General features: G+C 67.2%; 39 protein-coding genes. 22 read left to right on the top strand and 17 right to left on the bottom strand.

The features are described from left to right. Positions 1-153: 153 nt before the first annotated feature. Both ACFW3F_RS09255 and ACFW3F_RS09260 read right to left on the bottom strand, forming a co-directional pair. The gene (locus tag ACFW3F_RS09255) at positions 154-5,649 is read right to left on the bottom strand and encodes a carboxyl transferase domain-containing protein (RefSeq protein ID WP_388056505.1); all 5,496 of its coding nucleotides are present in this window, start codon (positions 5,647-5,649) and stop codon (positions 154-156) included. 264 nt (positions 5,650-5,913) lie between these two features. Beyond that, positions 5,914-6,273: a MerR family transcriptional regulator gene (locus tag ACFW3F_RS09260; RefSeq protein ID WP_388056507.1), complete on the bottom strand. Its 360-nt coding sequence runs from the start codon at positions 6,271-6,273 to the stop codon at positions 5,914-5,916. A gap of 110 nt (positions 6,274-6,383) precedes the next feature. Here ACFW3F_RS09260 and ACFW3F_RS09265 point away from each other — a divergent pair, with 110 nt between their 5' ends. Further along, positions 6,384-7,250 (top strand): polysaccharide deacetylase family protein, encoded by an 867-nt coding sequence (locus ACFW3F_RS09265; protein ID WP_388056509.1) that lies wholly within the window; start codon positions 6,384-6,386, stop codon positions 7,248-7,250. A 26-nt stretch (positions 7,251-7,276) separates the two neighbouring features. Here ACFW3F_RS09265 and ACFW3F_RS09270 read toward each other — a convergent pair whose 3' ends face one another. From ACFW3F_RS09270 to ACFW3F_RS09290, 5 genes are all read right to left on the bottom strand, one after another. Beyond that, a complete protein-coding gene (locus ACFW3F_RS09270) occupies positions 7,277-8,374 on the bottom strand; it encodes a phosphotransferase (protein ID WP_388056511.1) in 1,098 nt (365 codons plus the stop codon). Further along, the gene (locus tag ACFW3F_RS09275; protein WP_388056512.1) at positions 8,371-8,727 is read right to left on the bottom strand and encodes a hypothetical protein; all 357 of its coding nucleotides are present in this window, start codon (positions 8,725-8,727) and stop codon (positions 8,371-8,373) included. Before ACFW3F_RS09275 ends, ACFW3F_RS09270 begins: the two co-directional genes overlap by 4 nt. Before the next feature lie 27 nt (positions 8,728-8,754). Then, positions 8,755-9,840 carry a TIGR03857 family LLM class F420-dependent oxidoreductase gene (locus ACFW3F_RS09280; protein WP_388056514.1) on the bottom strand — a complete coding sequence of 362 codons (1,086 nt, stop codon included), beginning with the start codon at positions 9,838-9,840 and terminating at the stop codon, positions 8,755-8,757. Next, positions 9,833-10,927, bottom strand: a complete 1,095-nt coding sequence (locus ACFW3F_RS09285) for a phosphotransferase (protein ID WP_388056516.1) — start codon at positions 10,925-10,927, stop codon at positions 9,833-9,835. Before ACFW3F_RS09285 ends, ACFW3F_RS09280 begins: the two co-directional genes overlap by 8 nt. 185 nt (positions 10,928-11,112) lie before the next feature. Next, the gene (locus ACFW3F_RS09290) at positions 11,113-12,846 is read right to left on the bottom strand and encodes a PEP-utilizing enzyme (protein ID WP_388056518.1); all 1,734 of its coding nucleotides are present in this window, start codon (positions 12,844-12,846) and stop codon (positions 11,113-11,115) included. 269 nt (positions 12,847-13,115) lie between these two features. Here ACFW3F_RS09290 and surE point away from each other — a divergent pair, with 269 nt between their 5' ends. Next, a complete protein-coding gene (gene surE / locus ACFW3F_RS09295; RefSeq protein ID WP_388056520.1) occupies positions 13,116-13,916 on the top strand; it encodes a 5'/3'-nucleotidase SurE in 801 nt (266 codons plus the stop codon). Between the two features lie 308 nt (positions 13,917-14,224). Here the strand turns inward: surE and ACFW3F_RS09300 are convergent, their stop codons facing one another. After that, positions 14,225-14,854 carry a MarR family transcriptional regulator gene (locus tag ACFW3F_RS09300; RefSeq protein ID WP_388056522.1) on the bottom strand — a complete coding sequence of 210 codons (630 nt, stop codon included), beginning with the start codon at positions 14,852-14,854 and terminating at the stop codon, positions 14,225-14,227. Further along, positions 14,851-16,437 carry an AMP-binding protein gene (locus ACFW3F_RS09305; protein WP_388056524.1) on the bottom strand — a complete coding sequence of 529 codons (1,587 nt, stop codon included), beginning with the start codon at positions 16,435-16,437 and terminating at the stop codon, positions 14,851-14,853. The genes ACFW3F_RS09300 and ACFW3F_RS09305 overlap by 4 nt, the downstream gene beginning before the upstream one ends. Positions 16,438-16,602: 165 nt before the next feature. Here ACFW3F_RS09305 and ACFW3F_RS09310 point away from each other — a divergent pair, with 165 nt between their 5' ends. The 6 genes from ACFW3F_RS09310 to ACFW3F_RS09335 are packed head-to-tail and all read left to right on the top strand — an operon-like array spanning position 16,603 to position 23,305. After that, a complete protein-coding gene (locus ACFW3F_RS09310; RefSeq protein WP_388056526.1) occupies positions 16,603-17,802 on the top strand; it encodes a cytochrome P450 in 1,200 nt (399 codons plus the stop codon). Next, positions 17,799-19,253 carry an aldehyde dehydrogenase family protein gene (locus tag ACFW3F_RS09315; RefSeq protein WP_388056528.1) on the top strand — a complete coding sequence of 485 codons (1,455 nt, stop codon included), beginning with the start codon at positions 17,799-17,801 and terminating at the stop codon, positions 19,251-19,253. The genes ACFW3F_RS09310 and ACFW3F_RS09315 overlap by 4 nt, the downstream gene beginning before the upstream one ends. Then, entirely contained in the window at positions 19,250-20,077 is an 828-nt protein-coding gene (locus ACFW3F_RS09320) for an SDR family oxidoreductase (protein ID WP_388056530.1), read from the top strand. Before ACFW3F_RS09315 ends, ACFW3F_RS09320 begins: the two co-directional genes overlap by 4 nt. 11 nt (positions 20,078-20,088) lie before the next feature. After that, positions 20,089-21,567 (top strand): pyruvate, phosphate dikinase, encoded by a 1,479-nt coding sequence (locus tag ACFW3F_RS09325; RefSeq protein ID WP_388056531.1) that lies wholly within the window; start codon positions 20,089-20,091, stop codon positions 21,565-21,567. Next, positions 21,567-22,280, top strand: a complete 714-nt coding sequence (locus ACFW3F_RS09330) for a TetR/AcrR family transcriptional regulator (RefSeq protein WP_388056533.1) — start codon at positions 21,567-21,569, stop codon at positions 22,278-22,280. The genes ACFW3F_RS09325 and ACFW3F_RS09330 overlap by 1 nt, the downstream gene beginning before the upstream one ends. Next, a complete protein-coding gene (locus tag ACFW3F_RS09335) occupies positions 22,277-23,305 on the top strand; it encodes a 2Fe-2S iron-sulfur cluster-binding protein (protein WP_388056535.1) in 1,029 nt (342 codons plus the stop codon). Before ACFW3F_RS09330 ends, ACFW3F_RS09335 begins: the two co-directional genes overlap by 4 nt. A 40-nt stretch (positions 23,306-23,345) precedes the next feature. On the opposite strand, the gene ACFW3F_RS09340 is transcribed toward ACFW3F_RS09335, so the two are convergent. Further along, a complete protein-coding gene (locus tag ACFW3F_RS09340) occupies positions 23,346-23,966 on the bottom strand; it encodes a TetR/AcrR family transcriptional regulator (RefSeq protein WP_388056537.1) in 621 nt (206 codons plus the stop codon). A 255-nt stretch (positions 23,967-24,221) separates the two neighbouring features. Between ACFW3F_RS09340 and ACFW3F_RS09345 the strand changes: the two genes are divergently transcribed. From ACFW3F_RS09345 to ACFW3F_RS09370, 6 genes are all read left to right on the top strand, one after another. After that, positions 24,222-26,027: an amidohydrolase family protein gene (locus tag ACFW3F_RS09345; protein ID WP_388056539.1), complete on the top strand. Its 1,806-nt coding sequence runs from the start codon at positions 24,222-24,224 to the stop codon at positions 26,025-26,027. After that, positions 26,024-26,926, top strand: coding sequence for an alpha/beta fold hydrolase (locus ACFW3F_RS09350; protein ID WP_388056541.1), 903 nt, complete (start codon positions 26,024-26,026; stop codon positions 26,924-26,926). Before ACFW3F_RS09345 ends, ACFW3F_RS09350 begins: the two co-directional genes overlap by 4 nt. Positions 26,927-27,110: 184 nt before the next feature. Next, positions 27,111-28,871 carry an amidohydrolase family protein gene (locus tag ACFW3F_RS09355; RefSeq protein ID WP_388056543.1) on the top strand — a complete coding sequence of 587 codons (1,761 nt, stop codon included), beginning with the start codon at positions 27,111-27,113 and terminating at the stop codon, positions 28,869-28,871. After that, on the top strand, positions 28,872-29,831 hold the full coding sequence (locus tag ACFW3F_RS09360; protein WP_388056545.1) for an alpha/beta fold hydrolase: 960 nt from the start codon (positions 28,872-28,874) through the stop codon (positions 29,829-29,831). It begins immediately after the preceding gene. A 168-nt stretch (positions 29,832-29,999) separates the two neighbouring features. After that, the gene (locus ACFW3F_RS09365; protein WP_388056547.1) at positions 30,000-31,190 is read left to right on the top strand and encodes a hypothetical protein; all 1,191 of its coding nucleotides are present in this window, start codon (positions 30,000-30,002) and stop codon (positions 31,188-31,190) included. A 228-nt stretch (positions 31,191-31,418) separates the two neighbouring features. After that, positions 31,419-32,330 (top strand): hypothetical protein, encoded by a 912-nt coding sequence (locus tag ACFW3F_RS09370; RefSeq protein ID WP_388056549.1) that lies wholly within the window; start codon positions 31,419-31,421, stop codon positions 32,328-32,330. Between the two features lie 106 nt (positions 32,331-32,436). On the opposite strand, the gene ACFW3F_RS09375 is transcribed toward ACFW3F_RS09370, so the two are convergent. Further along, the gene (locus ACFW3F_RS09375) at positions 32,437-33,846 is read right to left on the bottom strand and encodes a hypothetical protein (RefSeq protein WP_388056551.1); all 1,410 of its coding nucleotides are present in this window, start codon (positions 33,844-33,846) and stop codon (positions 32,437-32,439) included. Continuing rightward, positions 33,843-34,445 carry a hypothetical protein gene (locus tag ACFW3F_RS09380; RefSeq protein ID WP_388056553.1) on the bottom strand — a complete coding sequence of 201 codons (603 nt, stop codon included), beginning with the start codon at positions 34,443-34,445 and terminating at the stop codon, positions 33,843-33,845. The genes ACFW3F_RS09375 and ACFW3F_RS09380 overlap by 4 nt, the downstream gene beginning before the upstream one ends. A 189-nt stretch (positions 34,446-34,634) precedes the next feature. Here ACFW3F_RS09380 and ACFW3F_RS09385 point away from each other — a divergent pair, with 189 nt between their 5' ends. From ACFW3F_RS09385 to ACFW3F_RS09405, 5 genes are all read left to right on the top strand, one after another. Further along, positions 34,635-35,804 (top strand): LLM class flavin-dependent oxidoreductase, encoded by a 1,170-nt coding sequence (locus ACFW3F_RS09385; RefSeq protein WP_388056555.1) that lies wholly within the window; start codon positions 34,635-34,637, stop codon positions 35,802-35,804. Between the two features lie 2 nt (positions 35,805-35,806). Next, the gene (locus ACFW3F_RS09390) at positions 35,807-36,220 is read left to right on the top strand and encodes an SRPBCC family protein (RefSeq protein ID WP_388056557.1); all 414 of its coding nucleotides are present in this window, start codon (positions 35,807-35,809) and stop codon (positions 36,218-36,220) included. 74 nt (positions 36,221-36,294) lie between these two features. After that, positions 36,295-36,831, top strand: coding sequence for a flavin reductase family protein (locus ACFW3F_RS09395; protein WP_388056559.1), 537 nt, complete (start codon positions 36,295-36,297; stop codon positions 36,829-36,831). Continuing rightward, the gene (ribB, locus tag ACFW3F_RS09400; RefSeq protein WP_388056561.1) at positions 36,828-38,102 is read left to right on the top strand and encodes a 3,4-dihydroxy-2-butanone-4-phosphate synthase; all 1,275 of its coding nucleotides are present in this window, start codon (positions 36,828-36,830) and stop codon (positions 38,100-38,102) included. The genes ACFW3F_RS09395 and ribB overlap by 4 nt, the downstream gene beginning before the upstream one ends. Before the next feature lie 54 nt (positions 38,103-38,156). Continuing rightward, the gene (locus tag ACFW3F_RS09405) at positions 38,157-38,516 is read left to right on the top strand and encodes a hypothetical protein (RefSeq protein ID WP_388056562.1); all 360 of its coding nucleotides are present in this window, start codon (positions 38,157-38,159) and stop codon (positions 38,514-38,516) included. Here the strand turns inward: ACFW3F_RS09405 and ACFW3F_RS09410 are convergent. Next, entirely contained in the window at positions 38,498-39,343 is an 846-nt protein-coding gene (locus ACFW3F_RS09410) for a LuxR C-terminal-related transcriptional regulator (protein ID WP_388056564.1), read from the bottom strand. The two genes, ACFW3F_RS09405 and ACFW3F_RS09410, sit on opposite strands and share 19 nt — an antisense overlap. Before the next feature lie 77 nt (positions 39,344-39,420). On the opposite strand from ACFW3F_RS09410, the gene ACFW3F_RS09415 reads away from it, so the two are divergent. Next, entirely contained in the window at positions 39,421-41,019 is a 1,599-nt protein-coding gene (locus ACFW3F_RS09415; protein ID WP_388056565.1) for a fatty acyl-CoA synthetase, read from the top strand. Between the two features lie 16 nt (positions 41,020-41,035). Here ACFW3F_RS09415 and ACFW3F_RS09420 read toward each other — a convergent pair whose 3' ends face one another. From ACFW3F_RS09420 to ACFW3F_RS09430, 3 genes are read right to left on the bottom strand one after another with little or no spacing between them, the layout of a single operon-like run. Next, complete coding sequence (locus ACFW3F_RS09420) at positions 41,036-43,411, bottom strand: PEP/pyruvate-binding domain-containing protein (protein WP_388056567.1); 2,376 nt, start codon at positions 43,409-43,411, stop codon at positions 41,036-41,038. Continuing rightward, positions 43,408-44,442: a TIGR03617 family F420-dependent LLM class oxidoreductase gene (locus ACFW3F_RS09425; RefSeq protein ID WP_388056569.1), complete on the bottom strand. Its 1,035-nt coding sequence runs from the start codon at positions 44,440-44,442 to the stop codon at positions 43,408-43,410. The genes ACFW3F_RS09420 and ACFW3F_RS09425 overlap by 4 nt, the downstream gene beginning before the upstream one ends. A gap of 8 nt (positions 44,443-44,450) precedes the next feature. Then, positions 44,451-45,566: a hypothetical protein gene (locus ACFW3F_RS09430; protein ID WP_388056571.1), complete on the bottom strand. Its 1,116-nt coding sequence runs from the start codon at positions 45,564-45,566 to the stop codon at positions 44,451-44,453. 51 nt (positions 45,567-45,617) lie between these two features. Here ACFW3F_RS09430 and ACFW3F_RS09435 point away from each other — a divergent pair, with 51 nt between their 5' ends. Continuing rightward, entirely contained in the window at positions 45,618-46,217 is a 600-nt protein-coding gene (locus ACFW3F_RS09435; RefSeq protein ID WP_388056573.1) for a TetR-like C-terminal domain-containing protein, read from the top strand. 95 nt (positions 46,218-46,312) lie between these two features. Here ACFW3F_RS09435 and ACFW3F_RS09440 read toward each other — a convergent pair whose 3' ends face one another. Next, positions 46,313-47,098, bottom strand: coding sequence for a thioesterase family protein (locus ACFW3F_RS09440; protein WP_388056575.1), 786 nt, complete (start codon positions 47,096-47,098; stop codon positions 46,313-46,315). 290 nt (positions 47,099-47,388) lie between these two features. Between ACFW3F_RS09440 and ACFW3F_RS09445 the strand changes: the two genes are divergently transcribed. Next, positions 47,389-48,000: a glycoside hydrolase family 16 protein gene (locus tag ACFW3F_RS09445; protein ID WP_388056577.1), complete on the top strand. Its 612-nt coding sequence runs from the start codon at positions 47,389-47,391 to the stop codon at positions 47,998-48,000. The last annotated feature ends 67 nt before the right edge of the window (positions 48,001-48,067 follow it).

The following is a 48,067-nucleotide window of genomic DNA, read 5'->3' on the forward strand; positions in this document are numbered from 1 at the left end:
CGGTGAGACACGTTGCTACACCCTTCGTGGCTCGCTTCGCTCGCACCTCAGGGGGCGGAAGTAGGGGCTCCCCGCACCTCAGGGGGCGGAAGTAGGGGCTCCCCGCACCACAGGGACCAGCAGGGGGCCCCGCACCTCAGGGAGCAGCAGGTATTACGAGCTGCTCACCTGCGAATCCTGTCGGCCCCACGCCGGCGACTTCTCGATGGCACCGATGATCTGGGGGCGCAGTTCGTCGGCCTGGATAACCGCGTCGACCGAGCCGACCTCGACGGCACGGCGGATGCTGTGCACCGAGTCGAACTCCGCGGCGATCTCGCTGATCTTCTCCGCACGCACCGACTGGCGCAGATCGGCCAGTTCGGCGTTGAGCCGCGACCGTTCCGGGCCGGTGGCCTGTGCGGTCTCGGCCTCGAGTTCGCGCACCCGCGCGTCGGCGCCGACCCGCTTGGCCACATCGCCGGCGAAGACGACCGCGGCCGCGGGGGCACCGCCGAGAACCGACGCGAACGAACCGTCGATCGCGAGCACGGTCATGTTGGGGTTCAACGCCTTCGAGAACACCACGAACGCGCCGCCGTGGTACCGCGAGATCACGCAGAACACGATGGGCCCCTCGAAGTTCACGATCGCGCGGCCGATCTCCGCGCCGTACTCCAGCTGGAGTTTGCGGAGCGACTCCGGCGACCCGTCGAACCCGGACAGGTTCGCCAGCACCACGAGCGGACGGTTGCCGCTGGCCACGTTGATCGCGCGCGCAGCCTTCTTCGACGACTGCGGGAACAGGGTGCCGGCCGTGTAGGTGTCGGGCCCATCGGTCGGCGTGTAGCCGCGACGTTGCACCTCACGTGACTCGATACCCAACAGGCACACGGGGATTCCACCCATGTGCAGGTCGCAGACCACCGCGGTCTCCGCGTCGGCCATGCCCGCCCAGCGCTCGAGGACCGGATGGTCCTGATCGGCGACGGCCCGGATCACCGTACGGATGTCGAAGGGTTTCTTGCGATCCGGGTTGGTGGCCGCGGAGAAGATCTGCCCGACCGTGGTGAAGTCGCTACCCGCCAGGACATGCGGGTAATCGGAGATGTCGCGGTCCACGGGGTCGGCGGTGATCGCTCGACGCGGTGTCTGCTCACCCGGCAACACATACGTGTGCTCGTAATGGGCCATCAGGAGATCCCGTGCCGCACCGAGATTCGGCGCCCAGTACTGCGCCTGGCCGTTGGGGCCCATGACGCGGTCGTAACCGCCGATGCCGAAGTTGTCCTCGGCCGACACACCGCCGGAGAAGTCCAGCGATTGCTTGCCGGTGAGCACCATCGCCGAGTCCGGGGTCATCACCAGGATGCCCTTGGTGTGCATGAGCATCGTCGCCTCGGCGTTCCAGTAGGGCTGCCCGCCCACGTTGATACCGGCCACCACGACGTTGATCTCGCCGCCGGCCTGCGTGAACTCGACGATGCGCTTCAGCGCTCGAGCGATCCAGTCCATGTTCTCGGTACCGGAGTCCATCGAGATCCGCGCGCCCGACGAGAGTGCATACCACTCGAGCGGGACCTGCATCTGCTCGGCGAGGTCGAGCGCCCCGACCAGCCGGCTGCACTCCGGTTCCGCCAGCGCGCCCAGCGATTTCGTCGGGTCGCCGAGCAGGACCACGCGGGTGACACCCCGCGGGTACTTCTCGGTGGGCGTGGTGACCACACCGGCGACGATCGCGGCCGAATTTCGACCCTTGGGACGGTCGACCTGCACCAGGCGTTGCTCGGCGTCGAGGTCGTACTCGGTGAAATCGCCCAGGATGGCTGCCAACTCGTACGGGTAGACGGTGTTGCGCTTCGCAGCGCGCAGCACCTTCTGGCGGTACTCGTCGACCGGCTCGATGGGTTCGTCGGACGGATCGGCCACCCGCACGTCGTAACCGCCGGTGGGGTTGACGGAGAAGTGGACCGAGACCTTGCTCAGCTCACCGGTGTCCCGATCGCGGCGCCGCGCGATGAGTTGCACCTCTTCGAGGCCGACTCCCTGTGTGGTGCCACGGATGTGGTCGGCGATCAGGTCGAGGATGCCGGCGTCGACGTCGATGGGCGGCCAGACGTACATGATGATCCGGTTGGCGCTCGACAGGTTGGTGGAACCGCGCTGTGCGCGCCGGATCGAGTCGACGCACGACGCGAGCGCGGCCTCGGCGGTCGGCAGCGTCAGCAGCCGGCCGTCCTGCTCGCGCAAGGCGGTCAGGTCGCGGACCTGGGCGAAGGCGACGAGTCGGCGGTCTGACGGGTTCTCCCGTGCGACACAACGGAAGAGGTACACCTCTTCGTCGTCCGACGACGGCAACCGGGTGAGGTCGAACTTGCGCAGGCGCTCCATCTGCATCCGCTGGGCGATGTAGGGGTGCAGACCGCGGATCAGACGTTCCTCGGCCATGCCGGTGGCCGACGGGCGGAATGTGACGTGGTGGTGCATCCGCGCATCGGCACTGCCGGCCACCGTGATGGTGACGCGATGTACTTGCGGCGGAAGCGAACTCGTCGCGACGATGTCATGCAGCGTCCCCGCGAGGACATCGAAGTCGTCGGGTTGCTGCTCCCAGGCGAGATAGATGTCGGCGTCGACGGCGGCGGTGTCGCGGGCGAGCTCGGCGAGTCCGCCGATGGTGGCCGGCAACGAGTCGAAACCGACTGCGGCCGAGGCGATGTTGCCTGCGTCGCGCTCGGCGACCACAAAGGTCGCGCCACCGGCCTCCCGGATCCGGATGTCGGCGAGACCGCGATTGCCGTAGTAGCGCCGGGTCAGCACCTCGAGCATGACGGTGTTGTCGGCGTGCCGCTCGATGCGCTGTCCGAGAAGCCGGACGAGCGGTTCGGTGCTGCGCACCATGTCGTCGACGCGGCTCGTGCGGTCGGCGGCGTCGGGGTTCTCGTCGAGGTACTTCAGCTGCTTGCGCACGTTGCTGTAAACGCGTGCGCGGTCGCGCAGCAGCAGCGGCTGGCCGTACCAGGCGTAGATGACGCCGCGCGCGAGGTCGGCGACGGCCGGGAAGCGAACCTGGGTGGCGGCGACGAGGCGGTCGAGGGCGGTGCCCACCGCCTCGCGCAGTTCGTCGCGCGGGGTCGGCTCGTCGAGCCATTCCAGCAGCAGCGCGCTGATCACCGACGCCGAGTCGTTCGGGTTCTGCAGCGCGAGGAAGATCCGGAAGACGCCGGCTTCGAGTTCAGGGGTGCGCTCGAGCTCGGTGACCCCGTAGTGGCTGAGCGCGCGGCCCAGCTGATCGTGGAACGCCGCGGGCAGTCCGTCGCGTTCGGCGTCGAGACTCTGCAGGTAGGTGTGAAAGTTCTCCCGCGCGCTGTGCACGTGCTCGACACCGACCTCGTGGCTCGACGGCCGGTTCTGGCTCAGCTCGGCGAGGTCGGCGAACACCGTCACGAGTTCGAGTTCGTCGGCGAGCGGACGACGCCCGCTGTCGATGGCGGCGCGACGGACGGACAGGTACTCGTCGAGCAGTCGCGTCCGGTGGTTCGGGTCCACGTCGAAGCCGAGCAGCTGGCTGCGCAGGTCCTCCTGGCTACGGGTGGTCCGCTCGGTCGGGTCGACCTGGGGCTCCTCCGGCAATTCGAGGTCGACGGTCGCGCCGACCTCCTCCTCGGCCTCGTCCTCGTCGTCGGCGAGCGGTTCCAGACGCATCAGGGTCGCACCGGTCTCGACCTGGGTACCGACCGAGACCGCGCACTCCTTCACCCGCGAGCGCACCGGGGCACGCAGCACCGTCTCCATCTTCATGCTCTCGAGCACCAGAATGGGGGCGCCGGCCTCGACCTCGTCGCCGGCCTGGATCGGGGTGGCGACGACGAGCGCCGGTGCGGGCGAGCGCACCACGCCGCCCTCGTCGCGACTGACGCGGTGGGTCACCCCGTCGACGTCGACGAGGTGGATCGGTCCGTGCGTGTCGGTGAGCAGGCGGTAGCGGACCCGATTCACGACGAGCTGTGCGGCGTGCTCGTCGAAGCGTTCGAGGTCGACGTCGGCGGTGCGGGTCTCCCCCGGCGCCTCGATGACGACGCGGAACCGGTGTGCACCGATAGCGGCGACACGCACGCGGTAGGCAACGCCGCGCAGCTTGAGGTCGAGCGGGCGGCCGCTCTCGTGCTGCACCTGCGGGCGCCCACCGGAGGCGGTCGACATGAGGCGCTGCCGTTCGACGAGTTCCTCTTCTTCGTAGGCGTCGATCGCGGCGGCGATCAGCGCGATCGCCGAGTGCCGGTTGGCGACCAGGCCGCCCTCGGCGCGCACGCGGTCGATCCAGCCGGTGTCCGCGCTGCCGTCGATGACCTGCGGCTGATCCAGCAGCTCCAGCACGAAGCTCTTGTTGGTGGCACCGCCGGCGATGATGACGCGGGTCTCGCGGATGGCCCGGCGCAGACGGCCGAGCGCCTCGTTGCGATCGCGCCCGTAGGCGATGATCTTGGCGATCATCGAGTCGAAGTCGGCGGGGATGGTGTCGCCCTCGCTGACGCCGGTGTCAACGCGGATGCCCGGGCCGGCAGGCAGCTCGAGCAGGTCGATGCGGCCGGGGGCCGGCGCGAAGTCGCGGTCGGGGTCCTCGGCGTTCAGGCGGGCCTCGATCGCGTGTCCACGTTCGCTCGGCGGCTCGCCGTCGAGGCGTCCACCGGACGCCACATGCAGCTGTGCTCGCACCAGGTCGAAGCCGGTGGTCGCCTCGGTGATCGGGTGCTCCACCTGCAGACGGGTGTTGACCTCGAGGAACGCGAGCAGGTTCTCGCCCGGGTGGTAGAGGAATTCGACGGTGGCCGCGCCCCGGTAACCCACGGCGACAGCGAGCCGCTCGGCCGATGCCTTGAGCTCGGCGACCCGATCGGCGGGCAGGACCGGCGACGCCGATTCCTCGATGATCTTCTGGTTTCGTCGCTGTACCGAGCAGTCACGCACGCCCAGGGCCCAGGCGGTGCCCTGGCCGTCCGCGATGACCTGGACCTCCACGTGACGTGCACCGGTCACCAGCCGTTCCAGGAACACCACGCCACTGCCGAAGGCGCGCTCGGCCTCCTCGCGGGTACGGGTGTAGGCGTCGCGGAGGTCGGCGTCGCTGGCGACCTTGCGAATACCCCGACCACCGCCACCCGCAGTGGCCTTCAGCATCAGCGGGTAGCCGATCTCGGCTGCCGCGGCCACCGCCTCGTCGAGGGTGTCCACCCCGCCACGGCTCCAGGCCGCCACGGGGACGCCCACCTCTTCGGCGATCAGCTTGGCGCCGATCTTGTCGCCGAGCTTGCGCATGGCCTCGGCCGACGGTCCGACGAACGTGACGCCGATCCGGTCGCACAGTTCGGCGAAGAGCGGGTCCTCGGCCACGAAGCCCCAGCCGACCCATGCCGCGTCGGCGCCGGTCTCCAGCAGGGCGTGTTCGAGCACCTTCATGTTCAGGTACGGCCTCGATGCCGCCGGTCCGAGGTCGTAGGCGACGTCCGCTTCGCGCACGAATGTGGCGTTGCGATCCACATCGGTGTGCAGGGCGATGACCTCGATGGGCTGCCGGGTCTCTTCCGACAGGCCCCGAACGGCGTGGATGAGCCGCATCGCGGCCTCACCTCGGTTCACGATGGCGATACGAGAAAACAACACCGGCTCCATTCACGTCGTCGTCGTGCGGTTGAAGGTCCGCAGGTACGGTACAGCGCGCCGACCCAGCTCAGTGGCGATCCGGGACGCGCGGGGTGGTTCGACGGTGTGATTCTTACGAGTCAAATCGCTACGCGCGAGTACGGCGCGTTGCGGGGGTGCGCGAAAGTCCGCCATAAGGACTGCGGACGGCGCGTCCCGACTTCGACGGACCGTAGCCCAGATCCAGCCGACCGACAGCGCTCGGTCGAGATGGCAGGTCCGCGGACACCCAGGTCAGGGCCGCGATGCGGCATCGATGACGTCGTCGAGCACGGCCCGCGAGTTGCGCAGGTCGCGGATCGCATCGTCTATACGTGCCCGCTCGGCGGCAAGACTCTCGACCAACTTGGGCGTCGCAGCATCCGAGGGACCGCCGTCGGAGTCGCGCATGCACGGCAACAGCGACGCGATCGTCCGACTGCCCAGTCCGGCGGCGTAGAGCTCCTGGATGTGGATCACACGATCGACCGCGGCCTCGGGATACTCACGTTGCCCGCCGGGCGTCCGGCCGGCGGCCAGCAAACCGCGCTGCTCGTAGTAACGCAGCGACCGCTCACTCACGCCGGTTCGTCGTGCCAGCTCACCGATCCGCATGCTCCCGTTATACGCAGTCCGCCGGCCGCGGTCCGGCGATGTCGTGCGGTCCGTCCCCGGTCGGATTGCTCTTGACCCTCACACGTGTGTCAGGTCCTACGGTCGGCGCCATGACGAATCCGACTCCCGCACCGCCCTATGAGTACAGCCCCATCGCCGACCGTGATCCGATCAGCTGGCCCGACGGCAAGAAGGTCGCCGTCCACATCGGTCTGAATGTCGAACACTTCCATTTCGACCGACCGTCGACGAGCATCTGGCCCGGCACCACCGAGCTGACCCCGGATGCGTTGAACCACGGGTGGCGCGACTACGGCTCGCGGGTAGGGATCTGGCGCACCATCGAGAGCCTCGACCGACACGGTGTCCGCCCGAGTGTCCTGCTCAACTCGTCTGTCGTGGACGCCCACCCACAGATCGTCGCGGCCGGCATCGAACGCGATTGGACGTGGCTCGCACACGGGCGCAGCAACTCTGAGCTCCACACCGACCTCACCATCGACGAGGAGCGCCGCATACTCGCCGAGATCACCGAAACGATCCGTTCCGCGACCGGCCGCTTACCGCGGGGTTGGATGGGGCCCGGCCTGACCGAAACCCACCGGACACCGGAGTTGCTCGCCGAGCTCGGTTACTCCTACGTGCTCGACTGGACACATGACGACCAGCCGTTTCCGTTGACAGTCCCTGGAATGTTCAGCGTCCCCTACTCGGTCGAACTCAACGACCTGTTGCTCTTCGGCAAAGGCCTCACCGGAGCGGACTTCCTCCAGATGGTCATCGACAGTTACGAGCAGCTTCGTGCCGATTCCTCGACGAGTGGCCGGGTACTGCCGATCGCACTGCACCCGTTCGTGATCGGCCAGCCGTTCCGGCACCGGTACTTCGATGAGGCACTCGCCTACCTCACCGCCCAGCCCGATGCCTGGCTGACGACGACCGACGAGATCGTCGATGCGTATCGCGCGCAACTCTGAGAGGCGGCGGCAGCGGCAACGCGACGCTAGGCCGGGTCGCCCGCCAGAGCGCGCACCTGTGTCATCGAGTCCCAATCGGTCACCGCGGCGCAATTGCGGCGCAGCAGCGCGAGGATGAGCGTGTTGACAGTCTCGTTGTCGGGGAGAACATCGATCGCGGCGAGGGTGATGTAGAGGCCGCTGAGCAATTGCACCCGGTAGTCCCGCAAGGCTGTCGCCTCGTCGTAACCGGCGGACTTCCGCGCGAAGGTCTCCGCGTAGTGGGTGATCAGCCGGCGCTCGTGCGCTCGCCGCTCGTCGACGTCGACGCTGCCGGACATGAAGTACCCGACGTCGTACATGGGATTGCGGAGTCCGGTGACCTGCCAGTCGATCAACACCGCGCGCCGGATGTCTCCGACGGACTCGAACAGCACGTTGTCCACGCGGGGATCACCGTGGGTGAAGGTGAGGTGCTCCTGCGGGAGCAGGTGCCACACCCGGACGAGCTCGATCGCCTGTCGGATCGCCTCGAGATGATCGTCGGGAAGGTCGCCGGCGAACCGGGTCAGCGCCTCGCGCGCCCCGCGTTCGGCGGCATCGGACCAGTAGTCACACACGTCGCTCAGCCGGATCATCCACGCCGGTGCGGTGGCGGTGTCCATCGGATGGAACTCCGCGTGCAGACTGGCGAGTTCGGTCAGTACCGCTGTCGCGTCCTCGACGGTGGCGCCCCGAACCTGGTTTCCTGCGACGGCACTCGTGCTCAGGTCTTCCATCACGAGGTTGATCGTGGTCTCGTCGCCGGCAACCCAGTACTTCAGCGGTATCCGGCAAGCATCGCGTGCGGAGATGTCGACGTACGCGCCGATCTCACGGTGGTATGCGCCACTGCGCAATCCATGCGCGTGGACATCGGGATCGCGGGGCCTGAGCTTGATCACGACCGTGTCCGGCGCTCCGGGGCACGGCCTGGCGTGGACGATGCTCACGCGTACCGTGTCGCTGACGTTGCCCGCGCCGATCGGCTCGATCGCGAGCGACGTGATGGACGTGTCGTGGCCGGCGTGGCAGAGGACCTGCTCCAGCCAGGGTGCGGTGATGTCGTCGGTGGTGTCGATCAGCTTCGGCGTCGTCAGCGTCATGACCAGGATCCTTTGAGGTAGTCGGGATTCCACACATCGGTGATGACCCCGTCTCGGACTTTGAAGATTTCTATGCCACAGAGGCGTTCGCCCGTCGTCAATCGTTCGGCATTCCAGGTGAGCGACGCGAAGGTCGCATCGCCGACGAGCGTGACCACCGTGAACTTCGGTTGATGCGCGGCGAGGTCGGCGACGATGCGCTCCCGTTGCTCGCGTCGACTGAGTGATCGGACGGCACCCGCCCCGTGGCGTGTCATCGGTTCACCGCAGATCTCGTCGACCAGGTCGATCTGTTCGTCGTTGTACAGTTCGTAGACGTAGCGTTCAACGAGTTGTACTGCGCCAGTGCTCATGTGATGACTTTCTGGTGGGTGGTCGGATCAGCCGCCGAGTGCGACGAACTCGGTGACCGTGTTGTCGAGCTCAGTGGGGGTCGCACCGTGCATGATCACGCCGTCGACCCCCAGGTCGAACTGCGCCCGAACCTTCTCGGCGCAATGCCGTGGCGTCCCCATGGCCGCACATTCGAGCCATTCGGCGGGAATCACGTCGCGGAGTCGTTCGAAAGTCGCGGTGTCCCCCACGGCATCAGCCCAGCCCGGTAGTTCGCGAACCACCTCGGAGTCCCGAAACCTGTTCAGTGCCTCGACATCCCACCGGTTGGTGGATACCAACAGGTCGCCGTACACCTGCAGGTAGGTGGCGATCCGACCGACGGTCTTCTTCAGGATGACCTGTTCATCGAGCTCGTCGGTGACGGTGGCGTAGCACGACCACACCTCGACCGAGTCGGGGTCTCGCCCCGCCGCGGCCGCGGCGTTCTTGACGGTGCGTACGACTCTGGCCGTCGTCTCGTCGGAGAAGAAGGTGTGGAGCACGACGAGGTCGTAAGCGCGGCCGGCCATGGCGAGGGTCTCGGGTCCGAAAGCCGTGGTGGCCAGTCTGATGTCTTCGTCGAACGAGGGGTCGAGCTTGACAGCCGGGAACCGGCCCAGAGCCCCGTCGTAGTCGGTCACGGTCTCGCCACGCCACAGTCTGCGCATCAGGTGAGCGAACTCTTCGAGTTGAGCGGTGGTCGTGTGCGTCAGCCCGAGCCCGGCGATCTGGGGGCGCAACCCTCGGCCGACACCGAGGGTGAAGCGACCACGGGTGAGGCGATGCATGGTGGTGGCGAAGGCCGCGGTGATCGCCGGGTGGCGGGTGTTGATGTTGGTCGCCGCCGTGGTGATGCCGATGTGGTCGGTCACAGCTCCGGCGGCTCCCGACAGCGCACACGCCTCTTTGACGTTGAGTCGCTCGGAGATGAACGCCTGCCCGAGACCGAGACGCTCGGCGTGAGCGAGTTCGTCCAGCATGTCTCGGGGATCGTCGACGTGCCCCCCGAGCGTGTAGAAGCCCAACCGTTCGGTGCCGATCCTGGCTGTGCCGGTCTGCGGTCGACGTTCCTGAGTGGTTGTGTCAGACATGAACTGCCCCTTGTTCGCTCAGTGTGGTGATCCGCGCGAGAGCATCGTGGTCGCGGGCGTGCGCCAACGAGTTGGTCACCATGGCGGTGAACAGGTCGTCGCCACGATCGGATCGCGCGACCAGCATCGCGGCCGCGACGCCGATGACGAGATTCTGGAAGGTGCCGACCGGGTAGTCCCGCATCAGGTCGGCCAAAGAGTAATCGGTCACGCCGTGCTCGAGGAGGCATCGGTGGTAATGCCCCAGGAGCTCGGCCTCGGCGGTTCGGCGGGTCTCCGGGTCCAGCGCTCCGCCGATGAAATAGGCGACATCGACGAGTCCGGGCGCGAAAATCACTGTCTGCCAGTCCAGAACCGCTAACGGCACGTCGCCACCGGCCGCGTCGAACAGGACGTTGTCCGGCCGGTAGTCGCCGTGCTGAATGGTGAACGGCATCGTGCGCAGTGCGTCGTAGTAGTCGGCGATCTGTTCGGTGAAGGCCGTTCCGAGATCGATGTCTGCCGGGGAGAGCCGCGTTCGGTACCGGTCCACGAACCCGGCCCACCACCCGGGCATCATCTCGGTGAAGCGGGCCCAGTAGGTGTCGGAGATGTCGAGCCAGGGCGTGCCGGCGAGTTGCGCAGAGCCCCAGTACGGTCCGTGGATTCCTGCTGCCTGCTCGACCGCGAGTCGCACCTCGTCGACGGTGCACCCGGCGAGCTGATTGCCGGGCCGAGCGGGGGTCAGGTCCTCGAGTACGAGCGCGAATTCGGTGTTGTTGGAATCGATCTCACCGTGGTAACAGCAGGGGACGCGCACCTGCAGGTTAGGTGCGATGTCCTGATAGAAGCGCACCTCACGCAGATAGTTCAGTTCACTCCGGCCGGCTGCCCGGCTCTGCTCCTTGTCGGAGGTGACCTTGATGACGAACGACGACGGGGCAGATGTCGGAGCGGCGTAGCTGACCACCGTGCGGATGCTGTCTGCTACCTGGCCGGTGCCGATGGGGCTGGTGTCGACGCCGGCGATCGCCACCGCGCCGTCTTTCGTCCCGGTGGTGGTGAGCACGGTGTCGAGCCAGGTGGGACAGATGTCAGAGGCGTGCATCGGACTCCTTCGTTGTCGCGCAGACCGACGCCGGTTCGGCGCATCGCTGGTGGCCGGCGCGGGACCGGTCATCACCGTGCCCACGACGAGGCGGGGCGGGCGATCGCGGGGTGCGCCGAGTGGAGCGGCCGGCCCCGAGGGGTTGCCCCTCCCGGGGCCGGCCGAGTCGAAACCGAGGTGGAACCTCAGATGAGGGTGACGGTGCCTGCGGTGCCGTCCACTTCGACGGTGGCGCCGTCGGTGATGCGACGAGTCGCCTCGGTGGCCGACACGACGCACGGGATCCCGAGTTCGCGGCTCACGATCGCGGCGTGCGAGAAGGGCGCACCCACGTCGACGACGACCGCGGCGGCGGCGACGAACAGCGGCGTCCACGACGGGTCGGTGATCGGCGCGATGAGGATGTCGCCGGGCTCGAGGGCCGACGGGTCGTCGGGGTCGGTCAGCACCCGCGCCCGGCCGCGTGCGGTACCGCCACACGCGGGGACACCGGTGATGGTGTCGCCGGCGGAGGCGGCAGTGACGGTCGATTCCGACCGCAGTGGCCACTCCGAGATCGGCGGCGGGGTGCCGTCGACGACGAACGGCGGCGTGCGATCGAACAGATCCAGGTAGCCCTTCTCGCGCTCGGCGAGGGTGTCGCGATACGACGCCGGGTCGTCGAGGAACCCCGGCAGCTCGTCGGCGAAGACCATGAAGATCTGACGCGGCGAGTCGATCGCGCCCTTGTCCGCGAAGCGACGGCCGAGTTCGAGTGCGGGCAGGCGTAATTCATGGATCAGCATCGCGGCTGTCGTGCGGCCCCGTTCCCGACCGCGCATCCACAGTGCCGACGCGTTGAGGACGGCCTCGAACTGGCCTGCGGTCTCGGCATCGCCGGCGAGCATCTCGCGGATCGCCGCCGCGGCGTCGTCACGCTGGGCGGCCCGCTGCGCCGACTTGGCCTCCGGCGCTTCTGCGTCCGGAACGTCGCGCATCGTCTCGATCGTCGCCAGCGCGAGGTCCGGGTCGACGCCCCAGGTGATCGCGCGGATCTCCCACTCGGCAGGCCCGCGGAAATCCCAGTCGGCGAGGAACGCGTCCAACTGCGTGGTGAACGTGGCGACCGCCTGCGACTCCGAAGCCTTGAGCTTGGCGTAGAGGCCCTTGGTTCCGGCATCGAACAACGCCGCGACATCGGGATGTTGCGCCTGCCTGCTCAGTTCCCACATCCGCAGCGAGGGACCTGCGGAGTCGACGTTGCCCAGGCCCGCCACCAGGGTCAGCGCCTGCTCGGGCTTGCCGACCGCCTCCGCCAGCTGCGCGATGGCACCGAGTCCGACACCGCACTTCAGGCTGGCCTCGATGTGGTGCTTGAACAGCCGACGTAGCAAGGTCTCGAACGAGTTCATCCGTTCGACGAGTTCCCCCTCGGACAGCTCTGTCAGATCCGGCCGCGTGCGACGGATCTCGTCGACCTCGTCACGATCGGCGTCGTAGGCGGCCAGATCGGTCGCGCCGAGCACCTGCTCGTTGAGCCAGGTACCAGCCTTGACCTCGTACTCGGCGTTCTCGTCGAAGTCGCGCTTCTCGCTCTCATAGCTCGGGATGCCGGGCATGTCCCCGAAATACTGCAGGTCGACGGCCTCGGCGCTCATACCGGGGACGCGCACGCCGAACAGCCGCATCAACGACATGTTGATGTAGAGGTAGCTGCCGAAGGCCGGGAGGATGTTGAACGCCACCGAGTCGTCGTAGAGGTCGTCGTCCCATACGCCGCACGCCACGAATGCGTCGCGCCATCCCGGTTCCAACGTGTGCTGGAACCCCAGGGAGGCGTTCAACGGGGTGATCGGGTCCGGGAAGATCTCGCCGACGTTGGCGCGAGAGTACAGCGGGAACAGAGTCGAGGTCTCGTTCGAAATCGGCCAGACAGTCATTGTCTTCGACGTCCTTCCAGGTAGTCATGAGCGAGCGGCCGACACTCGGATCGCTCCCGCATCTCGCAGTCGCCACCGACTCGGTTAGCGAACTCTGTTTCACATTATTGTGTGACCGCACTCACGTTGTCAACCGCTTGTTGTTGGCTGATGGTGGTTTCACCAGGCTTTTCCTATGGAGCGAATCCCGGAGCTGGACACAGATGTGATGAGTGAGTCACTATTTGCGTGGGCGGCCGGTTGTGCCGGTTGCCGAGAGGAGAAGTCTGATGCGCGTGCTGGTCACCAACGACGACGGTTACGACGCCGATGGGTTGATCGCGGTTGCGTCGGCATTGAAGGCCGCCGGCCACGACGTGGTCGTCGGCGCACCGAGTTCCGAGCGGAGTGGCAGCGGGAGTTCTCTGGGCACGATCGAGGACGGCGCGTTGATCACCATGACCGAACACCGCCTCCCCGGTCTCGGTGACACCCCGGTCTTCGCACTCGACTGCCCGCCGGCATTGACCGTGGTGGCATTCTGCGCCGGAGCCTTCGGGCCGCCACCCGAGCTCGTCGTCAGCGGGATCAACGAAGGCCACAACACCGGACGGTCGATCCTGTTCTCGAGCACGGTGGGCGCCGTGCTGGCCGCGCGCGTGGCCGGAGTCAGCGGCGTCGCGGTCAGCTGCGGATTCGCCCCACACCACCGCTATGACACCGCCGCAGCGGTGACCGAGCGCGTCGTCGGGTGGATGGCGGACGCCCGCGCCACCCGGATGACGTTGAATGTCAACGTTCCCGACGTCGACTTCGCCGACCTGCGCGGTATCCGTGTGTCCGCACTGGCGGGCCGGAGCATGTTCACCCTCCGGTTGTCCCGCACCGAGAACGGCCTGCTGATCAATCGCGACGAGCGACAGGACGGATTTCGCGAGGGCACGGACAGCGCCGCGGTGGCCGACGGGTACGTCTCGCTGTCCGCCCTGCGCGGGGTCGGCGCGGACAACGACTCGCTGGACGACGCCGAAACCGCGCTGCGACAGGCGATGACACGGGACGACGTGGTCGGAGTGGCGCGACTGGGTTGACCCACCGGGAGTTGGGGATTCGAGCCGCAGGCATCGGTCGACGACGTGTTGCAACCCGTCGCCGCATCCTCGACGCTCGGCAAACGCCAACCACTACCCGCCTACAACCGGCGCACCATGCGCCTCGACGACGTCGCCTGACCCAGACTTCGCCCACTCACTCTTCGCGTAGCACCTTCCGCACCCGAGCATTTGCCTCGGAACCGCATCCGTCCTTGACAATCTCACAGTGACTACCGCTGAGCAGTCGGCCGAAAGTGGTGACCCACCTCGCCCCACGGGCTGCTGCGGGTGACCAGATCAGGCCCTCACTCGTCACCCGCACCACGCTGGTGACCCGAGGTCAGGAGCAGATCCTGGTGCAGTTCCATCCAGATGTCGTGGTAGCTGTCGTACATAGGGCGCGCGAATGCTGCGGTGTCACCGCTGTGCACCTTCTCCAGCGCCGCCGAGAGCCGACCCCGGTAGCGGGCGAGTCGCGGGATCTCGGTGCCGACCTCGTCGAGTGCCCCGGCGATCCGGTGGTGAATTCGGTCCAGCTCGGCGATGACGGATGCGTCGTAGTCGGTATCGGCGTGATCGTTGGGGGTCTCGTCCGGGCGGATCTGCCACGACGCACACACCTTCTTGAAGTCGCCGTTGATCGGCCCGAAGCACTCGTGGAACGTGTCCACCGCAGCACGTTCGGACTCGTTCAACGGTGATTCCGCGGACAGGCGCTCATACTCGGCCTTCCCGGCCGGGGTGATCATCGTGCCCGAGATCCGGCCGCCTTCGCGACGCATCACGAATCCGGCGTCCGCCAGCTGTCCGACGGTCACCGCCAGGGCGTCCGCATCGTGGCCGGTCAGCGCGGTCAGGGTGTCGTCGGTCGCGAGCCCCTTCACCTTGAGGGCATGCAGCACGTCGAAGTGGGCGGTGGAGGTCTCGGTCGTCATACTCTTTCTCCTTGCTGTGACGGATTTTCGGACATCGTCGAATTCCCCGGGGCCGTAGGTGATCCGGTTCGCGGATAGGCCGCGGCCCCGGGGGAGCCGAACCGATCGACAAGCCGCCGCTTGTCGAGCTTGCCGGTCGGCAGGCGTGGCAGGTCGGTGGTGAACACGACGGATCGGGGTGCCTTGAAATGCGCCAGGTGCTCCCGCGCATGAGCGATCAGGTCGTCTTCGCGGACAGACGCGCCGGGACGCACCTCGACGACCGCCCTGACCGACTCGCCGAACTCGGCGTCGGGCACGCCGACCACCGCCACGTCGGCCACCGCGGGGTGTGCCAGCAGCACCGACTCGATCTCCTCGGGGTAGATGTTGACCCCGCCGGAGATGATCATGAAGCCTCGACGCCCCACGAGGTAGAGGAATCCCTCCTCGTCGAGATAGCCGATGTCGCCCATCTGTTTCAGCGCCGGCCGTGAGGCGTCGGTCGGCCGGTCGGGTCCGTCGGCGGCCTCGAAACAGACCGTGCCCTCGACTCCGGGATCGACATCGGCCCCGGCGGAGTCGGTGATGTGCACCCGCGCGGCGCCGAGCGGCCTGCCCACCGACCCCGGATGCGATCGCGCGTCCGGCGGCGAGATATAGGTGTGCCCATACCCCTCGGATGCTCCGTAGTACTCGTGGAGGATGGGCCCCCACCACTCGAAGATTCCCTCCTTGACATGCGGAGGGCACGGCGCGCCGGAGGTGAACGCCACCTGATGTCGGGCCGACAGCTCGATCCCATCCCGATCGGGCAGGCCCAATAGGCGAATCAGCATGGTCGGCACCCACTGCGAGTGCGTCACACCGTTTTCGGTGATCGCTCGCATCGCACCCGCGGCGTCGAACTTCTCCATGCACACGACGGTGCCGCCGGCCGCCAGCGTGATCAGCTGGAACGTGAACGGCGCCGCGTGGTAGTTCGGCGCCGGTGACAGCAGGACCGAGTCAAATCCGACACCGAGTGCATCGACGAGACCCGAGTGCCGGCGCGGCGCGTCCGCGGGATGCACGCCGAGTAGCGGCTGCGCGAATCGCTTCGGCCGCCCGGTGGTCCCACCGCTGTAGAGCACACGGGCGCCGAGCAACTCCCGGTCCAGCGGGTCGGACGATTGATCTGCGAGCGCCTCGGTCAGCGCCACACAGCCGTCGGCCGGACCGTCGGCGCACACGATCACCGGCCGGTCGCGCCTCGGGTCGCCGGCCGCGGCGACGACCTGCGCGGCGAGTGCCGTACTGGTGACGATCGCGGCTGGTCGGTCCTCACTGATGAGTGCGGCGAGCTCGGCCGGTTTCAGATGCCAGTTCACCGGCGTCACACAGAGGCCGCTGCGCATCCCGGCCGCCACCGCCACCGGCCAGGCGAGGCTGTTCTCCATGACGAGCACCACCGAGTCGCCCGGGCCGACGCCGTGGGTCTGCCAGAATCGGGCCAGCCGATTCGACCGGCGATCGAGCTCGGCGTAATTGATGCGCTCCCCCGACCCCGCCATCACATAGGCGATGGCATCGGGGCGGGCACGCGCGGTGGACGGTGGGTACACGTCACTCCTGTTTGCGAATCGAAAGTCGCATTGCCTCGACCGGTCGGCTTCGCCGGTTGATGCAGGTAGGCAATCTCAGACTTTTGTCCAGTTGTGGTTCACAACACACCATAGACTATGCTTTAGTGAAAGTGCAGTCACAAACGAGAGTCCATTGGAGCAGACATGACCATCGCTGACGACATCGACCTGATGGATCTCCGCCCATTCGCGGCCGGTGTCGACCACGACGTGTTCGCACGGCTGCGCGCCGAGGACCCACTGCACTGGAACGCCGAGGTCGACGGACCGGGCTTCTGGTCGGTGACGCGCTACGAGGACGTCAAGACCGTGGCCTCCGACGCCGAGAACTTCACCGTCACACAGGGCACGCAGATTGCCGGCCGCCGTGCCGAGGGTGAAGGCGCCCGCAGCATCCACCATGTCGATCCGCCCGAACACGGCAAACTACGCGGAATCGTCACCCCGCATGTGCGGCCGGTGAAACTCAAGTCGCTCGAAGGTGACATCTCCGCGGTCATCGACGAGCTGCTCGACGAACACACCGGCGCCGGCGACATCGACTTCGTCGCCTCCATCGCCGCGCAACTCCCGCTGGTCATGATCGGGCGACTGCTCGGCGCCCCTCTCGAGGACTGCCCCAACCTGCTGCGCTGGACCAACCAGATGGCCAGCGAGGATCCCGACTACTCGGAGGGCCCGGAGACCGCGGTGAAAGCGCGCGACGAGGTCTTCGACTACTTCCGGGGCTTGGAGAAGCTGCGCCGGGAATGTCCCGCCGACGACCTGATCAGTGTGCTGACCGCGGCCGAACTCGACGGTGTCCCCCTGTCCCGTGGCTACCTCGACGCCTACTACCTGATCTTGATGGTCGCCGGTAACGAGACCACCCGGAACCTGCTCTCCGGCGGAGTGAACGTCCTGGCCGAGAATCCGCACTGGTGGGAGTTCATGCGGGAGAACCCCGCCAAGATCCGGGTCGTCGTCGAAGAGATGGTCCGTTGGGTCTCACCCGTGCTGTCCATGCGCCGCACCGCAACTCGCGACATCGAGATGCACGGCAAGACGATCCGCGAGGGCGACAAGGTCGTGATGTGGTTCTGCTCGGCCAACCGCGACGAACGCGTCTTCGACGACCCCGAGACCTTCATCGGCAACCGGTTCCCCAACGAGCACCTCGGCTTCGGGTGGGGCGCGCACGCCTGCCTCGGTTCCAATCTCGCACGCCTCGAAGCGCGCCTGTTCTTCACCCGCGTCATCGAGCGGGGACTCGACGTCACCGTGCTGGACACACCGAACAGGTTGCAGAGCAACTTTTTCCGCGGCATCAAGACCCTGCCGGTCCGAATCGAGGCCACCCGATGACCACGATCGGAGAGGTGGGCACCCTCACCGATCTCGGGATCGGCCCGGCCGCCCTGATCGAGGATCGCGAAGTCTCCGCCGGTGCTCCGATTCCGGTGATCAACCCGTTCACCGACCGCGAGATCGGCGCGACCCGCGAGGCCGGCGAGACCGTCGTCGACGAGGCCGTCGCCGTCGCAGTCGGTGCCCTCCCGGCGTGGTCGCAGACGCCGGTGGCTCAGCGGACCGCCGTGCTGCGCGCGACCGCCGACCTCATCGATCGGCGCGGCGAACGGATCGCGGCACTGGTGACCGCCGAAATGGGCATGCCCGTGATGCTGTCCACCGCGACGCAGCAGGTGCTGCCGGCGACGGTGCTGCGCGCGACCGCGGATGCGGCCGAGAGCTTTCCCTGGGAAGAGACTTCCGACGGGGCGACCGTGCGCCGTGTCGCCGGCGGTGTCGTGGCCGCGATCACCCCGTGGAACATGCCGGTTCATCAGATCATCGCGAAGGTCGCGGCCGCGCTCGCCGCGGGGTGCACCGTCGTCCTCAAACCCGCCGAGGCCACCCCCTTCGATGCCGCGCTCGTCCGCGGATGCTTCCTCGACGCGGGTCTCCCCGCTGGCGCGTTGACCATCGTCAACGGCACCGGGCCGGTGACCGGTCAGGCCCTCGCGGCACACCCGGACGTCGCACACGTCTCGTTCACCGGCAGCGTCCGCGGCGGCAAGGCGGTCGCCGCGGCAGCGGCGGAGTCGTTGGCACGGACCACACTCGAACTCGGTGGCAAGTCCCCGGCCGTCGTCTTGCCCGACGCCGACCTCGACGCCGTGGTGCCGCGCATCTTGGCTTCCGGATTGGTCAACTCCGGCCAGGCGTGCAACGCCACCACCCGGCTCGTGATGCCCTCCGCTCACGCGGACCGCATCGAAACGCTGATCGATGCCGCTCTCGCTCGTTTCGTGTTCGGCGACCCGACCGCTCCGGAGACCACTCACGGCCCGCTCGCCTCCGCTGCGCATGCCCGACGGGTTCTCGACCACATCGATCAGACTCGTCGGGTCGGTGCCCGGGTGATCGCCGGAACCGGCGAGCATCTCGACCTCGGCGACTGCCGTTCGTTCGTCTCCCCGATCGTCTTCGGCGATCTCGATCCGACCGCATCCGCGGTCCGCGAGGAGATCTTCGGTCCGGTCCTGGTGGTGCAGTACTACCGGGACGTCGCCGATGCCATCGCGCTGGCCAACGACAGCCAGTACGGCCTGTCGGCCGAGGTGTGGTCGGCAGAGCGAGATCTCGCGATCGACGTGGCCAAGCACCTCGACGTCGGGCAGATCAAGGTCAACGGGGTGCGTACCCGCGAACGGCCGGCCGTACCCTTCGGTGGACTCAAGAACTCCGGTTACGGACGCGAACTGGGCGGTGCCGGGATTTCCGAGTTCACCGAGATCCAGGCGGTGATGGCATGACCCGTCCGACCCCTGCCACGCGCACGGTGACCGTCACCGGGGCCGCCTCGGGCATCGGGCTGGCCCTGGTGCAGCGACTCCTCGACCGTGAGCCCGCGACGAAGGTCATCGCCGTGGACATAGCTGCGTGTCCGGACGACCGTGCCCACTCGTTGCGCTGCGACCTCTCTGATCTGGAAGCGATTGCGGCGCTGGATCTCCCCGACCACATCGACGCGCTGGCCAATGTCGCCGGGGTCCCCGGAACCGCTCCGGCGGAGACGGTACTGGCGGTCAACACCCTCGGCCTGCGGGCATTGACGTTCCGGGCACTCGAGCGGATGTCCGCAGGCGGCGCCGTGGTCAACGTCGCCTCGATCGCGGCACACCGCAACACGCTCGCGCACGACGACATCGTCGCCCTGCTCGCAGTCCACGACCGAGAGGAGTTGCGCGCCTGGCTGTCCCGGGTGCAGATCGACGGACCCGCGGCCTATGACACATCCAAGCGCGCCGTCGTCGACTGGACCGTCGCCCTGTCGGCTGCGCTGCAGCCTCGAGGAATCCGAGCGCTGTCGGTGAGCCCCGGACCCACCGACACCCCGATCCTGTCCGACTTCGAGCGGTCGATGGGCGCGGATGCCATCGCACGGTCGTCCTCGATGGTCGGTCGCCACGGCACTGCCGCAGAATCGGCATCGGTGATCGACTTCTTCCTCGGCCCGGACGCCGCCTGGGTCAACGGCATCGACGTACCCGTCGAGGGCGGACTCACCGCCTTGCGCGCAGCGGCCATCCCCATTCCCTTGTCCCGAACCCGTTCTCGGGTCGACATCGCCGAGTGAAAGGCCACTCAATGAACACACCAGCCGTCCTCGCCCTGGACGGAACCGCGCCGGCCGATCGAGAGCTCCTCGGCGGAAAGGCCTACAGCGTCAATCGCATGCGGTCGCTGGGATTGCCGGTCCCGCCGGCCTTCGTCATCACCACGCCCGTCTGCGCCCAGTTCCGGGAAGCGGGCGGTCAGCTACCCGAACACATCTGGGATGACGTGCTCGCCCAGTTGCGTGGTCTCGAACAGGAGACCGGAAAGGTCTTCGGCGCGGGTCCGTTTCCGCTGCTGGTCTCGGTGCGCTCGGGCGCAGCCCAGAGCATGCCCGGCATGATGGACACCGTGCTCAATCTCGGTCTCACCCGGGAACTGACCGCCCAGCTCGCCGAGGCCACCGGCGATCACGACTGGGCACGCGACACCTGGGAGCGGTTCTGCGCCGGCTACGGCGACATCGTGCTCGGCGACGCCACGGCCCCTCCGCCCACCGACCCGTACGACCAACTGCGCGAAGCGATCGGCGCCGTGTTCTGTTCCTGGACCAACGAACGGGTCACCGCGTATCGACGCCACCACGGTCTGGGCGAGGGCGGCGGCACCGCCGTGACCGTGCAGGCGATGGTGTTCGGCAACCGCGACGACCGGTCCGGGACCGGTGTGGTGTTCAGCCGTGACCCGGCAACCGGGGCACCCGAGCTGTTCGGTGAATGGCTCGCTCGGGCGCAGGGAGAAGACGTCGTCTCCGGTGAGCGCACACCCGAGAGCATCGACTGCTTCCGGACCCATTCGCCACAGCTGCACGCCGAGCTCGGCGCCATCTCGAAGACGCTCGAGAACGAGCATCGCGATCTCGTCGACATCGAGTTCACCGTCGAGAGCGGCACGCTGTACATGCTGCAGTGTCGCTCGGGAAAGCGATCGGCGCGTGCGGCGGTCCGCATCGCCGTCGACCTCGTCCGCGAGGGGCTCATCGGTCGTGACGACGCGATCTCGCGTATCAGTGCCGAACAGGCGAAGGCGTTGTCGCAGAACAACTCCGCAGACACCGCTGCCGACGTGCTCGCCTCGGGCACGGGTGCGGGCCCCGGGGCCGCGGTCGGCGTCGTCTACACCGACACCGACGACGCATGTGCCGCCGCGGCACGCGGGGAGCACGTCGTCCTCGTCCGTCCCTCGACGTCGCCGGCCGATGTGCCCGCGATGTTCGACTCCGTGGCGGTTGTCACCGAGGTGGGCGGTACGACGTCCCACGCCGCCCTGGTGTGCCGCGAGATCGGGGTGCCGTGCGTGGTCGGGTGCGGAACCGGGCTCGCCGATACCCTCACCGGGCAGACGGTCACCGTCGACGGGTCGACCGGAAAGGTCTATGCCGGTGATGTTCTCAGCGCCGAGGAGTCCGTCGACGAGTACGTCGAGGAGCTGATGTCGTATCTGCCCGCCGGCGTGCCGCCCGAGCATCCGCTGGCCGAACTGATCACCGCACGGACACTGCAGGGGGCCTGATGAGTACCGACACCGGACCGGACGCCCGTGCGCACGACGGGATCGACGCGGCCTATTCGGCAGCCGGCCTTCTCGACCACACCGTGGCCCCGGCCAAACGTGCCAACAAGCGCGGTGAGCAAACGCGCGACAAACTGGTCAAGGCGGCCACGGAGTGCTTCACCGAGTACGGGTACACCCGCACCCGGATCTCCGACATCACCCACCGGGCGGAGATCTCGCAGGGGAACTTCTATCGCCATTTCGTCAGCCTCGACGACATCTTCCTCGCCGCACTGAGACCGTCACTGCTGGAACTGGCCAACGCCCGACTGCGTCCCGATCGCGCCCAGGGCGAATTGCAGTCGCTGATCGAGGTCAACACCACCTATCTGCAGGCCTACGCCCGCAGTCGCCACATGTTGCGACTGCTCCGAGAAGCGGCGGCGGCCAGTGAGAACCGAGGATTCCAACAGCTCTGGCTCAATCTCCGAGGCGACTTCGTCCGGCGCACCGAACGCTGGCTCGACCGTCTCGTCGCCAACGGGACCATCGAGTCCTGCGACACCAATCTGCTGGCCGAGACCCTGGGGTGTGCCACCGAACAGATGGCCTACATCCACGTCGGCCTTCCGGCCAGCACCCCGCGGCGCGAGCGTCTCGAGGCACTCGGCACCGCGCTCGGCGAACTCTGGTATCGGGTCCTCCCTCTCACCTCCAGGACCACCACATGACCCGGTCCGCCGGCTCGACCGTCGAGCGCACCCTCGGGGTCGACGTCACCGTCACCGCGGTTCGCGACGAGACAGCCGAGGCCCGCACGATCGTGCTGGACTTCCCCGTGGCCACCGACTACCGGCCCGGACAGTTCGTGACGGTGCGCATCCCGAGCGATCGCACCGGCTTCGTCGCACGCAGCTATTCGCTGTCCACCGCTCCCGGGGTCGACGCCGCCCCGGCGATCACCGTCAAGCGAACCCGAGACGGCTACGGGTCGAACTGGCTGTGCGACAACGCCGCGCCCGGACTGACCCTGCACGTCATCCCACCGTCGGGGGTCTTCACGCCGCATTCCTGGGAGCACCCGCTGTATCTTTTTGCGGCCGGGAGCGGCGTGACGCCGGTGATGTCGATCCTGCGCTCGGCTCTCGAAGTCCACGACACGGCGGTGACGCTGTTCTACGCCAACCGCGACCGCGAGTCGACGATTTTCGCCGAGGCGATAGACGAGCTGGCCGCGCGCCATTCCGAACGGTTGACGGTGCATCACTGGCTGGAGGCCGACCAGGGTCTTCCCACCTCGGACGCGATCGGCGACGTGGTCGCCGGTGACGGCGAGGCTTTCGTCTGCGGTCCGGCACCGTTCATGGACCTCGTCGAGCACGCCCTCCGCGAGCGGGGTCTGCACCACGAGGCGGTCCACGTGGAGCGATATGTCTCGTTGACCGGCGATCCGTTCACCCTCGCGACTCACGACCACGATTCGAACGCGCAAGAGGTCACCGCGCACATCGACGGCGACGTCCACACGGTCCGCTGCGGCACGGACACCGTCCTGCTCGACGCGCTCCTCGCCGCCGACGTCGACGCGCCGTACTCCTGCCGGGAAGGCGACTGCGGATCGTGTGTGGCCCGGCTGACCGCCGGCGACGTCGACCACGGCAACGGCATCGCGCTGGAACCAGAGGACATCGACGACGGATACCTGCTGACGTGCCAGGCGACGCCGAAGGGCGCGGTCACGATCGAGTTCGACTGAGTCAGATCGCAGACGCGGACCGGGCGCCACTCGCCCGGAACTACCCTCGCACCACCGAGGCCTCGTGGGGCCGGACGAGGGCCGGACCCACCCATCGGGCGAGAAACCGACGCAACTGCGCTCCGTCGTGAGGGGCCGGACCCCGATCGACGAGGTAGGAGTGCAGTAATCGCAGCGTGAACTCGGCCAGCTCGTCGACATCCCTGTCATCGAAACCATGGGATGCCCAGTCGACGTCGAACCGGCGCAACATGCCGCGGCCGAACGCAATCGCGGTCTCCCCGGTCAACGACACCGTGGTTCCCGCTCGGCCCGGCTCGCTGAGCAAGAGCCGGATTCGTTCATCGCCGGCCAGATTCTCCACGCTGAAGGCCATCGACTCGACCATGGCAGCCAATGGATCGGTCAGTCCCTGGATGTGACGCGCCAATTGGTCGAGAAAGCCATCGGCCGATCGCATGGCCACCGAGATGAGAAGCGCATCGGTGCCCGGAAAGTACCGGTACACGGTTTGTCTCGTCACACCGAGAGACCTTGCAACATCGGCGATTCGGACTGTCGAGCCAGGCTCGGCGATCATGGCGCCGGCCGCGTCGAGTATCCGGTCGATGGCTTCTCCATCCGATGCGGGCGCATTGCCCGACCAACCGTGACTACGCATACGACTCCCCCCAGATCTTCGGGTGAACAGGTCTCAGAGTCATCTGCACGTCCCGATCATAGTGCCGGACCGTCGGCCGAGATCTGTGTCGTGACGGCGCTGCCGCCGAGGTCACTGCTACACGCCATCGATCTCCTCCGGTGCGATCATCACCGAAACGCCACCATACATTTTTCTTCAGGCGTATGGTCAACCTTCAGTACGGCGTCGGCGTCCGATCCGTGGGGGTCGGCCGCAGCAATGGGAGGAATGGCGATGGCTTTCGACACGATCATCCGGAACGGGCTGTGGTTCGACGGGACCGGGGCAACCGCTGAGGTCCGGGATCTCGGCATCACCGACGGTCGAGTGGCAGCGGTTTCTGCCACACCCCTCGACGCCGACGGGTGCGACGACGTCGTCGACGCATCGGGCAAGTGGGTCGTGCCCGGATTTCTCGACATCCATACCCATTACGACATCGAAGTGCTGGAGGGCGCGGGTCTGGCGGAGTCGGTCCGGCACGGGGTGACCACGGTCGCCCTGGGATCATGCTCGATCTCGACGATCCACGCAGATCCCGTCGTCGCGGGCGATCTCTTCGGTCGCGTGGAGGCCATCCCGCGCGACCATGTGATCGCCTCCCTGGAAGCGAATCGCACGTGGAACACCGGCGAGGAGTACATCCGCGCGATCGAAGACCGGGCACTGGGCCCCAACGTCTGTTCGTTCATCGGACACTCGGACATCCGAGCCAGCACGATGGGACTCGAGCGCTCGACGGATGACGACATCAAGCCGACGAAGGCCGAGCTCCGCCGCATGGAACGCCTCCTGGTCGAAGCACTCGATGCGGGTTTCATCGGACTGTCGACGAACCAACTGCGTTTCGACAAGCTCGACGGCGAGCTGTGCAGATCACGTACGTTGCCGTCGACCTACTCGAAGTTCCTCGAGAAGAGGCGCCTCAAAGGCATCGTGCGCAGGCGTGGTCGGATCCTGCAGTCTGCTCCAGACATAAAGATGCCGCTCGACATCGCCTTTCAGGCGCTCGGGTCCATCGGTCTGCGTCGCAAGCCCTTGAAGACCACGCTGCTCGCCGCGGCAGACGTCAAATCCAATCCGGTGTCGCCGTACGTTCTGCAAGGCCTGGCAACCGTCGCCAACCGGCTGGGCGCGAATGTGCGCTTTCAACACCTTCCGGTCCCGTTCACGGTGTACGCCGACGGCATCGACTTCGTCATCTTCGAAGAGTTCGGGTCCGGCGAGGTGGCCATGCATCTGACCGACTGCATCGAGCGCGACGAATTGATGCGTGACGAGGACTACCGACGTCGGTTCCGAAAGGACTACGACCAGAAGTTCGGGATCCGCGTCTGGCATCGAGACTTCTTCGACGCCGAGATCACCGACTGCCCGGACCCTTCCGTGATCGGCAAGTCTTTCGGACAGGTCGGACTCGATCGAGGCGGCATACACCCGGTCGACGCCTTCCTCGATCTGGTCCTCGAACACGGCCGGAAACTCCGGTGGTACACCACCATCTCGAACCACCGCCCGGAGATACTCCGGAAGTTCGCGACTGCGGACTTCATCCAGCTGGGATTCTCCGACGCCGGCGCCCACCTGCGGAACATGGCGTTCTACAACATGGGCCTGCGACTGCTCAAGCACGTGCGCGACGCCGAGCGGGCCGGCACCCCGTTCATGTCGGTGGAGAGGGCGGTGCACCGGCTGAGCGGTGAGATCGCCGACTGGTACGACATCGACGCCGGTCACCTCCGGGTGGGGGACCGCGCGGATCTGACGATCCTCGACCCAGAGCACCTCGACGAGTCGCTTGACGGGTATCACGAGGACCAGGTGGCGCAGTACGGCGGGCTCTCGCGAATGGTCAACCGCAACAACGAGACCGTGCGTGCGGTGTTCATCAGCGGCAAGCGGGTGATCCGTGACGGAGAACCAACCGACATCCTCGGGGTCCGCCGTACCGGGAGCTTCCTGCGTGCCGGTCGTCCGACGCCTCCACCGACAGCTTCTCGGGCGGGTGTGCAAGAGCGATCCTCGGCCGTCGCCCGGTGACCGCCACATCGTCACCGCGCACTCTGCGGATCGAGCTGCCCGAACTCACCGTCGCGGCGTTGACCTGGGGTCCCGATGTCGGGCCACTGGCGATCCTGCTGCACGGGTACCCCGACTCGGCTTGGTCGTGGCGATACCTCGGACCGGCGCTGGCTGCGGAGGGGTATCGAGTCGTCGCACCGTTCACCCGTGGCTACGCGCCCACCGACATCCCGTCCGACCGGGACTTCAACATCGGCGCCCTCATGCACGACGTCCTCGGTCTGCACCGTGAGCTCGGGGGCGGCGACGACGCGGTGCTCGTCGGACACGACTGGGGTGCGGTGACCGCGAACGCCATCGCCGCCTATGAGGGGTCCCCGTTCCGGTCTGTTGTGTCGATGTCGGTGCCCCCGGTGCCGGCGATGACGAAATCGGATCTGTCGCTACGGAATCGCCTACGGCTGTCGCGCCGACAGGTGCGGATGAGCTGGTACATCATGTTCAACCAGCTACCGTTTGTCTCCGAGCGATCTCTCGACCGGCTCATCCCCAGATTGTGGCGTGACTGGTCACCGGGTCACGACGCAACCAAAGACCTCGAGTACGTGTTCGCCGCGCTGCCCACTCTCGAGAACCGCTGGGCGGCACTGCGTTACTACCGATCGGTGCCGTCGCTGCGCCGGCCGAATGCGCGTTACCGCGATCTGCAACGCGTGTGGCGTGGTGCCCCGAGGGTTCCCACTCTGTACCTCCATGGGGCGGACGACGGATGCATGCAGGTCGAATACGTCGCGCCGGTTCGAGATGTCCTGCCGCCGGGCAGTCGGGTGGCGATCATCGACAAGGCCGGTCACTTCTTGCAGGTCGAACAACCAATGGCGGTGAATGACAACGTCATCGCGTTTCTGGCCGGCTGACGGTTCGGGCAGCGGCGCCTCGTGGATGACCCTTGTCCACCCGGATGGCTCGACAGGCCCTCGGATCGGTCCGAAGGCGTGGGAGGACCGCGGAGAACTGCAACACGGCTGAGGAGATGACGAGGACCTGGATGGCGCGCAGTGGCGACGCTGCGCCGATCCGGCCGCAACCGAGGAGGGTGAGATGTTCGATCTGAAGATCACTGGTGGGACCGTCGTGGACGGCACCGGTGGCGACCGTTACACCGCGGACGTCGGGGTCAAAGACGGACGGATCGTCGAGATCCGCCGGCGCGGAGCCGACGACGCTGCGCTCGAAGGTGATGCGACCGAGACGATCGATGCCACGGGGAAGATCGTCGCGCCCGGATTCGTGGACATCCACACCCACTACGACGGCCAGGTCAGTTGGGACAGCGTCTTGGAACCGTCCAGCAATCACGGCGTGACGACCGTGGTCGCGGGCAATTGTGGTGTCGGGTTCGCGCCGGTGCGCCCGGGGAGTGAGGAATGGCTGATCTCCCTGATGGAGGGAGTCGAGGACATTCCCGGTACCGCGTTGACCGAAGGAATCACCTGGGGCTGGGAGACCTACGAGCAGTACCTCGACGTGATCGGAAAACGCGAGTTGGCAGTCGATTTCGGCAGCCAGATCGCCCACGGGACGGTGCGGGCGTATGCCATGGGGGAGCGTGGTGCCCGCAACGACGTCGCAACCCCTGAGGACATCGCGGCGATGAGCAAGCTGGTACGGGACGCGGTAGAGGCTGGGGCGCTGGGCTTCTCTTCGTCGCGAACCATCGCACACCGGGCAATGGACGGAGAACCGGTGCCGGGGACCTTCGCCGCGGAAGACGAGCTGTTCGCCTTGGGGCGAGCCATGGCCGCCGGTGGTCAGGCCGTGTTCGAACTCGCTCCTCAGGGCGCGGCGGGAGAGGACATCGTCGCTCCGAAGAAGGAACTGGAGTGGATGCGGCGGTTGGGTGCCGAGATCGACCGACCGCTGAGCTTTGCCCTCATCCAGGTGGACGCGGACCCCGGTCTGTGGCGCGAGCAACTCGACATCTCGGCGGCCGCGCACGAATCCGGCAGTCGGCTGCACCCGCAGATAGCCGCTCGGCCGTTCGGGATGCTGCTCGGATTCCCGGGACACCACGCCTTCACCCACCGGCCCACGTACCGACGACTCAAGGCCCAGTGCACGCGTGAGGAACTCGCTTCCAGGCTCGCGGAACCGGCTGTGCGGGCCGCGATTCTCGCCGAGGACGACTTGCCCATCGACCCGAACAAGTTGTTCGACGGCATGTTCGCCCTCGCGCAACACTGCACGGATCGCTTGTTCCACCTCGGAAATCCGCCCAATTACGAACCCACCGAGGAGGACTCGGTCGCCGGTATCGCGCGTCGGCGCGGCGAGGATGTGCTGGCGACGATGTACGACCTGATGCTGGAGGCCGACGCCGGAAACATGCTGATGTACCCCATGTTCAACTATTCCGACGGCAACCACGACGCGATCCGGGAGATGCTCACCCACCCGGCCGGGGTGATGGGTTTGTCCGACGGTGGGGCCCACTGCAGCATGATCTGTGACGCGTCCTATCCCACATTCCTGCTGACGCACTGGGCCCGAGACCGCAACCGGGGCGCCACTCTGTCGCTGGAGTACGTCATCCGCAAGCAGGCGTATGACACCGCGCAGCTGTTCGGACTCACCGACCGTGGAGTGGTTCAGGTCGGAAAGAAGGCCGACCTCAACGTCATCGACATGAACGCACTCCAATTACACGCGCCGCGAATGGTTCACGACCTACCCGCCGGTGGCCATCGGTTGATCCAGGATGCGTCCGGGTACACGGCCACCATCGTCAGCGGTTCAGTGACCCGCCGCGACGGTGTTGACACCGGCGCCCGTCCCGGTCGGCTCGTCCGAGGGGCGCGCTGAGTGACCTTCCGGTATGACCCGCGGCATCGCCCCAGCCAACCCGGCCGTTCCGCGCCCGATGCCTTCTGTGTCGAGAATGTCACCGTCGCAGAGCGGGTTTCGCTGGCGTTTGTTCGCGAGGGTGTCGGCGGGGTGCCGTTGCTGCTGATCCACGGCTATCCGGAGACCAAACGGATCTGGTGGCGCAACATCGAGGCCCTGGCCGCTGCGGGGTTCGAAGTCATCGCACCCGACCTCCGGGGTTTCGGTGACAGCGACCTGCCACCCGACGACCGGCATGACATCGTGACCTACTCCCGAGATCTCTTCACCTTGATGCACGACAGACTCGGCCACGCGTCATGCATCATCGCGGCGAGTGACGTGGGCGGGGTGGTGGCCACGGACATGATCCACCGTTTTCCGGGTTTCGCGGACGGGTTCTGTGTGTTCAACACCGTGCCTCCGATGGGCGTCGACTATTCGGGTATCGGACCCGGCAATGCCATGCCCGAGGCGAGCGCGAAAGACCCAACCGGGGACTATCGGTGGATGCAGGGCGCGTTCCCCGACGAACTCGCGACGATGCTGCCCTCCCCCGAAGCTCGTCGGCAATGGGTCGCGGCCATGTACACGAACCGGTTATGGGGTTCGAAGTACGCATTCGATCAGGATGCAGTCGATTTCATGACCGAGCCTTTCGCCGATGAGGCGCGGCTACGTGCCGGGTGGGCGTGTTACCAGCTCGCCTATGAGCGGCCGATGACCGAATTGCCACTGATGGACCCGATCGAGGTACGCACACTCATTCTCTACGGACCGGACGACCACGTCATCGACGAGGACTTCGTCCCACGATGCGAGCGAGCATTTCGCAATCGAATCGGACCGCTGGTGATTCCGGGCTCGGGCCACTTCCTCCAATGGGAGCGTGCGGATATCTTCAACCAACTGCTACCCGCCGTTTTCGGGCCCCGGTGATGGAATGGCAATGACCCCATGCCGACGTACGAACCCAACAGATCTTCGGATATCAGATCGGATAATCATGCTCGACAACAGCTTTCATAGTACGGGCCGTGTAGGTCACCTGCGCGCCGCGCCCCGGCGTCGGCGAACCAGCGTCACGACACCGACGGAGGTGACGCCGTGAGCGAGCAGTGCAATCCCACGTTCGATCGCATCGCCGGGACCCTCGGCGACTTCAGCTGTCAGGATGCGCCGGCAGTCGTGCATCTTCGAAACCCGCTCGACCTGTCCAACGGGACGCTGCCGGTGCTGGAGCTGATGATGGTCTTCGGGGCAGCGTTCGCCTTGTGGTACGCGATCCGCCGGTTACGACGTCAGGGCGATCCGACGAATCTGGCGCTGTGGGTTGCCACCGTCATCTACTTGTTCGTCATCGAGGTCCCCCTGTACTTCCCGAACGTGTTCGGCATCGAAGACCAGTTGGGTGTGGTGTTCGTACACAACGTGTTCACGGTGCAGTTCCTCTTCGAACGGCTACCCCTCTACATCGTCGCGTTGTATCCGGCCGTGGTGATGTTGGCGTACGAGATCGTCCGCAGCCTCGGGGTTTTCCGAGACCGCGGGATCATCGTCGGCGCAGTCTGCGTGGGCTTCGTACATCAGTGCTTCTACGAGGTCTTCGACCAACTCGGTCCGCAGCTGCGCTGGTGGGCGTGGAACTCCGACAACAACCTCAACCACCCGATGTTCGCATCGGTGCCGATGACCAGCATGTCGATCTTCGCCACTCTCGGTCCGATCGTGGTCACCGTGCTGGTGATGCTGTTGGTCGGACGGAAAGCACAGCGCGACGGCGCCTTCGGCGGGGTGAGCCTGAGTTGGCGCATCGTGGTGATCGGTGTGCTCGTGCCGGTCGGCATCGGGATCCTCAGCACGCCGACGTCGCTGTTCGGCGGCGACAACCCGAATACGACCGCGCAAGCCATCGTGTTCTCCCTGGAACTCGGTGTTGTGGCCGTGATTGCCCTGTCGGTCCTGATCCCACAATGGAACCGTGCGCGCAGGGATGGCGGTGGGGCGATTCCGAACGAGTTCGTGCGCGTCTTCGGGCCGATCTACCTCCTGGCGCTCGCGGCGCTGTGGATATCAGCGTTGCCGGATTATTTCAGTGCGAGCGACGGCGTCACCACCGACGGCACACCGATCGGTAGCCTGCTCTACGCTTCGGTCTGCTTCGTCGTAGCGGCTGCCCTCGTCGTCGTCACGTCGTTTGCCGTCACGTCGTTTGCCAACCGGAGTGACACCGACGAGCAGTTGCCGACCCACGCCGAACCCCCATCCGGGGACCGAGGAGTGCCCCCGCACCGGTGAGCCCCGCGATGTGCCTGTCGCCCATCGATGCCGACCCGTGCAGCCGCATTGAGACGATTGTCACGAATCGTTCCCGGGCTCACCGTTGCCGCCGGTCAGGAGGTGGACCATCGAGGCGGCCATGTCCGATTGGTGCATTTCGGCCCCGGCCGCGAACCGCTCGATTCTGAGCACATGTGATATCAGATACCTGTTCGTCTTTCGCCCCATAGTCGTGAGGACAGGTACATGATTCGAGCCAAAGCGCTGGCCGCCGTTGCGGTGGCCGCGATGCTGACGTGGACGGGATTCGGTGTCGCAGCCGCGGATCCGAACATCCAGTTGCCCGGCCGAGACGACGGGACGTCGAACTGCGCGGTGCTCAACGGGCGCGCCCTCGCCGGGTACATCGGCACCGGGGACCCGCAACCGAGTCGCCCGATCGACGAGCGGTTCGCGACGGCCCCGACCGACTGGTGCAACACGAACGTCGGCTACAGCAAGACGTCGTATGGTCCCGACGGCGTGACCTTCGAGGCGCCGCCGACCGTCGAGGGCCTCTTCCCGTACAACAACGCAGAGATCCTGGCGAAGCCGGTGTTCGAACCCGGGCAGACGATGACGATGCGGGTCGGCGGCACCGAGCAGATCAAGTCCTGGAACGGAACCACGGGCTGGGGCGTGTCCAACCGTTCGATCGATCCGCTGGGACTCGAGATCGCCTGGTTCATGTACAACGGCTCCGCCGGGCTGGTCGGCCAGGCCAGCACGCTGACCGCACCCATCGCCCACGCGCTCGGCCAAGATTTCCCCAAGGGCTTCTTCATGATGGTCAAGAAGTCGGGAACCCTTGTCCCCCAAGCCCGCCTGCTACCGATCAGCATCCTGGACGGGCAGCACGACTACGCGGTGAAACTCGGCGGCAAACAGGTCGAGTTCTATGTCGACGGCAAGAAGGTCGGCACGTTCGACAACGCTCCGACCGGCAACTGGACCGACATCTCGCGCCAACCGGTCCCGCTGTTGGGCCAGATGTGGCTGGACTCGAGTTACTGGTTCCCGCTCCCGATCCCGGAGTACAACGGTCGCCGTCAGACCGCGACGATGAGCCACTACCGTCAGGGCCCCTCCGCCACGACCCCGTTGACGTTCGACAACTGATCGACGTCTCCCCCGGCCCGATGGCCCCTGCCGACCACGTGTGGGCAGGACCATCGGGCCGTCGGCATGCAATCGGATCCCGAGCATCTCGATCACCGCACATCATTCAGAGCGGGCGGATGCGGACCTCGGTTCGGTCGGCCAGGTCGACGTCGAGAGTCGAGTGTCCGGTACCGTCAGCGGTCACGGTGACCGGGGCCGGCGCTGCGGAGTTGTCGACGCGATATCGTCCGGCGGGCGTCAATCGCGCGAGTCGCAGCGTCGACCGGCGAACCACACTGCCGGGCCGGAGAACCAGTTCGAGTCCCTCGCCGTCGGTGACCGCCTTGGCCACGAGCACATCCGGATAGTCCGCACCGGCGAGGATCGGCCCTGTCGTCCACGCAGCCGGGAGGTCACCGGCGGACAGGCCCCGCAGCCCGTCGGGCACCATGAACCGGCTCAGCGCATATGCCAGCGACACCCAGGTGGAGACGCCACTCATCTTGCGCGCACCCGACTCCGACGTCTCGAACCGGAATCTGTCGGTGATGGCCAACTCGAGCGAGTCGGCGGTGTGGGTGTCACCGATCTCCCGCGCCGCGCACAGGACGTTGACCCACGCCCACGCGTCACCCATCCGGTATGAGCCGACGTCGAGGTGGTCGATCGGTTCGGTACGTAACCGCACATCCGACCCGGACCCGACGATTCGCCTGCGCCGCAGCGTCTCCCACGTCGACTCCGCCAGATCCGGCATGACGCCGTTCAGCCAGTAGGTCATGATCGCGTCGTTCGACAGCGTCGGTGGCAGCGCGAGGCCCGCGGGTCCGCGACCGAAACGGAAACGCCCGGAACGGGTCAGGTATCCGTGATCGGTGAACGCGGCGCGGGTCCGGGTGACGAGGTCACCCGTCAGGTCGGTGTCGTGCAGGCGGTCGTACCCCCGCAGCCCGACGAGGGCGATCGTGTTGCACATCGGGTAGATCAGGTGCGGCTCACAGGGATACATCGTGTGCTTGCTCGCCCGCATGTTCCGCACGATCGCCTCGGCGATCGATGTGTATCCGTAGTCATAGCGGCGCGTCGGACTCCACACCAGCGGGAGGGACCCGTCGACGTCGAACGAACGGTCGTCGTTGAGCGTCTGCTGGAACGCGATCATCGCGGCGAAGAATCCGGTGTACATGACGTTGCCGAACACGATCGGGTCCGGGTTCCAACGGAGGTAACCGGCCAGTCGTTCCGTCGCCCAGTATCCCCAGACCTTCTTGTCGCACATCTTGCGGATCATCGTCGCCTGCGCGTCGGCGAGATAACCGGTGAACGCCGGGGTGCGGGTGTATTGCGCCATCGACAACGCGTAGCCGACATAGTTGAGCTGGTAACGAAGCGCGCTCCCGCCGATCTGCTCGAGACGGGTGAACCCGTCGAACCGGTCCAGCGGTTGCAACGCGAGGTCGAGCAGGTACCGCTGCGTCGCGAGCTCGTCGGGTGTCGACTCCCTCACTGTCGGAACGGTTTCCGGAATGGTCATGAGCGTCCTCGTATCAACGGCGCGGTCGGTCTGGGCGCGGGGTGCGGAAGGTCGCCGAGCAGCACCACGCCGATCCCGGCGGCGAGCAGGCACGACGCCTGGAACATGTGATGGGCGAACGAATCCGGCAGGTGATACAGGCCGAGGACATGCATGTCGACGACCATGAGTTCCAGGAACACGACGCCGGCGGCCAGTGATCCGCAGCCCGCTGTCTGGGTTCTGGTCAACGGGTCGACGCCCCTGGCCGACAGCACCCGGCCGAGGCCGGCGGCGGACGCCGCGATGAGCACGACCACGACGCTGCGGACCAGCCACGACGAGGTGTCGGCGACATCATGGGCCACACCGAGGACCACGAGCACCGCCGAGGTCGCCAGGTACAGGCCCGCGGCGATCGCGCCCAGACGCAGTGTCCATGCGGCGATCGCCCGGCGCCGGGGTAGCACCGGCAGCTCTCGATGAGTCCGGTCGAACGGAGCCCCAACGACTTTCATCCCGGTCGCGGGCCTGCGCACCGCGGGCGCGAAACCCGCGTCGGTGCTCGTGCGGCGCCACGGGAGCAGCCGGTGCACCACGGCCAGCACCAGCGTTGCCACGATGCAACACACCATGAGTCCTCCCGAATCAGCTGCTGAAAGGGACGATAGACCGAATTCGTCTCATCCGTACGCGGTTTGCGATCGGCGGGTGCGCGGCCGAATGTCTACTTTTGCGGACTTACCCGACCTGTGCGGTGCGTCATAGCTTCGTGGACGTATCACCCACGTCACACAGGAGTGTTCGCCATGAGCAGGCTGAAGTTCGGTACCTTCCTCGCCCCGATCCACGAACCGGGGCAGAATCCCACGCTGCTGCTGCAGCGCGACCTCGAGTTCGTGCAGTACCTCGAGCAGCTCGGGTACGACGAGGCCTGGTTCGGCGAACACCACTCGGCCGGTGCCGAGATCTACGCGTCGCCGGAGATCATGATCGCCGCCGCCGGCGAGCGCACCAGCCGCATCAAGCTCGGCACAGGCGTCACCTCGGTGTCGTACCACAACCCGCTCTGGGCGGCCGAGCGCATGATCATGCTCGACCACCTGACCCGGGGCCGCGCCCTGTTCGGTCTCGGCCCGGGGTCGCTGCCGACCGACGCGGCGATGCTCGGTCTCTCGCAGATCGACACCCGCGAACTGTTGGCCGAGAACACCGACATCATCATGCGCCTACTGCGCGGCGAGACGGTCACCGCGAAGACCCGTACCCACGAGCTCTTCGACGCGAAGATCCAGATGGCCCCGTATTCGGACCCGCTGTTCGACGTCGTCGTCGCCGCGATCGCCTCCCCCACCGGCGCACGGCTGGCCGGCAAGTACGGCATCGGCCTGCTGTCGATCGCCGCCACGCTGACCGCGGACGGTTTCAGCGCCCTCCAGCATCACTGGGGGCTCCTCGAGGAGTTCGCGGCCCAGTCGGGCCGCAGTGACGAGGTGGATCGCTCGACCTGGCGTCTGGTGGGTCCGTTCCACATCGCCGAGACCAAGGAACAGGCGTATCGCGACGTCGAGCACGGCATCGAGTACTGGTTCAACTACCTCCAGCACGTGGCGGCGTTCCCGCAGATGGACGTCCGGGGCACCAACAAGCACGAGATGATCGACTTCATCAACACCTCCGGTATCGGCGTCATCGGCACCGCCGAGGAGGCTCGCGCCCAGGTCCAGCGTCTGGTCGATCAGTCCGGTGGATTCGGCACGCTGCTGATCCAGGGTCACGACTGGGCGAACCCGCAGGCGACCCGACGCTCCTACGAGCTCTTCGCCCAGGACGTCATGCCGTACTTCCAGGGTCAGGCCCAGCCGATGATCGACGCTGCCGCGCGGGCCCAGGCGGTGCGCGAGGGCCAGGCCGCCGAACATGTCAAGGCCGTGGAGCACATGACGAAGAAGTACGAAGCCGAGCTGGGACGGGTGTGACGATGGCGAACATCGAGGTGACCAAGGACTTCTCCCGGTCGGCGGAGGCGGTGTGGGCCTGGATCGGTGACACCGGCGGCGTCGCCACCTGGATTCCGGCGATCGATTCGTCCCGGATGGACGGCGACGTCCGCCACGTGGTTTTCACCGACGGGGAACCCGCGCGGGAACGGATCGTGCAGTTCGACGCGGAGGGACGCACCTACTCCTACGAGTACATCGACGGTCCGCTCCCCCTCGAGCACTACCGCTCGACCGTCACCGTCCTCGAGACCGGCGACGACACCAGCTCCGTCCGCTGGTCCGCCGAATTCGGAGCGGGCTCATCGGAGGTGGAGGCAGAACTGGCGAGCGCCATCGAAGGCATCTACGCGGCCGCGCTCGACGAGCTCGCGGTCAAGGTCGTCCCGGTCTGACCAGCGCGGTGGGTGCGGTGCCACCGCGCACCGCACCCGCCGTACACACCGGGCCGTACTCGGAAAGGAAGAGCATGAATCCCACACACACCGTCGACGGTGCGCACACCATCCACGCCGCCGACACCGCGTCGGTGCGCGACCGGTTCCGGGAAGTTCTGGCGCACTTCGGTTCCGGAGTCGTCGTCATCACCTCGCAGGACGCGTCGGGGGCGCCGGTCGGGATGACCGTCGGCTCCTTCACGTCCATCTCGATGGAGCCCCCGCTCGTCGGATTCTTCGCCGGGCACACGTCGTCGACACTGCCGTCGGTGGTGGCGAACGGCACCTTCTGCGCGAACGTGCTGTCCGAGGACCAGCACCGGCTGGCACGCACGTTCGCCCGCAGCGGCGCGGACAAGTTCGCCGGGGTCGACTGGTCTGCGGCCGCGAACGGTTCGCCCCGTCTGCACGGCGCGCACGCCTGGATCGAGTGCACGATCGACGAGCACCGTCCGATCGGAGACCACGAACTGGTCGTGGGCCGGGTCGACGCGCTCGGCATCCCGGCCGCCAGCGAGCCGCTGATCTTCCATCGGTCGCTGTTCCACGGACTCCGGGCGCACCGATGAGCTCGGTGGGCCCGAAGAGCCCAGACCGCCCGAAAAGCCCAGACCGCCCGAAGAGCCCGGACCGCCCCGCGATCGCACGGTGTCTCGATGAGCTCCGCGCCGGGCGTCCGGTGATCGTCGTCGACGATGCCACTCGCGAGAACGAGGCCGATCTCGTGATGCCCGCGCAGTTCGCGGATGTCGACGACATCGCCTTCTTCCTCGACCACACGTCGGGTTTCCTGTGCGTCGCGATGACCGCGGATCGGTTGATCGAGCTGGAACTGCCACCGATGGTCGACGAGCCGACCGACCCGCTGGGCACCGCTTTCACGGTGAGCGTCGATGCGACCGTCGGCGTCACCACCGGAATCAGCGCGGCTGATCGGGCGCGGACCATCCGTGCTCTCGCCGACCGCGACGTGGGACCGGCAGATCTGACCCGGCCGGGACATGTGATGCCGTTGCGCGCCCGGGCCGGTGGCGTTCTCGAACGCCGCGGGCACACGGAGGCCGCCGTCGACCTGTGCGCCGAGGCCGGACTCGAACCGGCCGGCCTCATCTGTGAACTCGTCAGCGCCGACCGGCGAGGCATGCTCGCGCGAGACGACGTCGGGGCGTTCGCCGAGAGGCATCATCTGGAAGTGATCTCGATCGCCGAACTCGTGGCCCACCGCCGGTCGGGATCGTCGGTGACGCGGGGTGCGGCCTGCCGGATGCCAACCGATCACGGCACGTTCGATGCGATCGCCTATCGAACCCACAGCGGCACCGAGCATCTCGTCCTCGTCCACGGGGACCCGACCCGCGGTGAACCACTCGTCCGTGTCCACAGCGAATGCCTCACCGGCGACACGCTGGGATCGCGGCGGTGCGACTGCGGCGCGCAACTCCGGGCGTCGCTGCAACGGATCACCGACGCGGAGTGCGGGGTCGTGGTGTACGTCGGCGGACACGAGGGACGCGGTATCGGTCTGTCGGAGAAGATCGCCGCCTACCGGCTCCAGGACCTCGACGGCGTCGACACCGTCGATGCGAACCTGCGCCTCGGACAGCCCGTGGACATCCGCGACTATCGCGACGCGGCGGCCATCCTGCACGACCTCGGCGCGCAGCGCATCCGGTTGCTGACCAACAACCCGGCCAAGGTCGAGGGACTCGCGGCCGCCGGGATCGAGGTCACCGAGACGGTCGGGCTCGAGATCGCCCCCACCGCCGACAACGCCGGTTACCTCGCCACCAAACGCGATCGCCTCGGCCACCGGCTCACGGCGTCGACCGCGGTGGTCTGAACAGCAGTGGCGCCCCGAATGATCTTGACGCCCTGAATGATTCTGACCCACTGAATGACTGACGGAAAGGACATCATGACCGACGGTTTCGACGGACTGTTCGAACGGGTGACGGTGATGCACGCGACCGATCGATGGGCCGGGGTCAGCGCCGACGTCGAGGCGGTCCTGGGGTCGCCGAAGTTCTCCGACGGATCCACCTGGGCGGCGTGGGATGCGTTGAGTGTCTCCGACGAGACGGACGGACCGGAGTGGTCCCTGCTCGCCCGCACGTCCGACCTGCCGGCCACGATCGAACGCGCCCGATCACTCGGCTGGCAGGTCGGCGAGACGTCGGCCGGAGGTCACGAGACGCGGGTACCGCTACGGTCACCGGCCGGGTTGGCGGTCATCGCCTACACCCCGGCGTCGTGATCGCCGCGTCCCCCGCGACGGTGGCGCGAACGCAGGACCTCGGTCGCGAGTTCGGCGCGGTTCCGGAGGCCCGCCGCGTCGAAGATCCGGCTGATGTACTTCTTCACCGACAGCTCCGACAGCGAGAGACGTCCCGCGATCTCGGCATTGCTGAGACCGTCGCTGACGAGCTCGGCGACCTCGCGCTGCCGCGGGGTGAGTCGTGCCAGCGGGTCGACCGGCTCGTGGGCCGCGGTCACCGTCGTGGACCTCGCCCGGAGCTGCCGCGCCAGGATGCGCAGCGCGAGCAGGTCCGACTCGTCCCACGGGCGCACACGGTCGAACATCCCCACCAGGGCCTCACCGTCGGCGAGCGGCAGATGCAGGGCCGAGGCGGTCTCCATGTCGTTGGGGTGCAGATAGTCCACGACGTACGAGCGTTGCGGGACCGGCAGCCGCGACAGTTCCTCCAGGGTGGCGAAGCCCTCGGCGGTCAGGACTCGGCGTGCCCGCGGCAACGCGAAGATGTCCTTGTCGCGCCAGCGTTCGCGGTAGTCCCGCAACAACGGAGCAGCCGCACCTGTCAGGAGCGGAGCGGGGTCATCGAAGATCTCCGAGTAGGTCCGGCCGTGGAAGAACGTCACATCTCGCACCCCGAAGTAGGTCGAAATGGCCTCGACCAGGCCTTCCTTGAAGCGCTGACCGCCTGCCGAGTTCTCGCATTCCTCGAGCACCGCGAGAACACCGAGCATCTGCCGGCGGGACAGCACGTCCTGCCATCCCCCTCGCGCCGCGGACGCACCGATGCCGCCGCCACTGGGGGCATCCGGCTGAGAACTACCGCGCATACCCGACAACAGTACCCACCGGCCGTGGACCGCAGGCCCCGGTCGACCATTTCCCCCGAATCGAGAGATCGCTGCTCATGACCATTTCCGCCGACGCAGTCGAGCCCGCCCACCAGGCCCGCTCCCACTCTCTGGGGGACATCCCGCGACGCACTGCTGCGCGGACGCCCCACAAGCTCGCGGTCGTCCACCGCGACACCCGCCTGAGCTTCCGCGAGTTCGACGACGCCATCGACCGTGTCGCCGCAGCGCTGCACGCATCCGGCCTGCGCAAGGGTCAGACCCTCGGCATCCTGTCGCACAACTGCTGGCAGTTCCCCGTCGTGGTGTTCGCGGCCGCTCGAATCGGAGTCGTCACCGTCCCGATCAACTTCATGCTCACCGCCGGCGAGATCGCCTACATCCTCGACGACTGCGAGGCGTCGGGACTGATCGTCGAGGACGCCCTGGTCGCCACCGCGCAGCAGGCGATCGACGCATCGTCGGCGACGGTCGCGGTGCGCCGGGCGATCCCCCTCGGATCGCCCGGCGACGGCGCGGACTGGCCGTCCGTCGACGACTGGCTCCAACATCCGGCCGGGCCGCTGCCCGACGTCCGGATCGCCGACGACGACGTCATCCGGATCATGTACACCTCCGGAACCGAGTCGCGTCCCAAGGGTGCGCTGCACTCCAGCCGCACACTGATGTGGCAGTACATGAGCTGCGTCGTGTCGGGCGGGATGAGCGCCGACGACATCGAGGTGCACTCGCTTCCGCTCTACCATTGCGCGCAGCTCGACAACTTCCTCGTCACCGACGTCCTCCTCGGTGCCACCAGCATCATCGTCGACCGTCCGGACCCCGAGACCCTGCTGCGGACCGTCGAGGCCGAGGGCGCCACCAAGCTCTTCTGCCCGCCCACCGTGTGGATCTCACTGCTGCGCTCACCGCACTTCCGCCCCGAGTCGCTGTCGTCGCTGCGCAAGGGCTATTACGGCGCCTCGGCGCTGCCGGTCGAGGTGTTGCGTGAACTGACCACCCGCCTACCCGGCCTGCAACTGCGCAATTTCTACGGTCAGACCGAGATGGGTTCACTCGCGACCGTGCTGGCGCCGGAAGACCAGGCCACCCGGGGTGGCTCGGCCGGACGGCCTGCGCTGCACGTCCAGACGCAGATCGTCGACTCCGACGACCGGCCGGTGGCGGCGGGGGTGGTCGGAGAGATCGTGCACCGCAGTCCGCAGGTGACGATCGGGTACCTCGGGCTACCAGCGAAGACGGCAGAGTCGTTCCGCGGCGGATGGTTCCACAGTGGCGATCTCGGCTACCTCGACGACGACGGATACCTCTGGGTGGTCGACCGTCAGAAGGACATGATCAAGACCGGGGGCGAGAACGTGTCGAGCCGGGAGGTCGAGGAAGTGCTGTTCGAGCTTCCGGAGGTCCGCGAGGCCGCCGTGATCGGCATACCGCACCCTCACTGGGTGGAGGCGGTCGCAGCCGTTGTGGTGCCCGCTCCCGGCCGCACCATCGACCCGGAGTCGATCACGCGTCACTGCCGGGATCGGCTCGCCCCCTACAAGATCCCGAAGTTCGTGATCGCGGCCGATTCCCTTCCGAAGAACCCGAGCGGGAAGATCCTCAAGCGGGACCTCCGCGACCGCTATGCCGAGACCGCACCCGGGCAGAGCTGAGGTCGCCCGACTCTCACTACCGGCCGAGCCGCACGACCACACCCCGGTCCCCGTCGACGAGGACGCGGTCGCCGGTCTCGAGTGCCTGGGTGCCCACCAGAGTGTTGACCACACAGGGCAATCCGTACTCGCGGGCCACGACCGCGCCGTGCGACACCGAGCTTCCGATGTCGGTCACCAGGGCGGCGATGACGGTGAAGTACGGCGTCCAGCCCACGTCGGTGACCGGGGCCACCAGGATCTCCCCACGCTGGACGGCACGGGCCTCCACGATCGACTTCGCGACGCGCACCACCCCTTCGACGCTGCCCCGCCCCGCGGGTCGGCCGACGATCCGGTCGCCGGAGGCACCGCGCGCCGGAGCCACCACTCGCGGGGACGGTCGTCCCACGGACACGTCGTCGAACTCGAGAGAGTCCTGGAACGACAACGCTTCTCGACGACCGCGCGCCCGCTGCACGAGGTCGGCGATGTCGGTGGAGTCGATGATGCGCTGCAGTTCCGCGCGGTCGAAGAAGAAGACGAGGTCGGCATCGGGCAACCGGCCGGTCTCGGCCAGGACGCGGCCGAGATGACGGTAGCCCCGCTTGAGCGCATGGGCCATGAGCGCCATCCGCGACTTCGTCTCCTCTCGTCCGCGCGCACCTCGCTGCGCCAGGCGGGCAAGGAGCCTGATCGTCGCCGACGGGTGTTCATCGACGGTGACGCGAACCGGTTCCCGGTCGGTCCCGTCGACCGCCGACCGCACCATCACCTGCATCATCGCGCCCAGTCCGGCGGGGTCGTCGGCCCAGGACGGGTCTCGCATACAGAGTTCTCGGTACCCGCGGTGACCGTGCCGATCGAGGAACGCCCGCAACCGGGACCCGGCATCGCCGGAGGCCCCACACAGTGAGGTGACCGCCTCATCCGTTGCCGCGGAGAGGAATCGCTCGGCGGCCATGGGGTCGCCGGCGATGGTGCGCACCACCGAGTCGAGTTCGGCGAGCATCAGTGCGCTCTCGACCTCCGAGGCGCCGGCCATGAGCCGGGCCGCGTCCGCTTTGCCGTCGTCCTCGGTGCGCCCCTCCTTGACCGCCTGCCGGACCAGGACACTCTCGAGGACGTTGGCCGCCACCGCGGCCCGCGACGACGACCGCACATGGGTCAGCGTGATGTCGCAGTACTGATGGACGCCGGCCTCCAACTGTCGCAGCACCTCTCGCGGGTCGGAACTCGACGGCACCTCGAACCCGGCGATCTCCCCGGGCAACCGACGAATCGCCGGCCCCACCGAGAGCGCGTGCGTGGTCAGCCGGATCGTGTTGCCGACCTTGCGCCGGAAGGGCTGCGGCGGCTTGGGTTTCAGTTCGTCGATGACCCGACCACAGATCGATGTGGAGAACTGTTCCAGCGAGTTGCCGATGATGCCGGAACTCAGCGCCGTGCCCTCGGTCAGGTTGAGGAACATGTGTCCGTAGAAGTAACCGACCTGAAGCCACGGCTTCTCGTACCGCTCTTGTCCTCGCGCCACCACCTGCACCATCTGCATCGCGTAGTCGATCGCGAACCCGGACACCGACGCGGTCAGCGGACAGAACGCGCCCGGCATCATCTCGCCGATGTTGCACCGTGTGTAGACGTGGTCGGCGCCGGCCACCGGCGAGTCCATCTCGTTGAGATCGCCGGGGAGGGTGGTGATCGGGCGGGCCTGCAGCCACCACAGCTCCCCTGACTCGTCGATGGCCCACTCGAGGTCCATGGGACGGCCCCAGTCCTGCACGGCGAGAAGGGCGCCCGACCGGATCTGCGCGATCTCCGACTCCGACAACACCGGTGCCGCAACGGCTTCCTGTACCAAGACCGCGCCGTCCGGGTCGAGGACGATGTGATCCGGGGAGGCCGTCCCATCGACGAGCGCCTCGCCGAGGCCGGCGACAGCATCGATCACCATCAGATCGCGACGCCCCGACGTCGGGTCCGCGGTGAACACGACCCCCGCGGCACGTGCGTCGACCATTCGCTGGACCACCACATGCATGGTCGCGTCGGTCTGACCGCTGTAGGCCGACGCGCGGCGGGAATGCACCGACGCGGCACACGTTCGCAGTGCGTCGGCGAAGGCCTCGGCGGTGTCCACGCCCAGCACGGTGTCGTACTGGCCGGCGAACGACTGATCGTCGCCGTCCTCCCCGACCGCCGACGACCGTACGGCCACCGGCGCGACACCGGCCGAGGCCATTTCGCCGAACCTGGCGGTGACGGTGTCGAGATCACCTGACGACGAGGCGTCGGCGACGACGAATCCCGTCGGTACCGGCAGACCGAGCCGACGAAGCCGCGCGAGGCCCGCCGCCTTGCCGCCGTAACGGTCGTCGATGACGTCGTCGAACTCGACGGCGGCTGGCGTCATCTCGAACCTCCGAGCGCGTCGACGATCTCGGCGAGCGCATCCACCTCGATCGGGCCGGGCTGATACAGGCAGATGCGGTCGGACACCCCGTCGACCCGGTCACGGATGTGCGCAGCCACCTCCTTCGGAGATCCGCACGCGGCGATCGTGTGCAGCATCTCGTCGTCGATGAGTCCGGCCATCTCCTGCCAGCGACCCTGCTTCGACATCGCGTTGAGTTCGGGCTGCAGGTCTCCCCACCCGTGTGCGTCGAGCACCGGACGGTACGCCGGGGTGGAACCATAGAACGCCAGCAACATTCGCGTCGACGCGTGGTCGTCGCCTCGCCCCGCCACAGTTGGCCCGCTCGCTTCGCTCCCGGCGCCCGTCGCCACGGACACGATGATCTCCGGCACCACTTCGAAGTCCCGCTCGCTGCGTCCCGTCGCGGCGAGCCCTTCGCGAACCGCAGGCAGCGTCGTCTCGTGCAGGAAACGCTTGGTCCCGAATGGCATCACCAACAGGCCGTCGGCCACCTCGGCGGTCGCACGGGTGAGTCGAGGTCCCAACGCGCCCAGGTAGATCGGCGGGGGTCCGTACGGGTTGGGCCCCGGTACGAAGGTCGGCGTCATCAGGGTGTGTCGGTAGTATTCACCGCGGAAGTCCAGCCGCTCACCGTCGTTCCACGTCGCGAAGATCGCACGCAGCGCGCCGACCATCTCCTTCATCCGCTCGACCGGGCGGTCGAACTCGGCTCCGTAGCGCTTCTCGATCTGCGCACGCACCTGTGTACCGAGCCCCAGGATGAAACGCCCCTCGCTCAGCAGTTGCAGGTCGTTGGCCTGGTGGGCCAACTGGATCGGGTTGCGCGGGAACGCGATCGCCACATTGGACATGATGTCGAGGCCCTCGACCGCCGACGCCAGCACCAGCGGGGTGAAGACGTCGTGCGGACCCTCGAAGGTGAACACTCCCGACGCGCCCGCCTCCTTCAGAAGCGTCGCGCGCTCGACCGCATCGGTCGGGTTGAACAAGGCCGTCATGATCTTCATGCCGCCCCCTACCGGGCCCCGTCGGTCCAGTCGGCGAAACCCGACGGGTGGTGCGGCCCGATGACGCCGTGCTCGAACAACCCGGCCCCCCGATGAACGGTGCCGTCGGCGTCGGTGCACACCGCGACCCCGACATGGTCGATGAGGCTGAAGGGCGCGCGGGCCATGACCTCGGGGTCCGTGAGGTCGTACGTGACGCGCTCGGCGAAGGGCCCCTCCTTCCAGGTTCCGTGGGCCCACGACGAGTCACCGCCGTAGCCGGAGCCGAATGCGATGGGCGCGTACAGTTTCGACTCGACATCGAGCTCGATCCGATCACCGGCCCGGTTCAGGAACTCGATGTGCGCACCGCGCGGGATCCTGGTCCCGGGAGTGTAATCGATGGTGACCCGCACGCCGTCGAGTTGCTCGACGCGCCCGTCCCGCCGGCGCCGCGTGCAGTCGTACAGACTGCGATGTCCGTCCGGATCCTCCTGCAGGATCAGGAACAGCTGGAAGTCGTCGAAGGCCAAGGGCAAGTACAGCCACCACATCCCGCGGAAGGCGGCATCGGGCCGCCCGGCCGGCTCGGCTTCACCGACCGGCCGGATGCCCCAGGACCGGTCTCGGCTCGCCACACTGGTGTCGTGGTCGACGGTGAGCCGCTCGCCGTCGACGTCGATCCATCCCTCCCACGACCCCACCTGCGCGAATCGGCAGGCTTCCAACGTCACTCGCCGCTCGGTGAGCATGTCGTGTGGTTTTTCGAGCGCCGCCGGAAACAGGCCCCGCCACGTCAGGTCGGCGGCGATGCCCTCGGTCTCGGCGAGGGTCAGGTGCATCTCCTGTAGCGGCTCGACGACATCGAGGCGGTAGCCGTTGACGTTCTGGTGAAGACGGTCGTCGTCGATGGCGTCGCTCAGATGCACCGCGGTCTGGGTGTCACCGCGGCGAATGACGAAGTAGGCGTCCTTGACCCCGAGCCGCGGGTAGTAGCCGATGCCGGTCAGTGCCATGAAGCGTCCGTCGCGGTCGAGCACGTTGAAGTACGAGCGGTCGTAGAAGTTCCGGTCGGAGGTCGCCGGCCACGTGATCGGTGCCGGTGTCTGGTGGATCGGATATTCGTCGAGTGGGCTCAGTTCCACGGACACTCCCTCAAATACGATGCAGTCTGTATTGCAATTATGCTGGGTCTCATGACAGCAGAAGGCCGCAGGGAAAACAAGAGGTCGATGCCCTCGACACCCGGACGGCCCCGCGACGGGCGGATCGACGCCGCGATCATCACGGCGACCCGCGAGCTCATCCTCGAGACCGGCTACCCCGCGCTGTCCCTGTCGGCGATCGCGGCCCGCGCCGGTACCACCACGGCCGCCATCTACCGGCGCTGGTCGGGCAAGGCACAGCTCGTCCACGAGGCGGTGTTGTCCGCCGAGCTCCTGGAGCCGCCGGCGGGTTCCGGCGATGTCCGACAGGACATCCGGGCACTCGTCGAGATCGTGCGCGCCATGTTCAACCGGCCCGAGGTACGCGTGGCACTCCCCGGCCTGATCGCCGACACCGTGGCGTCACCCGAGGTGCACGGCCAGATGATCGCCCGGCTCGCCGGCGACCTCACCGCTTTCGAAACCCGGTTCGGCCAGGAGCGCCGCGATGACGACCGGCTCCCGATGCTCGCCGAGGTCGTGGCGGGCACCGCGATCTTCCGCATCCTGATCCGCAGCGACGCCGCACTCGACGACGCATGGGTCGACCAGATGGTCGAGCTCATCACCGAACGGTGGCCGATGGACTGACCGGCCCGACCACCCATCTCAAGTCATGAGATTGCGGCAGTTTCGTCCGCGACGCGGACCGATCTGCCGCATCTCGCCGTCGCACCGGCCTCGGGTCAGGCGAATACGGCCACCGTCTGGGAACCGGTGACGATGGGCTGGCCCGCAGCGTTCCATATCGTCATCGACTGATGCGAGTAGCCGTCTCCGGTATGCGTCGCGGCGGATTCGAGGAGTAGCCACTCGTCGGGTTGCGGCAGGACGTCGGTGCACAGGTGAACGGTCCAGGTCATGGTGCCGACCGGCGCCCACTCGACGAACGAGGTCATCGCCGCGGGCGGCAGACTGTCGGCCAGGGCGACGAGTGCGACCGCGGGGTGCACACCGCTCGCATCTCGATGACGCACCCAAGCGAGCAGCCGAGGTTCGTCGCCCGCGAGCGGCATGCCGCCCCCGGCCCGCCGCATGTCGAAGTTGTCGACGAAGGCCGGCGTCGTCGACAAGTCTCCGGCGAACGGCGGGCACTGCGTCGGATCGGCGGCAGCGGGCGGGACGAGCGTGTCGTGCACGACGCCGCTCGGGCGGGGACTCGCGAACACCAGCGTCGCGTGCGCCGCCACCTGATCGCGGCTGCGTGCCGTCACCGCGACGCTGGTGGCGGATCGTCCGCGCCGCATCTCGTTTGCGGTCAGCTCCACCGAGTCGATGACCGGCGCGACGAAGGCGAATTGGGCCGCTCGCAATGGCGGTAGGTCTGCACTCGCCGTGTTCAGCGCCGCCTGCACCGACAGCGCGGCCGTCAATCCGCCGAAGGCGGTGCGGCCTTGCGTCCACGAGTCGGGTACCGCGAACGGCACGTCCGCATCGAATCCATCCACCAGGCCGGACAGTGCGGGGCTCATTCGCTACCCCGTCGGTTCGTTATGACGATCGTCATAACGAGGACGCTACGCTAGACCCTCGTCGGAGCCAAGCGAGGACCGACGCGGCTACCGGCGAAAGAGGCATACCCCTGATCACCCTGCGTGACGATTTCCGCGGCAACGGCTTCGACCCCCAACGGTGGATCGACAGCTACCTGCCGCACTGGTCGACGCCCTCTCGGTCCGCGGCTCGACGCCTGACCTCCGACGGTCGGACACTGCTGTGCATCGACGACGATCAGCCCGCGTGGCGTCCGGAGGAGTCGGGGATGCGCGTCTCGAGCGTGCAGACAGGCCATCGCGCCGGCCCGATCGGCAGTCCGGTCGGTCAGCACGCCCACCGGCCGGATCTCGGGGTGACCAGCCATCGCCCGTCGGAGATCCTCTTCGCTCAGCGTCACGGACGCTTCGCGGTACGGATGCGCGCAATTCCCGATCCGGCGTCGATGGTCGCCTTCTGGCTGCTCGGCACCGAGGAGCGGCCGGAGGAATCGGGCGAGATCTGCGTCGCGGAGATCTTCGGACCCGCCCCCGGCGAACCCTGGAGGCTCGGCGTCGGTGTGCACCCCCATCGCGACCCGCGCATCGTCGACGACTTCTCCGCCCTCGAGATGACGACGGATCTGGCAGACCTCCACGACTACGCCGTCGAATGGTCACCCCATCGGCTCGTGTTCACCGTCGACGGGCGCATCGTCAAAGAGGTGGAGCAGGCGATCGACTACCCGATGCAGCTCATGCTGAGCATCTTCGACTTCCCCGACCGCGCAGTGCCCGGATCGTCGCTCGCCTACCCGCGAATCCTGGACGTGACGAGCGTGCAGGTCCGCGGTTTCGACGCGGGCGCGAGCAGAAAGAAGCGACCCACCCCTGCCCCCTGATCCGAAAGACCCACCCCTGCTCCCTAATCCGAAAGAACCGCATAACCCCTGGTCCCTGAGGTGCGAG

The sequence above is a fragment of the Gordonia sp. NPDC058843 genome (assembly GCF_042743165.1).
Classification (GTDB): Bacteria; Actinomycetota; Actinomycetes; order Mycobacteriales; family Mycobacteriaceae; genus Gordonia.

Bases quoted from the DNA above. Each gene is read 5' to 3' on its own strand.
- ACFW3F_RS09255 (WP_388056505.1), bottom strand. From the start codon at position 5,649: ATGGAGCCGGTGTTGTTTTCTCGTATCGCCATCGTGAACCGAGGTGAG.
- ACFW3F_RS09405 (WP_388056562.1), top strand. From the start codon at position 38,157: ATGACTGACGGAAAGGACATCATGACCGACGGTTTCGACGGACTGTTC.
- ACFW3F_RS09390 (WP_388056557.1), top strand. From the start codon at position 35,807: ATGGCGAACATCGAGGTGACCAAGGACTTCTCCCGGTCGGCGGAGGCG.
- ACFW3F_RS09420 (WP_388056567.1), bottom strand. From the start codon at position 43,411: ATGACGCCAGCCGCCGTCGAGTTCGACGACGTCATCGACGACCGTTAC.
- ACFW3F_RS09300 (WP_388056522.1), bottom strand. From the start codon at position 14,854: ATGACGACCGAGACCTCCACCGCCCACTTCGACGTGCTGCATGCCCTC.
- ACFW3F_RS09325 (WP_388056531.1), top strand. From the start codon at position 20,089: ATGAACACACCAGCCGTCCTCGCCCTGGACGGAACCGCGCCGGCCGAT.
- ACFW3F_RS09335 (WP_388056535.1), top strand. From the start codon at position 22,277: ATGACCCGGTCCGCCGGCTCGACCGTCGAGCGCACCCTCGGGGTCGAC.
- ACFW3F_RS09385 (WP_388056555.1), top strand. From the start codon at position 34,635: ATGAGCAGGCTGAAGTTCGGTACCTTCCTCGCCCCGATCCACGAACCG.
- ACFW3F_RS09275 (WP_388056512.1), bottom strand. From the start codon at position 8,727: ATGAGCACTGGCGCAGTACAACTCGTTGAACGCTACGTCTACGAACTG.
- ACFW3F_RS09425 (WP_388056569.1), bottom strand. From the start codon at position 44,442: ATGAAGATCATGACGGCCTTGTTCAACCCGACCGATGCGGTCGAGCGC.
- ACFW3F_RS09285 (WP_388056516.1), bottom strand. From the start codon at position 10,927: ATGCACGCCTCTGACATCTGTCCCACCTGGCTCGACACCGTGCTCACC.
- ACFW3F_RS09395 (WP_388056559.1), top strand. From the start codon at position 36,295: ATGAATCCCACACACACCGTCGACGGTGCGCACACCATCCACGCCGCC.
- ACFW3F_RS09440 (WP_388056575.1), bottom strand. From the start codon at position 47,098: ATGAGCCCCGCACTGTCCGGCCTGGTGGATGGATTCGATGCGGACGTG.
- ACFW3F_RS09435 (WP_388056573.1), top strand. From the start codon at position 45,618: ATGACAGCAGAAGGCCGCAGGGAAAACAAGAGGTCGATGCCCTCGACA.
- ribB (WP_388056561.1), top strand. From the start codon at position 36,828: ATGAGCTCGGTGGGCCCGAAGAGCCCAGACCGCCCGAAAAGCCCAGAC.
- ACFW3F_RS09375 (WP_388056551.1), bottom strand. From the start codon at position 33,846: ATGACCATTCCGGAAACCGTTCCGACAGTGAGGGAGTCGACACCCGAC.
- ACFW3F_RS09260 (WP_388056507.1), bottom strand. From the start codon at position 6,273: ATGCGGATCGGTGAGCTGGCACGACGAACCGGCGTGAGTGAGCGGTCG.
- ACFW3F_RS09355 (WP_388056543.1), top strand. From the start codon at position 27,111: ATGTTCGATCTGAAGATCACTGGTGGGACCGTCGTGGACGGCACCGGT.
- ACFW3F_RS09270 (WP_388056511.1), bottom strand. From the start codon at position 8,374: ATGACGCTGACGACGCCGAAGCTGATCGACACCACCGACGACATCACC.
- ACFW3F_RS09265 (WP_388056509.1), top strand. From the start codon at position 6,384: ATGACGAATCCGACTCCCGCACCGCCCTATGAGTACAGCCCCATCGCC.
- ACFW3F_RS09345 (WP_388056539.1), top strand. From the start codon at position 24,222: ATGGCTTTCGACACGATCATCCGGAACGGGCTGTGGTTCGACGGGACC.
- ACFW3F_RS09410 (WP_388056564.1), bottom strand. From the start codon at position 39,343: ATGCGCGGTAGTTCTCAGCCGGATGCCCCCAGTGGCGGCGGCATCGGT.
- ACFW3F_RS09415 (WP_388056565.1), top strand. From the start codon at position 39,421: ATGACCATTTCCGCCGACGCAGTCGAGCCCGCCCACCAGGCCCGCTCC.
- ACFW3F_RS09310 (WP_388056526.1), top strand. From the start codon at position 16,603: ATGACCATCGCTGACGACATCGACCTGATGGATCTCCGCCCATTCGCG.
- ACFW3F_RS09370 (WP_388056549.1), top strand. From the start codon at position 31,419: ATGATTCGAGCCAAAGCGCTGGCCGCCGTTGCGGTGGCCGCGATGCTG.
- ACFW3F_RS09290 (WP_388056518.1), bottom strand. From the start codon at position 12,846: ATGACTGTCTGGCCGATTTCGAACGAGACCTCGACTCTGTTCCCGCTG.
- ACFW3F_RS09280 (WP_388056514.1), bottom strand. From the start codon at position 9,840: ATGTCTGACACAACCACTCAGGAACGTCGACCGCAGACCGGCACAGCC.
- ACFW3F_RS09330 (WP_388056533.1), top strand. From the start codon at position 21,567: ATGAGTACCGACACCGGACCGGACGCCCGTGCGCACGACGGGATCGAC.
- ACFW3F_RS09445 (WP_388056577.1), top strand. From the start codon at position 47,389: ATGCGCGTCTCGAGCGTGCAGACAGGCCATCGCGCCGGCCCGATCGGC.
- ACFW3F_RS09315 (WP_388056528.1), top strand. From the start codon at position 17,799: ATGACCACGATCGGAGAGGTGGGCACCCTCACCGATCTCGGGATCGGC.
- ACFW3F_RS09320 (WP_388056530.1), top strand. From the start codon at position 19,250: ATGACCCGTCCGACCCCTGCCACGCGCACGGTGACCGTCACCGGGGCC.
- ACFW3F_RS09340 (WP_388056537.1), bottom strand. From the start codon at position 23,966: ATGCGTAGTCACGGTTGGTCGGGCAATGCGCCCGCATCGGATGGAGAA.
- surE (WP_388056520.1), top strand. From the start codon at position 13,116: ATGCGCGTGCTGGTCACCAACGACGACGGTTACGACGCCGATGGGTTG.